This is a genomic window from Tistrella mobilis (assembly GCF_041468085.1).
GTDB lineage: Bacteria > Pseudomonadota > Alphaproteobacteria > Tistrellales > Tistrellaceae > Tistrella > Tistrella mobilis_A.
In genome coordinates, this window is record NZ_CP121017.1 from 505970 (window position 1) to 563241 (window position 57272).

Consider the following 57272-nt stretch of genomic DNA (forward strand, 5'->3'; position numbering starts at 1 on the left):
GCGAGCCCGTCGAGCGGTGCCAGAAGGGCGAGCCCGGCCCCGGGACCGAAGGCCATGCCATGGGCCACCGCCCGGTTCAGCTCCACCACCGGCGAGGGCAGCACGGCGGCCAGCCGGTCATAGAGCCCGGCAATCCGGGGCCAGTCGGTATCCTCCGCCCGGCCGGCGCGGGCATGGCAGGCGGCAAGGGCCGCCTGGAGGGCATAGGGGCCGTCGGCGCCGCCGGATGCGTCTGCCCGGGAGAGAGCGTCGAGCCCCCGGCGGATCAGCGTCCGGTCCCAGAGGCGCCGGTTCTGTGCGGTCAGCGGCACGGGGGAGCCGTCCTCGGCCAGCCGGGCCGCGAAGCGCGAGGCCTGCAGATCCATCAGCCCGCAAAGACCGTGGATTTCCGCCTCCCCCGGCATGGCCGCCGCCAGGATCCGCCCCAGCCGCCGGGCCTCGTCGGCAAGCGCCGGCCGGATCAGGTCTTCGCCCGAGGTCGCGGCATAGCCTTCGTTGAAGATCAGGTAGATCACCTCCAGGACCGAGGCGAGCCTGGGTTTGAGGTCGTCGCCGCGCGGGATCTCCCAGGCGAGACCCGCAGCCCCCAGCGCCTTCTTCGCCCGCAGAATCCGCTGGGCGATCGCCGGCTCTTTCGCCAGGAAGGCGCGGGCGATCTCGTCGGTGGTGAGCCCGCCGATCAGGCGCAGGGTCAGTGCCACCCGGGCCTCGCGGGAGAGCAGGGGGTGGCAGGCGGTGAAGATCAGTCCCAGGGTCTCGTCGCCGAGATCGTCATCCATGGCCGCCTCTGCCGCGCTTATCTGTGCGGCCCCGTCATCCTCGGGCGCGTGGCCGAGTTCGGCGAGCTTCAGGGCCCGCATCCGCCGGTGGCGGAAACGGTCGATCGCCCGGCGCTTCGCCGTTGCCGTCAGCCAGGCGCCGGGTCTGGCCGGAATGCCGGTGCGCGGCCAGTCGGCGAGGGCGGCAAGCAGGGCGTCCTGTGCCAGCTCCTCGGCCAGATCGAGATCACGCACCAGCCGGGCGAGCCCGCCGATCAGGCGGGCCCGTTCCATCCGGAACACGGTTTCGACCGCGCGGCGAACCGCCGCGTCGGGGTCAGCGTCCGGCGAGGTCATGGCGGACCCGGTCGTGGATCGCCGCAACGTCGGGGGTCAGCACTTCGGCGAAATCGGCCATCTCGTAGAAGGGCCGGATTTCGAGTTCGCTGGGGCCGGGCATCGGGTTGGGGCAGCGCCTGGCCCATTCGACCGCCTCGGCCATGTCCTTCACCTCCCAGATCCAGTAGCCGGCGACCAGTTCCCGCGTTTCGGCGAAGGGGCCGTCGACCACCGTACGGGTGGGGCCGTCGAAGGCCATCCTTTTGCCTTCGGCGGAGGGCTTCAGGCCGTCGCCCGACAGCATGATGCCGGCTGCGACCAGTTCCTCGTTGAATCGGCCCATCGCTTCGAACAGCTCGACCGAGGGCATGATGCCCGCCTCGCTGTCGGCCGTCGCCTTCACCAGAACCATGACACGCATCGTCTCGTCTCCGTCATCGATGGAGGCTTGATCGCCCCCCTGACATGACGACGATCCGCGTCGGCCGCAATCGACAGCGCCCGCGGTTTTTTTAACCCGGGCGCTCAGCCGCCCCAGCTGGCGGCATCCGGCACCACCGCGGCGAAGCGGTCGGCGAGCGCCGCCAGCGTTGCGCGATGCAGGATTTCGGCCGGAACCGGTTCCGTTTCCCCGGCCGCCGCGGGCAGGTCGCGGGTGGCCGAAGCCCTGCCGACCACGGTCGGGGTGAACCCCAGATGCAGGGCGGCGCGGGTGGTGCTGGAGACGCAGAGATGGGTCATGAAGCCGGCGAAGACCGGCTGATCGCGGCCAAGCGCCCGCAGCCGTGCCGCCAGATCGGTGCCGGTGAAACCGTCGGGGAGGGATTTGTCGATCACCACTTCACCGTCACGCGGACCGGCAGCGGGAATGATCAGCGATCCGGTGGCCCCTGGATTGAACAGCGCGTCGCCGGCCCGTCCGAGGTGCCGGAGATGGATCACCGGCACCTCCAGGCGGCGCATGCGGTGCAGCAGACGACAGATCTCGTCGAGTGCCGCATCGACACCCACCAGGGGCAGACGGCCATTGCGGTACTCCTCCTGCACGGCGACCAGCACCAATGCCGCCCGTGCCGGATCGGCCGGCTGAAGCGGGGTGCCGGCATGGGCAAGCAGGGTGGTGGCCGGGGCAGTCAGCGGCATCGGTATGGCTTTCCCTTGGCGGAGGGGAGGTGGCGGGACATGACCGTCAGAACGGCCAGACCGGCCGCGGCGTTTCGGGATGCGGATCGCCGAGACCATAGGCCTGGCGTTCGGCTGCAGGCATGCGGCCGGGGCGGTCGCTCCGGACCACGCGGTTCAGGAGCCGGAAAAGAGGGATCAGGGCCGCGGACAGCGGTGCCACCGACGGAAAGACGGCGCGCCGCCGGTCCATGCAGGGGGCCGACGGGGAAGGGGACATGGTTCGTCTCCGGAGTTCATGATACGGTCCTGAGACTACGGCGAGCCGGCCCCGGCCGCGACGGAGCCTTTCTCGCCCATAGCCTCAATCAGGCTGAGCCTGGGTCGGGCAGGACCGGACCCAGGCTCGCCTCCAGGACGGGACCCACCTGCGTGAGCCAGCCGCCGCTTCGCCGTCGCCGGTTACCGCCTTTGCTGGCGCTGCGTCACTTCGAGGCCGCCGCCCGCCTCGGCGGCTTTTCCCGCGCGGCCGAAGAGCTGGGGGTGACGGCGGCAGCCGTCAGCCAGCAGGTCCGCCAGCTTGAAGACTGGCTGGGCCGGCCGCTCTTCGCCCGCCATGCCCGCGGGGTGGAGATGACCGAATATGCCCGCCGCCTGCAGCCGGCGCTGACCGACCAGTTCGACCAGCTGGAGACCGAAATCCGGCGGGTGCAGGAGGTCACCTCCGAATTCGGCCTGACCGTTTCGACGCTCGCGAGCTTTGCCGGTCGCTGGCTGCTGCCGCGGATGGAGCGCCTGACCACGGCGCTCGGCGGCCGGCAGGTCAGCCTGCTTGCCGCCTCGACGCTGGCCGATTTCAACCGCGACGGTGTCGACGTCGCGATCCGCTATGGCGGCGGCCGCTATCCCGGCCTTGCCGCACACCGGATCCTGCCCGGGCGGATGGTGGTGGTCTGCGCGCCGGCCATGGCCGAGCGGCTGCGCAGCCCGGCGGATCTGGCGAAGGTCACCCTGCTGCATGACGAGATCGACCCGGCCGGCAGTTTCGTCGATCCGGGCTGGACCGATTTTCTGCGCCATCATGGGCTTTCCGGCATCGATGGCGGCCGGGGGCCGCGCTATGGTCTGACCTTTCTGTGCCTGGATGCGGCGGCGGCCGGCATGGGGGCGGCAATCGTGCCGCTTGGCCTGGCGGTCGACGCGCTGGTGACCGGCGCGCTGGTCCGGCCCTTCGCCGAAAGCCTGGACGTCCCCCATGATTATTGGGTGGTCTATCCCGAGGATCGCGAGGGCGCGCGGCCGATCCGGGATTTCCTGAGCTGGATTCAGGCCGAGGCGGCGGGCCAGCTGGAGGCCCTGCCGCCGCCGCGGGCCGGCGGCTGAACCATCCGGGCGAGGCCTTGCCGTCTCTGCCGCCCCGGTCTATGTCAGGGCCTTCCATGTGATGGCCTTCGCCCGTTCAGCCAGGATGCCCGCCGCCCATGCCCCGAGGCCGCCCGCCCAAGACCCGGATCGCTGCCGGCCCTGCCGTGCCGCCGATCGACCCCGCGCGCCGCGACCGGCTGCGCATGCGGCTGCTGCACTGGTACGACCACAACCGACGGGTGCTGCCCTGGCGGGCGGAACCGGGGGAGACCGCCGACCCTTACGCGGTCTGGCTGTCCGAGATCATGCTTCAGCAGACCACGGTCGCCGCGGCCGGCCCCTATTTCCGCGCCTTTCTGGACCGCTGGCCGCGGGTGACCGATCTGGCCGCGGCCCCCAGGGAAGAGGTGCTGGCGCGCTGGGCGGGGCTCGGCTACTACGCCCGGGCCCGCAACCTGCATGCCTGCGCCCAGGCGGTGGCGGACCATCATGGCGGCCGCTTCCCCGACACCGAGGCGGGGCTGCTGGATCTGCCGGGGGTCGGGCCCTATACCGCGGCGGCGGTGGCGGCGATCGCTTTCAACCGACCGACCGTGCCGGTGGACGGCAATGTCGAGCGGGTGACCGCGCGGCTGTATGCCGTGACCACGCCGCTGCCCGATGCCAAGCCGGAATTGCGCGCCCGCGCCGCCCAGTTCGCCCACGATTATCGGCCGGGCGATTTCGCCCAGGCGATGATGGATCTGGGCGCCACGCTCTGCACCCCGCGCCGGCCCGCCTGCCATCGCTGCCCCTGGACCGGCGAATGCGCCGCCGAGGCCCGGCGGATCGCCGACGACCTGCCCGCCCGCCTGCCGAAGGGGGAGCGGCCGGTGCGCCATGCCGTGGCCTTCGTGGCCCTGGCTCCGGGGGATGCGCTGCGCATCCGCACCCGCCCCGAAGGCGGGTTGCTTGGGGCGATGACCGAGGTGCCGGCCACCCCCTGGCGCGAGGGCGACCCCTGGGACGAGGCCGAGGCCCTGACCCATGCCCCCCTCGGCCCCACCGGCTGGCGCATGCTGCCGGGCACCGTGGTTCATGTCTTCACCCATTTCCGGCTGGAGGCGCGGGTGATGCTGCGCCGGATGACCCGGGCCGAAGCCGCGGCGCTGGATGCGGCCGAAGCGGGGGAGGCGGGCGATCCGCGCTGGTGCAAGCCCGAACATCTGGGCATCGCCGGCCTGCCGAGCGTGATGGCCAAGCTGGTGGAACATGCCGGTGTCGGCAGCCGCCAGCAGGGGCTGCCCTTCTGATCCCGCCTGCCGGATCAACTGGCTGCGGCAAACGGAACCCTTGATCCGCCGGGTCCCGCACGCCCAGACTGATCGGGCAATGGCGGGGCAGGGGCGCCAGCCTCGACCACCGCCAGCCTCAGCGCGACAGCAAGGGATGCCTGGACATGCCGATCAGCCGACAGACCGACCGTCTCGACAATGCCGTCACCACCGGCCGGTCGGGCACCATCGACGGCATCGACGCCTTCATCGGCGGCTTTCTGGGCTACAGGACCGAGGCGGTGGATCTGCTGCCCGCGGCGGATGCCGATCATGATTCGGCCCTGGCCCAGGCCTATGCAGCGGCCCTGCACATGTTTGCCGAAACCCCCGATGCGGTCGCCAATGCCACCCCTTATCTGGCCCGTGCCGAGGCGGCGGCCGGTGACGCCACCCCGCGCGAACGGCTGACGGTGGAGGCGGTGGGGGCCTGGGTCCGGGGCGACATGCCGCGGGCGATCCGGCTGCATGAAGAGACGGTGAGCCGCTTCCCGCGCGACCTGGTCGCGGCCAAGCTCGGCCAGTATCACGCCTTCAATCTGGGCGACAGCCCGACCATGCTGCGCATCGTCGACCACGCCGTGCCCCATGCGTCCGAGGTTGCCGAGCTGCACGGCATGCGCGCCTTCGCGCTGGAACAGTGCCACCTGATCGACGAGGCGGAGGCGGAAGCGCGCGAGGCGATCCGCCTGCGTCGCGACGAGCCCTGGGCCCATCACGCCATCGCCCATGTCTGCCTCAGCCGCGGCCGCACCGACGAGGGCCTGGCCTTCATGCGTGAGATGAGCGAGACCTGGGTCGGGCTCAACTCGTTCATGTCGACCCATAATTGGTGGCATCTCTGCCTGTTCCTGCTCGACCGCGATCGGGTGGACGAGATTTTCGACATCTATGACGGCCGGGTCTGGGGCGTGTGGAAGGAATATTCCCAGGACCAGATCAATGCCGTCTCGCTGCTGATGCGGCTGGAACTGGCCGGGATCGATGTCGGCGACCGCTGGGCCGATCTCGGCACCTATCTGGCGGCGCGTACCGGCGACCATGTCCAGCCCTTCCTGGACCTGCAATATCTCTATGGCCTGGCCCGCGCCGGGCTGACGGAGAAGGCGGAGGCGCTGCGGCTGGCGATCCATGCCCATGCCCGCGCCGTGCCGTCCTTCCTGGTCCCGGCCTGGGCGGAGGTGGCCGTTCCGGCCGCCGATGGCCTGCTGGCCCATGCGAAGGGCGAATGGCAGGGGGCGATCCGCGGCCTGGGTCAGGCCCTGCCGCGGATGACCGAGATCGGCGGCAGCCATGCCCAGCGCGACCTGTTCGAGCAGGTCTATCTGGATGCCCTGATCCGGGCCGGCCGGCTGGTCCCCGCCCAGCAGATGCTGGAACTGCGCCGGGCGGCCACGCCCGAGGTGCCGGCGACGCTGCGCGCGCTGTCCGATGTTTACGGCAGGCTTGGTCTGGACGCCCGCGCCCAGGCGCTGCTGACCCATGCCGATGCCCTGACCCGCCGCTATCGCGGCTGACCGTCAGTTCGTGGCAGAGAGGACGGCCGGTGCGTCAGCCGTGGGCTCACCCCCGGCACCGGCCGCATCCTCCGCCGCCGCGGCCGGCGGTTCGTCGACATCTTCCGCCGCCATCGGCGGTTCCTCGGCCATTTCCGCGCGCAGCCGGCGGCGCAGCTCGTCGATCGGGGTCAGCGTGCCGTTGCGGGCGCGGGTGTGCCAGAAGGTCCAGCCGTTGCAGGACGGCCCGCCCGAGGCCTTCACCCCCATCTGATGGATGGAGCCGAAGGCGGCGCTGCGGCCGCGGCCGGTTTCCACCAGCCCGTCGGCACGGACCTTGACCGAATGGCGGGCATGCCTGTCCCAGAGCTTCGTGCCGACCGGCAGCAGGCCGGTTTCGACAAGCAGACCGAAGGCGATGCGCGGCTCGCGCTCCACCCCGTCGCCGCCCAGCAGCTTCGGGTCCGGCGTCTCGGGCGCCTCGGCAAGCCGTCGCGTCGCCAGCTCGACATAGCCCGGGTCGCGTTCGATGCCGATGAAGCGCCGGCCCAGCGCCTTGGCGGCGACGCCGGTCGATCCGGTGCCGAAGAACGGGTCGAGCACCAGATCCCCCGGCGCGGTTGCGGCCTGGAGCACCCGGTAGAGCAGGGCCAGCGGTTTCTGGGTCGCATGGGCCTTGCGGCCGTCGCCATCCTTCAGCCGCTCGGGGCCGGAACAGATCGGCAGCAGCCAGTCGCTGCGCATCTGCAGCCCGTCGTTCAGCCGTTTCAGCGCCTTGTAGTTGAAGCGATAGCGGGTGCGGGCATCGCGTGCGGCCCAGATCAGGGTCTCGTGGGCATTGGTGAAACGCCGGCCGCGAAAGTTGGGCATCGGGTTGGTCTTGCGCCAGATCACGTCGTTCAGGATCCAGAAGCCCAGATCCTGGATCGCGGCGCCGACCCGGAAGATGTTGTGATAGCTGCCGATCACCCAGATCGTGCCCTGGGGCTTCAGCACCCGGCGGGCTTCGGCCATCCAGGCATGGGTGAAGGCGTCATAGGCGGCGAAATCGGGGAATTTGTCCCAGGCATCCTCGACTGCAGCCACCCGGCTGTTGTTGGGCCGGTGCAGCGGTCCCGCCAGCTGCAGATTATAGGGCGGGTCGGCGAAGATCATGTCGACCGATCCCGCAGGCAGGCGGCGCATCACCTCGATGCAGTCGCCGGCAAGCACGCTGCCGGCCACGGCCTCGGGGTCGATCGGGTCCACCGGAGCCGGGACCGGTATCCGGGCGGGCGCGATGTCGCTGCGTCGGCGCCTCATTCCGCCGCCACCTCGCCCGATGCCGGCTCGATCTCCACCGGCGTTCCGGCAATCAGCCGGGCGATCGGTGCGAAACTGGTCCGGTGGTGGCCGGTGGTACCCTGGCGTTCCAGCGCGGTCAGATGCTCGGCGGTGCCATAGCCGGCATTATGCGCCCAGCCGAAGCCCGGATGGATCAGGTCCAGCTCGGCCATGATCCGGTCGCGGGTGACCTTGGCTATGATCGAGGCTGCGCCGATCGCGGCAGAGCGGCCGTCGCCGCCGATCACCGGCACCGCCGGCACCGGCAGTTCGGGCGTATGGTCGCCATCGACGATCGCAAGCTCCGGCAGGCGGCCGCCGGCGTCGAGGTCTGCAAAGGCGCGGCGCATGGCCAGCATGCTCGCCTTCAGGATGTTCAGCCGGTCGATCTCGCGCACCGAGGCTTCGCCGATACCGACCCGGGCGCGTTCCATGATCAGCGGAAACAGGGCTTCGCGCTTCCTGCGGCTGAGCTTCTTGCTGTCGGCCAGCCCCTCGATCGGGCGCGCGGGATCCAGGATCACCGCCGCTGCGACCACGGGGCCCGCCCAGGGGCCGCGGCCGGCCTCGTCGATCCCGACCACGGCCAGCGGATCGGCCAGTTCGCGGGCAAGCGCCGCCTCTGCCGCAGCCATGGCCGCGGCAGCCCGCTCCCCGCCCCGGCGGCCACGCCTGCGCGGCGCCGCGTCGGTGACAGGGACAGCCGGTTTGCGCCGCGGGCGTGACGGGGATGGCGGAGCGGGAGGTGGAGGGGCGGTTTCGCTCACCGGCTCTGCCGTTCAGATATGGGCGTAGCGGGCGCGGACGCCGCGTTCGATCGCAGCCGCGATCAGGCGATCGATGTTCAGATGATGGCGCAGGATTTCGAGCAGACGCATCACCTCCTGGCTGACCGAGCCGTTGGCGGCGGCCACTTCGCAGGCCAGCGCATAGGCGGTCTCGCGCAGCTTGGCCGGCAGGTCGGCGGCCAGATGGTCGAGCACGGCATCGAGCCCGTCCTCGTTCTGGAGCATGCCGACGCAATCCGACGCGATGGCGGGGAGCGTGGTCGCGTCGAAATCGCGGAACACGGGCAGGCCCTGAACCGTGTCGCCGATCGCTTTCATCTCGAAATCGGTCATCTCGCGATCGGCGGCGGAGATCAGAACCATGGTGTGGATCAATGCGGAATGATGAGCAGCCATTTACCGTCAACCGTCGAGGGGCGGGATGTGCGATGAGGAGGTCGTGTCGTCAGCCGGGGATGTCGTCCGGGCGCCGGTTGTCCCGTTGCCGGTCGCCCGGTTGCCGGGCGCCCGGCACCGCCGGTCCCCGATTGTTACCGGAAGCCTCGGGCAGGGGCAAGCCGGCCCCGTCCCGCCGGTCCCGATCCTGGCCGGCTTGCGGGTGCAGGAAGGCACGGGTGCGACGGATTGCCTCGGCGATGCCGACCCGCTCCACCGTCACGCCTTCGGGAAAGGCGGTGGTCAGGCGTGTGGGCAGGGCACCATCCAGCAGCACGAAGACGCCGCGATCCTCCCGCGCCCGGATCAGCCGGCCGAAGGCCTGGCGCAGCCGCAGCCGGACGATGGCGTCGTCGTAATGGCTGCCACCGAAGGCCAGGCGGCGGGCGCGATGCAGGATATCGGGCCGCGGCCAGGGCACGCGGTCGGCGACCAGCAGGCGCAGCGACCGCCCGGGCACGTCGACGCCGTCGCGCACCGCATCGGTGCCGAGCAGGCAGCTTTCCTCTTCGGCGCGGAAGATGTCGACCAGGGTCGCGGTGTCCAGCGGGTCGACATGCTGGGCATAAAGCGCAAGCCCCGCCTCTTCCAGTGCCGGCGCGATCCGGTCATGCACCACCCGCAGCCGGCGCACGGCGGTGAACAGGCCGAGCGCGCCCCCCTCTGCCGCCAGGAACAACTCGCGATAGGCGGCCGAGATCTGGTCGGCCGAGGAGCGGCGCAGATCGGTCACCACCAGGGCCAGTGCCGAGGCGCCGTAATCGAAGGGCGAGGGCAGGCTCAGCGTCTGCGGCGTGCCGGGAATGTGGCGGGCGCCGGAGCGGGTGAAGGCCGTCCGCCAGTCGAGCCCGTCACGGGTCTCCGGCCCATCACGGGTCTCGGCCGTGGCCGGCGGCTCGCCATCGCCGTCGGGCGCCGTCGCTTTGGCCCGTGCGGGCAGCCGGCCGCCGGTCAGGGTGGCGGAGGTGACCAGCAGGCCGCGGGCGCGTTCGCCGAACACCCGCGCGAAGGGCAGCATCGGGTCGATCCAGCGCCGCTTCAGGGCGACGTCGACATCGCGGCCGAAGGCGCGGTCGATCGCCAGCCAGTCGACATGATGGGCGGGCGGGCCCTCTTCCACGGCACCCAGCATCTCGCGCCAGGCTTTGACCAGACCGGCGGCGCGACGGCTGATCGCCCGGGCGGTGGCATCGATCCGCGCCCGGTCGCCCGGCTCCAGCGTGTCGGCCTCTTCATCCAGCATGCCGGCCAGGGCTTCCGACAGCCGGCCGAGCGGCACCTCCAGCAGGCGCAGGGCGGCTTCAAGCTCTGTGGCCGCCGCGACGAAATCGGGGGAGGGCGGTCCAACCGGCGCCTCCAGCCCATAGGGCGCATCGGCATCGCCGGCGGCACGGGCAAGCACGGTGCCGCGGGCGCGGGCCAGGAACACCTCGAACGGCCCCTCGGGCAGGCCGTCTTCCAGCCGCTGGCGCCAGCCTTCGGCCGGCAGGGCACGGGCGGCGCGCATCGCCTCGGCCAGGGCCTCTTCGGCGGCCGGACGGCCGGCGACCAGATCGCCCACCCGGTCGCGCAGGCCGCGCGCACGACTGCGGCGCTGGGTCTCGCGGCCGCCGATCCAGCGGCGCAGCTCTTCTCCCTCGCGGCCGGACAGGTCGACGGCGAAGGCGGCATCGGCCGCGTCGAACAGGTGATGGCCTTCATCGAACACGAAACGGTCCGGACCATACTGGTCATCGCCGCCGGTCGCCGCCTGGACCATGACCAGGGCATGATTGGCGACCACGATCCGCGCCCGGCGCGAGCGGCGCTGGGCGCGTTCGATGAAACAGCGGCGATAATGCTCACAGGCCGAGTAGATGCATTCGCCCCGGTGGTCGGTCAGGTCGAGCGTCGCCCGCCGGCCGACCAGTTCCGACAGCCAGCCCGGGAAGTCGCCGCCATAGAGCGCACCGTCGCGGGTGGCGCCGATCCAGCGGGCGGTCAGCACCAGCCCCGCCCGGTCGGGGCCGGTATCGGTGCGGCGCATGGCCTCCTGATAGTTCAGCAGGCAGAGATAGTTCTCGCGGCCCTTGCGCACCACCACGCGCCGCGCCTTCTCGTCCGGATCGGGATAGAGCCGGTCGAGTTCGTCATCGATCTGCTTCTGCAGATTCTTGGTATAGGTGCTGATCCAGACCGTGCCGCCGTTCTTTTCGGCCCAGAGGCTGGAGGGCGCGATATAGCCGAGCGTCTTGCCGGTGCCGGTGCCCGCTTCGGCCAGCACCAGGGCCGGACCCTGGCCTTCATGGCGGGCGGCGAAGGCCAGGCTGGCATGCATGGCATAGCGGCGCTGTTCCGGGCGGGGCTCGGCGCCGGCGCCGGTCAGCCGCTCCAGCCGCTGTACCGCCTCTTCGGGCAGCACGCCCAGCTGGGTGGGGCGGCCTTCGGGCGGCTGTTCCTGCCATTCGGGCAGCCGCCCCCAGACCTTCAGCCCCCAGCTGTCGGCGGGCGGCACCGCGCCCGAGGCCTGGATCAGCGGCCGGGCCCAGATCCAGCCGGCCTGGGCCGCCTCGTGCAGCAGGGTGGCGGGTTCGGGCAGGCGCAGCTTGATCGAGGCGACCTTGAGCAGCCGGCGGGCGATCGCGCGGATGCAGGCGATCTCGCCCGCAGGATCGGCGCCCGGCAGTTCCACGTCGAGCGCGGCGGCAAGGCCGCGCGCGGTGGGTGGCGGCGTCTCCGCCGGATTGATGAAGGCGAAGAGTTCCAGCAGGTCGAAGGCTTCGAGCTGCATGGGATCCAGCCCCAGCCGTCGCGCCGTCGCCGGTTTGTGGATCACCAGCGGCTGGTGGTTGTGCCAGGCGGTCGCCACACGGTCGGGGCGCAGTGCCCGCGAGGTCTCGCCCGGGCGCGCGCTCCAATAGCCGCGGCCGCGGCGCGCCACCAGAACGGGCGCGTTCAGCGGGTCGGTGCGGGCGGGATCGAGACCCCGGAAGGCGTCGTCTTGGGCTGGCATCGGGGTCCGGTCGCGGGGCTCGTTCGTCGGGGGTGATGGCTGCGATCGCGCGGGCGTGCCCGTAGGTTATAGGTGTTGTTCGCGTCTTGTACCAGTTTGGCCATGCGGATGAAGCCGGCCTTGTATGAGATCGGCTCGATTGACCCTTGCCGCGGCTGCGCATACCTTCGCCGCGTTTCCATCCATCAACCCCTTCGCAGGGATGCGTCCCATCATGACCGTCGATCGCCGTCTCGCGGCCGAGGCCAAGGCCTGGCCGTTCAAGGAAGCCCAGGATCTGGCAAAGCGGCTGGACGGCAAACTGCCGGCGAAGGGCTATGTGCTGTTCGAGACCGGCTACGGCCCCTCGGGCCTGCCCCATATCGGCACCTTCGGCGAAGTGGCCCGCACCACCATGGTGCGCCGGGCCTTCGAGCAGCTGACCGGCATGCCCACCAAGCTGATCGCCTTCTCCGACGACATGGACGGGCTGCGCAAGGTTCCCGACAACATTCCGAACCAGGAACTGGTACGCGGCGCGCTGGGCAAGCCGCTGACGGCGGTGCCGGATCCGTTCGGCACCCATGCGAGCTTCGGCGCCCACAACAATGCCCGGCTGCGCGCCTTCCTCGATGCCTTCGGCTTCGAGTACGAATTCCGCTCGGCGACCGACTGCTACCGCTCGGGCGCCTTCGACGACGCGCTTCGCCGGGTGCTGGAGCGCTATGACGAGATCATGAAGGTCATGCTGCCGACCTTGGGCGAGGAGCGGCAGAAGACCTACAGCCCGATCCTGCCGGTCAGCCCCTCGACCGGCCGGGTGCTGCAGGTGCCGATCCTGTCCTATGACGCCGCCGCCGCCACCATCGTCTTCGAGGACGAGGACGGCACGAAGGTCGAGCAGCCGGTGACCGGTGGCCGGGCTAAGCTGCAGTGGAAGGCCGATTGGGCGATGCGCTGGGTGGCGCTCGATGTCGACTACGAGATGTACGGCAAGGATCTGATCCCCTCGGCCGAGCTGTCTGGCAAGATCGCCCGCATCCTGGGCGGCCGCCAGCCGAACGGCTTCGCCTATGAACTGTTCCTCGATGCCGAGGGCCAGAAGATCTCGAAGTCGAAGGGCAACGGGCTCAGCATCGAAGACTGGCTGCGCTATGGCTCGCCCGAGAGCCTCTCACTGTTCATGTTCCAGCAGCCCAAGCGCGCCAAGCGGCTCTATTTCGACGTCATCCCGCGGGCGGTGGACGACTATTATGCCCATCTCCGCGGCTTCCACGCCGCGGACGAGCCGGCGAAGACGCTGGAGAACCCGGCCTGGCACATCCATGGCGGCAATCCGCCGGCGGGCGAGCCGCCGGTCGGTTTCTCGATGCTGCTCAACCTGGCCAGCGCCTGCAATGCCGAGGACAAGTCGGTGCTGTGGGGCTTCATCACCCGCTACGCCCCCGAAGCGACGTCCGAAACCCAGCCCGATCTGGACCGGCTGGTCGGCTATGCGGTGAACTACTATCAGGATTTCGTGAAGCCGCAGAAGCGCTACAAGCTGCCGGATGCGGCCGAGCGCGCGGCGATCGAGGCCCTGGCGGCGAAGCTCGGCGAGCTGTCGGACGATGCCACGGCCGAGGCCATCCAGGACGAGGTCTACGAGGTCGGCAAGGCCCATGGCTTCGAGAATCTGCGTGCCTGGTTCAAGCTGCTTTATGAAGTGCTGCTCGGCCAGGAACAGGGCCCGCGCATGGGCTCGTTCATCCAGCTCTACGGCCGGCCCGAGACCATCCGCCTGATCGAAGACGCCCTGGCCGGCAAATTCGCCACCGCCTGACCGCGGGGGCGGAGATCCGCAAGCAAAGGGCCGGACGGGGTGACCTGTCCGGCCCTTCTTCGCCAACACCTTGACGGCTGCTGCGTCAGCGTCTTGGTGAGCGGCGTATTGACGATGTAGATACGCCGAGCCATATTCGGATCATGACCAGGATCCGCAGACCCGCCATGCATGATGCTTCGGATGCCTTCGCGACCACAGTTGCGGAGCGTGGCGCTGCGCCGGATGCCAAGGCCAGCATCAATCTCAGGATTGATGCCGGAACCCGGCAGCTCATCGACGAGGCAGCGCAGGCACTGGGCAAGACCCGCACCGAGTTCATGGTCGAAAGTGCCCGCAGTCTCGCCATTGACGTGATCCTCGACCAGCGGCTCTTTCTGCTCGATCCGGCGCGTTACGACGCCTTTCTGCAGGTGCTCGACAATCCCCCCGCGCCCGGACCGAAGCTCCGCAAACTCGTCAAGCGGACACCGGCATGGGAGAAATAGGCGGCGAGATCGAGGGTGGAGAGGCGCTGACCTCTCCCCAGCCCATCAGCCCTGAGCATGATTTATCAACTTTTGGTTGCGGATCGCCTGAGCTGGATGCCTGGCTGCGGCATCGTGCCCTCCGCAACGAAGGCCGTTTCTCAAGAACCTATGTGATGTGCCGCGGCCGGAAGGTGGTTGGCTATTACTGCATTTCAGCGGGGGCTCTCGGGCGTGCTGCCGTTCCCGGCAAGCTGCGTCGGAATGCCCCCGACATGATACCTGTGTCGGTCATCGGCCGTCTGGCGGTCAGCCTGGATCACGCCGGGCAGGGCCTCGGCGCCGATCTGTTGTTGGACGCGTTTGGTCGTATCGCCGCCGCATCTCGCACCCTTGGCATAAGTGCCGTGCTCGTACAGGCGAAGGACGAACGCGCGAAGCGCTTCTACCTGAACTGCGCTGATTTCATCGAGTACCCGGAAGAAAGCCGCCTGCTCCTGCTTCCGATCGAGACGGTCATCGCGGCCTTCAGCTGACGCTGACTGGACGTGTCGGAGAGGCTGAGGAGGGCAGCTCGTCCGCCTCTTTGATCGCCAGCCGGAAACTCTCCACCGGCCGCCCGAAACAGCGTGGTGCCGGGGGTTCGAAGCCGATGCCGGTCATCAGGGTTTCGACCTCGGCGAGGTTGGCGTCGTCGATGACGAACCAGTCGCGTGCGGCAAGCTCGGTGCGGCCCTGGCGGTGGATGGCGTGGTGCAGGGTCATGGCTTCGGCGAAGCAGCCGAAGACCACGCCGCGCGACAGGGTGAGCTTGCGCCACGAGAAGGCGCCCAGCACGTAACGCAGCCGCCGGGCATGGCCGTTGCCGGCATCCTGGCGCACCACCACCGCCTTCTCGCGTTCATAGACCGCCTGATCCAGATTGGCGGGCTCCGCCACATCGACCACCAGCAGGCGGCGGCCGGGGCGGCGTAGCATCGCGATGCCCTCGGCCGTCAGCTTCGAGGCGTCGTTATGGGTGCAGGCGATCACCGCATCGACCCGGCCGACCCGGTCGAGATCGGTGGTGGTGGCGATGCCGAAGCCCGAGGCGGTCTCTGCCAGCGCGGCCGGGTTGGCGCCGTAGCCAACCACCTCGAAGCCGTCGTCGACCAGCCGGCGGGTGATCATCGTGCCCAGAATGCCATAGGGGCAGATCACCATCACCCGCGCCCGGCCGGGGGCGAGATCCGCGCGGGTGAGGGCCGCACGAACATCCCGGGCCAGCAGGCTGGAGGTGCCGTTGTCGCCGATGGTGAAGACCAGGTTGGGGAACATCTCCTTCAGCGCCCGGCCGTCGCGGCCGAACAGCCGCTTGGTGGAGGCGGCGAGCAGCACCGTGCGGGCGCCGCGGGCCTCTGCCCACTGGCAGGCGGCGATGAAGCGGTCGCGGGCGTCGCGGCGGCCATCCTTGGTCATCATCTCGGCCGCGGTCACGTAGATCCCCCGCACCCGGCCGGCGACACCGTCCAGATGCATGCGCGGGCCGTTGGCATGACCCAGCACCGGCGCCCTGCGGCCGAAGAAGCGCCGCCGGTCGGCCTCGTCGCGCAGATTGGTGATGAACACCACATCGACCTCGGGCCGCCCGGTCGCGATCCGCAGCCAGCCCCGCCAGTCCGCAAGGGCGACCAGTCCCCGCCAGATGTCACTCAACATCGTTCTCGTCCCCGTCTGTCCGCGACGCCGGTCGCGTCGTCATGGCCGCAGACTAGGCGCCGGACCGGGCGCGATGAATACGCTCAGGCGCGTAATTCGCGGGGCCGGACGGCGGTTTTCCGCGCCTCAGCGGCCGCGGTGGGGAATGCTGATGGTGAACACGCTGCCACGCCCGGGCCGCGCCCGGATATCGAGCCCGAAGCCGGACTGCGCCGAGAGCCGCTGGACGATGTGCAGGCCCAGGCCGAAGCCCTCGACCTCGGCTGCATGGCTGCCGCCCTGGACGAAGGGGGCGAGCAGGCGGTCGCGCTGCGCGGGGTCGATGCCGGGTCCGTCGTCATGGACCTCGATCAGGATCGCGTCCGGCCGATGCCGTACCCCGGCCACCACACGGCTGCGGCCATAGCGCAGCGCATTGCCGATCAGATTGTCGAGGATCCGGGTCAGGACCAGCTGCGAGGCCTCGATCCGGGCGGAGGTGGGCATCAGGCGGAGCCGCATCCGCTTCGCCGCGGCCTGGGAAGCGTGGCGTTCGGCCAGATCCTCGAAGACCTCGGCCAGGTCGAGCGGCAGCACACCCGGCGTGCGCCGCGCGCCCTGGATCAACTCGTCGAGCATCAGCCGGGTGAGATCGAGCGCCCGGTCGACATGGGCCCGGACCCGGCGGTTGTCCTCGTCGTCGCGCATGGCGGTGAGGGCCAGGCGGATCGATTGCAGGGGTTGGGCGAGATCATGGCCCGAGGCGGCGAGTTCCAGCTGTCGGTCATGGGCGATGCGCAGTGCCTGATACTTGTCGACCTCGGCGCGGGCGAGTTCCTCGGCATCGATCAGCCGCAGCCGCAGCGCCGTTTCCGCCTGTGCACGCGCAACGCGCACCCGGTCGGCCAGGGCGCCGGCGAAACAGGCGGCCTCGATCAGATAGCCGAGTTTGGGATAGAGGAAGACATCGCCGCCGGGAAGCGGGACGCCCCCGACCACCCCGGCCCCGAAGGCGAGGTTCACGAACAGCACCAGGGCGGCGGCGCCGGCCAGGAAGAAGCGGGCGCCGGCCACCCCGTCCCGCACGGCACCCAGCCCTGCGATCAGCAGCAGGGGCGTGTAGAGCACCGAGAGCGCGAAAAGCGGCGCCAGCTCTCCGGTCAGGAAGAAGGCCGCAAAGCCTGCGGGCACCGCGGCCACGATCAGAAGCATGGCCCGGCGCAGCCGCGGCGCCCGCCGGCGCAGATCGAGCAGACGGATGGTGAAGGCCAGATGGGCGAGTTGAACCCCGCCCGTGAACAGGATCGGCGCCACCTGGTTCCAGGCGGGTGCCTGCGGCCAGAGATACATGAAGCCATAGCCGCCGATCTGCGCCAGAAAGGCCAGCACCATGGCGCAGGTCGCCACATAGAGCAGATATTCGGGGCTGCGCAGGGTGAAAAAATGCAGCAACGCCACCACGATCATCGCCACGAACAGGCCGAGCAGCACGCCGTCGAGCAGGTGCCGCGCCGCCTGCCAGCGGTCGTACTCCGCCGCGGGGCGGAGCCGGAGCTGCAAGGGCGTGTCGGCATGCAGCCGGTAGCCGACCACCAGCGTCGACGCCCCGGCCTGAAGCTGCACGGGCAGGGCCAGCATCGGTGCCGCGATCGGCCGTGTGGCGAAACCGCTGTCGGGGGTCTGGACCAGCAGCAGGCGGCTCTGCCCGCCGTGATCGAGCCGGACCAGCAGCGCCTCGACATCGGCGACCCCGAAGCTCAGGACGAAATCCCCTGGCGCCGTCGCCTCGACGGGCAGGGAAATCCAGCGCAGCGGCCCGGTTGCAGGGGAGGCGGCGGCGGTGCCGGTGGCGACGAAGACGAGCGGCAGCAGGCGGAAGATCACCGCGAGCACCCATCCCGCCCGGCCGGCCATGGTCAGATCAGCCCCAGTTCGGTGGCGCGGTTGATCGCCTGGGCGGCGCTGCCGACGCCGAGCTTGCGGAACAGGTTCTCGCGATGCTTGGCGATCGTGCGGTCCGACAGGTTGAAGCGGGCGGCGATCTCGGCATTGCCCAGCCCCTGGCAGACCAGCCGCAGCACCTGGTATTCGCGCTGGGTCAGCGAGAGCGCGTCGGCTCCCGCCGCGATCCCCTCGCGGATCGCCTCGGGCAGCACCTGCCGGCCGGCGGCGACCGCCTCCAGCGCCCGGAGCAGCGTGTCGGCATCGCCCGCCTTGGGCAGCACGGCATCGGCACCGGCCTCGACCAGCCGGGCATGCAGCACACCCGATGTGGTGCCGGTCAGGATCACCACCTTCAGCGCGGGAAACCGCTTCTTGAGCCAGGCGGTGACCGAGGTGATCTCGGCGCCCGGCATCTGGTAGTCCAGCACCGCCAGATCCGGTTCATGCGCCTGGACCAGGCGCCCGATCTCGCTGCCCGATGCGGTTTCGCAGACGATACGATGCGGGGTGCGCGCCTCGATCAGCATGCGGATGCCATCGCGGAAGATCTCGTGATCATCGGCGAGAAGAAGCTTCATGCGCGCGCTGCACCCCGGGTCCTGGTCGCGGCACCGGGCGGGCCGCGGGATGTTCACGATAGCCGTATGCCGTGATCTGCGCCATGCCGGCCGCGTGCTGCCATCGCCGCCCGTTGACCGGATATCGTGAAGGCCGCCACGAAGCCGGCCGCCAGCAGCAGCACGATGGTCGGGGCCGGCGCCGCATCGATGTAGAAGGCGGCAAGCAGCCCCGCGACCGAGGCGGCGGCCGCCACCGCCACGGCCACCAGCAGCATCCGCCCAAGGCTGCGGGTGACGAGCAGCGCAATGGCACCGGGGGCGATCAGCAGGGCGATCACCAGAATGATGCCGACGGCGGCCAGGGCGCCGACCACGGTGGCCGAGATCAGGCAGAGCAGGCCGTAATGCAGGAACCGGGTCGGCAACCCGACCGCCCGTGCCTGCACCGGGTCGAAGGCATGAAGCTGCAGGTCGCGCCACCTGACGACGATCGCCCCGGTCGTCACCAGCGCGATCGCCGCCGCAAGCAGGATGTCGGCACGCGCGACGCCCAGCATGTCGCCGAACAGGATATGGTCCAGATGCACATCCGGGCGGATCCAGACATGGAGCACCAGCCCCGCGCCGAACATGCCCGAATAGACCACGCCCATCACGGTGTCGGGCTTCACCCGCGAATGTTCGCGGATATAGCCGGTGCCCGCGGCACAGGCCATGCCGGCGGCAAAGGCACCTGCGACATAGGGCAGACCCAGCGCGTAGGAGACGACCACCCCCGGCAGCACGGCATGGGAGATGGCATCCCCCAGCAGCGACCAGCCTTTCAGCACCAGAAAGCAGGAGAGCAGCGCCGCCGGCACCGCCACCAGCAGAGAGATGACCAGGGCATCGGCCATGAAGCCGAAGCGGAAGGGGCCGATCAGGGCATCGATCGCGGTCATGCGGCATCCCCTCGGGCAGACGACATCCGGCGCCGCCGGGCGGCGATCAGCCCGTGGCGGGGGGCGGACAGGAAGGCGGCCAGAAAGACCAGGGTCTGCAGCACCACGATGATCCCGCCGGTGGCGCCGTCCAGGAAATAGCTGGCATAGGCGCCGATCAGGCTGGTGAGGGACCCGATCAGGGCGGCGATGATCAGCAGCCTTGGGAAGCGGTCGGTGAGCAGGAAGGCCGTCGCGCCCGGCGCCACCACCAGCGAGATCACCAGGAAGGCGCCGACGGTCTGGAGTGCCGCCACGGTGGCGGCGGCGAGCAGGGTGAAGAAGACGAGCTTGAGCCGGGTGACCGCAAGCCCGATCGAGCGGGCATGGACCTCGTCGAAGAACACCACCATCAGGTCCTTCCAGGTCACGGCCAGCACGGCAAGCGTGACGGCTGAGATCAGCACCAGCTGGAGCGTGTCGTCGGGCGTCACCGCCAGGATGTTGCCGAGCACGATCGCCTGCACATCCACCGGGACCGGCGAGACCGAGACCATGAACAGGCCGAGCCCGAAGAAGGCGGAAAAGATCAGCCCGATCACCGCATCTTCTTTCAGGCGGCTGCGGCGGCGGATGAACAGCATCGCGCCGGCCGCGAGCCCGCCGGCCAGGAAGGCCCCCAGCGAGAAGGGCAGGCCGATCATGTACGCGCCGGCCACCCCCGGCACGATGGCGTGGGAGAGCGCATCGCCGATCAGCGACCAGCCTTTCAGCATCAGATAGCAGGAGAGCAGGCCGCAGACCCCGCCGACCAGGGCCGAGACCCAGATCGCGTTGACCATGTAGTCATAGGCGAAAGGGGCGAGCAGGGCGGTCATCGCGGCACCTCCACATCCCCTGAGCCGTCGCGGCGGGTGGCGGCGCGGCCGCCACGCAGCAGCAGCGGCCGCTCGTCATCGGTGATCACGCCCAGCGACCGGCCATCGGCACTGGCCGCTTCCAGCACCACATGACGGAGCGCGCCGCCGAACGCCGCTTCCAGATTGCGGCGGGTGAAGACGTCGGCCGTGGGGCCTGCCGCCAGGACGGTTCCCCTGACCAGCACGCAGCGGTCGCAGAATTCGGGCACGCTGCCCAGATTATGGGTGGAGACCAGCATCACCCGGCCCTCGTCGCGCAGGGCTTCGAGCAGGGCGATGATCTGGTCTTCGGTGCCGACATCCACCCCGGTCATGGGCTCGTCGAGCAGGATGACCCGGGCATCCTGGGCGATGGCGCGGGCCAGGAAGACCCGCTTCTTCTGCCCGCCCGACAATTCGCCGATCTGGCGGCGGCGCAGACCGGTCATGCCCACCCGTTCGAGTGCGGCCGCGACGGCGGCATGGTCCCGCGGTTTCGCCCGGCGCATCGGCCCCATATGGCTATAGCGGCCCATCATCACCACGTCCTCGACCAGCACCGGAAAGGTCCAGTCGACCTCCTCGCTCTGCGGCACATAGGCGACCAGATTGGCCTTGAGTGCCTCTGAAGCCGGCCGGCCGAGGATGCTGATCCGCCCGGCTCGCGGCCGGACCAGCCCCATGATCGCCTTGAACAGCGTCGACTTGCCGGCACCGTTGACGCCGACCAGCGCGGTGATGCTGCCGGTGGGGATGCGGAAGCCGGCATCATGGAGCGCGGTGAGGCCGTTGCGATAGGTGACGGTCACGCCCTCGACCTCAAGGCCGGCGGTGGTCACCGGAAACCGGTCGCGGGCACGCGCGGCGGTGCGCGGGAAGGGGAAGTTCATCGCACGGGCATCCTGTCGGATCAGGGACGGGAGAGTTCGTCGGCGATGCGGCCGGCGGTGACGCGAAGCAGGTCCAGATAGGTGGGCACCGGTCCGCCGGAGTCGGTCAGCGAATCGACATAGAGTACGCCGCCATAGCGCGCGCCGGTCTCTCGCGCCACCTGACGGGCGGGATCGGGTGAGACGGTGCTTTCCGAGAAGACCACCGGAATCCCATGTTCACGCACCGTGTCGATCACCCGACGGACCTGCCGGGGTGTCCCCTGACCATCGGCGTTGATCGGCCAGAGCCAGACCTCTTTGAGGCCGAAGTCGCGGGCGAGATAGGAAAAGGCGCCCTCGCTGGTCACAAGCCAGCGCCGGTCCGCGGGCAGGGCCGCCAGCCTTTCGCGGATCGGGGCCGCCACCGCATCGATCCGGGCCATATAGGCCGCCGCATTCGCGGCATAGGTTCCGGCATGGACCGGATCGGCGGCCGACAAGGCGTCGCGGATATTGGCGACATAGATCTTCGCCGCGTCGGGCGACATCCAGGCATGGGGGTTGGGCTTGCCCTCATAGGGCCCCTCGGTGATGCCGATCGGGGCGATCCCGTCGGAGACGGTCACCGACGGCACATCCCCCAGATTGCGCAGGAACTTCTCGAACCAGAGTTCGAGGTTCAGCCCGTTGCGCAGCACCAGACCGGCCCCCATCGCCCGGCGGATATCGCCGGGGGTCGGGCTGTAATTGTGGATGTCGGCGCCGGGTCTGGTGATCGAGACCACCTCCGCCGCTTCGCCGGCGACATTGGCGGCGATGTCGGCGATCACCGTGAAGGTCGTCAGAACCTTCAGCTTTTCCGCGGCACGTGCCGGCTGGGCGACGGTGCCCAGCATCAGAAGGATGACCAGAACGGCGGCGAGGGGGCGCGTGCCCATGGCGAGGCCTCATCAGAGAATGATACGCATTCTCAGATCTACGCCTCTCTCCGGGATTTGCAAGTTAGAATTATTCTTAAAATATGATGTGCATCTGCCCCGAAGGGCGACCTGCCGCGAAGGGCGGGGGCTTATGCCCCCGCAATCTCCTGCCAGGCATCATAGGCGGCCAGCACCGCCCGGGCCTGGGCCTCATGGGCCAGCCGGAAGGCATCGCCATAGACGGTTTCGTCGGGATATTCGGTGATCAGCGTGACGGCGGGCACCTGTGCCGGCTGTTCCGAGACCATGCAGGGGAAGCCGTCGATGACCTCGAAACCCAGCCGGCCGGCATGGATTTCGTAGAGCGCGATCTGTCGGGCGTTGAGCGCCGCCAGTTCGGGCAGGCGGGCGAGTTCGGCGGTCACCCGGGTCAGCAGCCGGCGGGCACGCTCTTCCCAGCCCGGATGATGGCGCAGGATCAGGAAGAAGCCCTTGGGCACCGTCCACATCTCGAAACCGCGCGGCACATAGCCGGTCAGCGGCCGGGTCCATTCATGGGACGGATAGCCGTGCAGGTTGAGATGAAGATCGGCGCCGGTCCGCGCCCGCGCCTCGGCGCGGATTGCGGCCTCGTAGAGCGGCCCGGTCTGGCCGCGCCCCGTCTGCTTGCGATATTCCAGATCGTCGCCCAGCGCCGTATAGCGCGCCGCATGATGCATATGGCGGGGCTGGCTCTGCGTCAGCTGCCGGTGCATGGCATAGCCGTCGGGGTTCTCGACCGGGGCGATGGTGAAATGCGCGGTCGGTCGGGCGGCGAGCAGGGCGGCGGCACGGATCGCCCCGGCGACGCCCGAGACCTCGTTGGCGTGCTGGCCGCCGCTGATCATCACCGGATGATCGCTGCCCCGGCGATGCCGGGCGAGCACAGGCCGGCCTGCGCGGGATCCGGCGACGAAGACCTCGCCGCCGATCCGGTCGAGTTCGGCGCGGAGCCGGGCCATGCCGAAGGGGGCTTCGGCCTCGTGCAGCGGCTGGTCGGGCCAGTCAGCCTCGCCGGTATCCAGTGGCCGGGTCTCGATCCTGAGGCGCACGGACCCGTCGGAGCCGCGTATGTCGGGCAGGATCCGGCCGGGCTGAAGGTCGCGGGCGCCGATCGGCCGGCCGGAATGGCGCTGGAAATGTTCCAGCAGCGAGAAATACAGCTCCTCGTGCAGCGCCTCGTGCAGGCTGATCACCTCTTCGCCGACCGGCAGGCGGGTATCCTGGCCCGGCAGATCGACGCGGATCTCCAGGGTTTCGAAGAAGGGCTCGTCCGCCCCCCAGTCCCAGGCCGCGATCACCGCCATGGCGCGGTGAAAGAGGGCCTCGTAATCGGTTTCCAGCCGCTGGTCGATCCGCCGGCCGTCGGGATGGGCAAGCTTCAGCCAGCCGGTGGGCGACAGCCGCATCTGGCCGACATGGTCTTCCGCCAGATGGTTGGGGGCGGGCAGGGTGAGGTCGGTAAGGCTGCCATCGGCCGCTTCCAGCCGCAGCCGGTAGGCGGGCATGGCGCCCGCCGCCACGGCTTCGGGCACCAGATCCAGCCGGGCATCGCCGATCATGCCGGCCAGGGGATAGGCCTCCAGCCGGAAGCGGTTCTCGCCCGCGTCCGGCACCACCGGATAGCCGAGTTCGACCCGGGCGAAGGGGCCGGCGGCGCGGGCATCCTCGACGAAGAAGCCGATCAGCGGCTTGTAGGCCGGGTGCAGCCGGGCATCCACCCCCGCCGCCCGGAAGCGCGCCTCGGCGGCGCGGCGCTGGCCGGCATCCTCGAACAGCCAGGCATCCAGGCTGGCGCCCCGCCAGTCGGGGGTGGCGTAGGTGGCGAGCAGCCGGTCGAGGGTGCGCTCGAAGGTCTGGTCGATGAGCAGCGTCATGTCCGGCTCCGGGGGACGGTGGGGGAGGGGGCAGGCCAGATTCGGGTCAGGCCAGATTCGGGTCAGGCCAGATTCGGGTCAGGCCAGATTCGGGTCAGGCCTGGGTGCGGCCGGTGGGATCCAGGCGGTCGCGCAGCCAGTCGCCCAGCAGGTTCAGCCCCAGCACGGTCAGCAGGATGGCAAGGCCGGGGAAGACGCTCACCCACCAGGCGTTCTGCAGATAGGTGCGGCCGTCGGCGAGCATGCCGCCCCAGCTGGGGATGGTCGGATCGACCCCCAGCCCGAGGAAGGTGAGCGAGCTTTCGAGCAGGATGTTGGTGGCGACGTTCAGCGTCATCAGCACCACCACCGGCCCGGCCAGATTGGGCAGCAGGTGGATGAACAGGATCTTCGCATCGCGCACCCCGATCGCGCGGGCGGCATGGATGAATTCGCGGTCGACCAGAGAGAGCACCGAGCCGCGGACCAGGCGGGCATACTGTACCCACTGGGCGGCGATCAGCAGGATGATGGTGTTGGTGAGCCCGCCGCCGACGATGGCGATGAAGGTGATGGCGAGCAGGATGAAGGGCAGGGCCAGCTGCACATCGGCGAAGCGCATCACCACCATGTCCCAGAAGCCGCGGTAGTAGCCGGCGACCAGGCCCATCACCACGCCGATCACCACCGCGCCGACCACCGAAGTGAAGCCGACCAGCAGCGAGATCTTGCCGCCGGTGATCACCCGGGCGAGCACGTCGCGGCCGAGCGGGTCGGTGCCGAGCGGATGAGCCCAGCTCTGGAAGGGCAGGGTCAGCCGGGCCATCAGGTTGATTTTTTCGCCGCCGTCGGGGAAGAGCAGCGGCGAGAGCAGCACCGCGGCGGTCATGCCGCCGGCGAGCAGGAGGCCGAGGACCAGCTCCAGCTGCGGGCCGCTTTTATGTGTGCGGGCGCGTGCCATGGGTCTCGTCTCCTAGCGGGTGCGGATGCGCGGATCGATCAGGCCATAGGCGATGTCGACCAGCAGGTTGATGGCAACGATGAGCAGGGCGAGCACGGTGATCACCGCCTGCAGCACCGGATAGTCGCGGCCGGCAACGGCATCGAAGGCGAGCGTGCCGAGGCCCGGCCAGTTGAACACCCGCTCGATGACCACGATGCCGCCGAGCAGCCCGCCGAACTGAAGGCCGAAATAGGTGATCAGCGGGATGGCGCAGTTCCTGAGCGCGTGCTTGTAGAGCACCTTGCTCTCGCTCAACCCCTTGGCGCGGGCGACCTGGACATACTGGGCGCGGAGCGTTTCCAGCATGGCGGTGCGCACCAGGCGGACATTGGTCGCGGTCAGGATGATGCCCATGGTGACGGCCGGCATCACGAAACTCAGGATCCCGTCCATGCCCGAGGGCGGCAGCCAGCGCAGCGTGATCGAGAAGACCAGCACCAGCATGATCGCCAGCCAGAAATTCGGGAAAGACAGGCCGGTCAGCGACAGGATGCGGATCACCTGATCGGCCGGCCGGCCGCGATTGACCGCGGCATGGATGCCGAGCGGGATGGACAGCGCGATCGAGACGATCATTGAGGTGAAGGCCAGCGCCAGCGTCGCCGGCAGCGCCTTGGAGACCAGCAGCGAGACGGAGGTGCCGCCCAGGAAGCTGCGGCCCAGATCACCGGTGACGAGACCGGTGACGAAATCGAGATATTGCGACAGGAAGGGCTCGTTCAGACCCAGCGCCTGCCGGATGTTGTCGAGGTCCTCCTGGGTGACGCTGCCCGCCCCCTGCGCCAGCATCAGCGCCGGATCGCCGGTCAGGCGGATCGCGAAGGACACCGTCAGCGTCACGGCGAAGAGGACGAAGATCGCCTGCAACAGGCGCTTGAGGAGAAAGCCGGCCAAGGGTCAGCCTCCGGAGGATGGATCGACGAAAGACCCGCCGGACCCGAAGGCCCGGCAGATCCGCGATGGTACTTGTCGTCAGGCGCCGTGCTGCCCCGAAAGCTGCCGGGCGCTTCGCGCCCCAGCCGCCATTGAGGCGGCGGCCAAGGGTGCGGAGCACCCGCCCGGCGAGGGCCACACAGACCCCCGCCATTGAGGCGGCGGCCAAGGGTGCGGAGCACCCGCCCGGCGAGGGACTGAACTAACGACTCACTCCACCGTCACGCCGGTCAGGCGGATGCGGTTGTCCGGCGGGGCCACGAAGCCCTTGACGCGCTTGGAGACGCCGTAGATTTCGTTCAGGGTGAACAGCGGCATTTCCAGGGCGCGGTCGGCGGCATAGGCGGCGATGCCCTGCAGCACCTTCTCACGCGCCGGTACGTCGGTCATCGACCGCTGGCGCTCCAGCAGCGCATCCAGCTTCGGATCGCTGTCATAGGGGTTCCAGCGCTCGCCGGTGTGGTACATCAGATAGGCGGTGTTGTCGTAGTCGAGCGTCCAGCCGCCCCATTTCTGCTGGAACATCGCGCCGGTCTTGCCCTGCGGGATGATGTCGTTCAGCAGCACATTGGTCTCGTAGGGCTTGATGGTGGCGTTGATGCCGACCATGCCCAGATAGCTGGCGACCGCCTGCGACACCTCGGCGAAGGTCGCGTCATTGCCGCGGATGTCGATCTGCACCTCGGCACCCGGCTTCACGCCGGCGTCCTTCAGCAGCTCCTTGGCCTTGGTCTGATCGAAGGGCAGCGGCTTCATGTTCGGGTCGTAGCCGAAGGACAGCTCCGACTGGAAGCTCGCGATCTGCTTGGCCTGGCCGCCCAGGATCGCATCGATGATCGCGCCGCGATCGACCGCCATGATCATCGCCTTGCGCACGCGCGGATCGGCGGTGATGCCGTCGCGGGTGTTGAAGCGCAGCGCATAGACCGTCGGGCTGGTGACGCTGACCAGGTTCAGGTTCTGATCGGCCTTGATGGTGTCGACCATCGAGATCGGGATGGTCGGCGGGATCACCACGTCGACCCGGCCGGCCTGGAGTTCGGCAACCGCGGTCGCAGGCTCGGCGATGAAGCGGTAGGTGACCTTGTCGAGGGCGGGCGCCCCGTCCCAATAGTCGGCGAAGGGCTCCAGCGTGACCGAGACCTTGGGGTCATAGGCGGTCATGCGGAACGGGCCGGTGCCGACGGGATGGGCGTTGACATAGGCCTCGTCGTGTTCGGCCGTATATTTCGGCGGCACGATCATCGCGCCATAGCCGGCGAGCTTGGTGATCAGCACCGGATCGGGCTGCTTCAGCACCAGGTCGACGGTGTGGTCGTCGATCACGTTGACCCGGTCGATGACCGCGTAGTTGGAACGCTGCGGACCCTTCTTGCCTTCCTCGCCCAGCAGGCGGTCGAAGGTGAACTTCACCGCCTGAGCGGTGAAGGGCTCGCCATTGTGGAAGGTGACGCCGTCGCGCAGCTTGAAGCGCAGCCGCTTGCCCTCGTCCAGAATCTCCCAGCTGGTGGCCAGCGCCGGCACGATCTTCAGATCGGGCGTGCGATAGACCAGGCCTTCATAGACATTGGTCGCAACCGACGACCAGTTGACCAGGAAGGTGTCGATCGGGTCCCAGCTGCCGGGATCCTGGGGCGAGGACAGCGTCAACGTGCCGGCGGCAGTGGCGGAAGCGGCCATCCCGAAGGGCAGGGCCGCTGCCAGCGCTGCCGTCAGCAGCAGGCGCTTCGTGGTCTGAAGATGTCTCATGCGTCGTCTCCGCGTGGAAGTGCGAGTGGACGTTGGCCTCAGGGCCGGCCGGGCCGTATCGGTCAGGTCAGGTCGGCCGGCTGCTGGTCAGGACGTGGCCCCGGCCCTTGATGCGGGCGCGGTTCATGCCGTTTCGGCGACCTTGTGGTCGGGGGCCACGGATTTGAGGGGCAGGATCCTGGGCGCATCGCCGACCCGGCGGACCGGGCTCGGGATCTCGCCGTCGAGCATCGGGCGGTCGGGGCGCCGGGTCGGATCGGCGACCGGCACGGCCGACAGCAGTTTGCGGGTATAGGGGTGCATCGGGCGTTCGAACACCGCGGCGCGCGAGCCGATCTCGACGATCTGGCCCAGATAGAGCACCGCCACCCGATGGCTGATCTTTTCCACCACCGCCATGTCGTGGCTGATGAACAGATAGGCCAGCCCCTCTTCGGCCTGCAGCTCCATCATCAGATTGATGATCTGCGCCTGGACCGAGACGTCGAGTGCCGACAGCGCCTCGTCGGCGATGATCAGCCGCGGCTTCGATGCCAGCGCGCGGGCGATGCAGATCCGCTGGCGCTGCCCGCCCGAGAATTCATGCGGGTAGCGGTCGGCGAATTCCGGCTTCAGCCCCACCCGTTCCAGCAGTTCGGCGACGCGGCTGCGGATCGCCTTCGCACCGTCGATCAGCCCGTGTGTGGTGATCGGCTCGGCGATCGAAAAGCCGATGGTGCGGCGCGGGTCGAGCGAGGCGAAAGGATCCTGGAACACGTACTGCACCTGGCGGCGCAGCTTCCGGCGTTCACCCGCCGACATCTCCGACATCGGCCGGCCTTCGAACCGCACCTCGCCGCCGGTCGGATCCTGAAGCTGCTGGATGGTGCGGCCGATGGTCGACTTGCCCGAGCCGCTTTCGCCCACCAGCGACAGGGTCTCGCCCGGCCAGAGGTCGAGGTCGACGCCCTCCACCGCATGCACCCGATGGGTGACCCGGCCGAACAGGTTGCGGCGCACGTCGAAGCGCGCCTCCAGCCCGCGCAGGCTCAGGATCGGCGCCTGATCATAGCGGGCGGTGTCCTGGACGCTTTCCACGCCCACCACCCGCGACTGTTCGCCCTCCATCACCGTCAGCGGCAGGCGCTTGGGGAAGGGCTCGCCGCTCATGGAGCCCAGCGCCGGCACGGCCGAGAGCAGGGCCCGGGTATAGGCATGGGCGGGGCGGGCGAAGATCTCTTCGACCGGGCCTTCCTCGACCTTGCGGCCGCGCCACATCACCACCACCCGGTCGGCGATCTCTGCCACCACGCCCATGTCGTGGGTGATGAAGATCACCGCCATGCCCAGCTTCTTCTGCAGGTCGCGGATGATCGACAGGATCTGGGCCTGGATGGTGACGTCGAGCGCCGTGGTCGGCTCGTCGGCGATCAGCAGTTTCGGCCGGCAGGCCAGCGCCATGGCGATCATCACCCGCTGGCGCATGCCGCCCGACAGCTGATGCGGATAGCGCTTCAGCATCGCGGCGGCATCCGGCAGGCGCACCATCTCCAGCAGCTCCTGTGCCGCGGCCAGGGCCCGGGATTTCGACAGACCCTCGTGCAGCATCAGCACCTCGGCGATCTGGTCGCCGATGGTGAAGACCGGGTTGAGCGAGGTCATCGGCTCCTGGAAGATCATCGCGACGTCCTTGCCGCGGATCCGGCGCATCTCGTCCTGGGATGCGCGAGCGATGTCGACCGGATCCCGCCCCTGGCCGAAGCGGATCTCACCCTGATCGATGGTGCCGTTCATGTGGTCGATCAACCGCATGATCGCGAGCGAGGTGACCGATTTGCCCGATCCGCTTTCCCCCACGATGGCAAGCGTCTGTCCGGGCGCCACGGCAAAGGAGACGTCGTCCACCACCCGGTTCGATCCGAAGCGGACGCTCAGGGAGCGCACGTCGAGCAGGGGGCCGTCGAGCTGGTGATCTCGGCTCAGTTGCGTCATCGGTGCTCCCATGAAACCCGGCATCCTGACCCGCCCCGGTCGGATGCATCGCACCGCCCCGTCCTGGCGGTGCTGGCCGGCGTCCGATCGGACACCTCCCCCTGACGAAATTGTTTTCCCGACATTTTGTCAATAAATTCTCATCGTTATGTCTCATCTTTCCAATATAGGGCGTTCTGCGGCCACCGGCCGCGACGCTCGGACGCGGTGGCATGCACTGGCGGACAGATCAGGCAGCAGGCATACTTATCTGCATGTCACGCGGTCCCTGCCTGATCTCGCAGCCCGCGCCTCCGCTTGTGCCGATGGCTGTCCTCGCGCGTCTCCCCCATTGTTCGGGCACCACAGGAAACCTGCCTCCATGCATCGCGTCGAACTCGGGCTGAAATTCGCCCTCGATCCTGCCGGCCTGAAGGGCCTCCGGCAGCACCGCGCCCTGCGTGACCTCAGGCTTGCCAAGCCGGTGACCCGGTCGCAGAGCGCCGTGTATTTCGACACCGACGACCGGCAGCTTCATGCCCGCGGGGCGGTGGTGAAGGTGGTCACCATCGGCCGCCGCCATGTGCAATCGGTGAAATGCGCGATGGAGCCGCCGGCGGGCTCGGCCCTGATCCGGCGCGATGCCTTCGAGGATGCGGTGGCCGACGAGCGGCCGGATCTCAGGCTGCTGACCGGCACGCCGCTGGGGGCGCTGGGCACCGAGACCGAACTCGCCGCCGCGCTGAAACCGGTTTTCGTGTCCGAGGTTCGGCGCAGCCTCCACCGGCTGGGCGATGCCGGCTGGGCGGTCGAACTGGTGATCGACGAGGGCAGCATCGCCGATGCCGAAGATCCGGAGCACCGGCTGCCGGTCGCCGAACTTGAACTCCGCCTGCTGGATGGCACACCCGACCGGCTCTATCTGGTGGCGCTCACCCTGCTGGACCGGGTGCGGCTGCAGCCCTTGCTGCCCCCCAAATCCGAGCGTGGTTTCGCCCTGATCGCCGGGGCCGCGGCCGCAGACGAGGTGACGGCGGAAAAGGCCGCACCGGTCGATCTCACGCCTGACATGACCGCGGCCGAGGGGTTCCGGGCGATCGCCCGGGCCTGTCTCGGCCAGCTGGTCGCCAACGAGCCGGCGGTCCGGGCGGGGCTGCCCGAGGGCGTGCACCAGATGCGGGTTTCGGTGCGACGGCTCAAATCGGCGCTCTCTACCTTCACGGACATTTTCGGTGCGGCGACCGGGGCGACCGTCGCCGATCCGCTGGCACCGGGTGTCGATCCGGCACTGCTCACCCCCGGTGACGTGAAGGCGGCGCTGGGCTGGCTGATGTCGGTGCTGGGCCCGGCGCGCGATGCCGATGTCTTCGTGGGCGAAACCCTGGCCGAGGCGGAAAAGCTGCTGGGCGCCGGGCCGCTCGCGGCGCTGCGGGGGGCGGTGGAAGACGACCGGCGGGCGGCGTGGGATGCCGTTGCCGCAGCGCTCGACGATCCGCGCTTCGCCCGGCTGCCGCTGGTGCTGGGGGCCTGGATCGAGGCCGGGCATTGGCTGGCCGACGGCGGCGTGGCACCCGAACCTTTCGCGGGGCTGGCGCTGTCCGACGGCAATCTCGATGCGGCTGCGCCCGAGGAAGAGCTCGTGCCGGCAGTGCATCTGTCCCCGGCGCCCGGTCTGGAACCGCTGGGGGCCTTTGCGGCCCGTGTGCTCGACAAGCGGCTGCGCAAGGTGCTGCGCCGGGGCCGCGGTCTCGGCAAGCTGGCGCCCGAGGCCCGGCACGAGGTGCGCATCCAGGTCAAGAAGCTGCGCTATGCCTGCGAGTTCTTCGGCGGGCTTGCCACCGACCCGAAGCAGGCGACCCGCTTCGGCAAACGGCTGAAGGCGCTGCAGGACTCGCTCGGCCTGCTCAACGACATCGCCGTTGCCCGCGGCCGGCTGGAAGAGCTGGCGGCGCGGCCGGCGCTCGCCTTCGGCGCCGGCATGATCGCGGGCGCCCATGCGGCAGGGCAGGACGAAGTCTTGCGCACAGGGGTGAGTGCCTGGAAACGTTTCGTGAAGGATGCCGACCCCTTCTGGTCCTGATCTTCTCTCCATTTGCGGAGCCTGTGCCCCCATGACCCGGACCGATACCGATCGCTGGCAGGCGGTCGACCTCTGGTTTGCCGGCCACCTGCTGCCGGCGGATCCGGCGGGAGAGGCGGCCCTTGCCGCCAATGCCGCGGCCGGCCTGCCGCCCCACGACGTCTCGCCGCTTCAGGCCCGCTTCCTGGGGCTGGTCGCGAAGATGATCGGCGCGCGGCGGGTGCTGGAGATCGGCACGCTCGGCGGCTACAGCACACTCCACCTGGCCCGCGCGCTGGGCCCGGCGGGGCGTGTGGTCACGCTTGAATTCGATCCGCACCATGCGGCCGTGGCCCGGGCCAACCTCACGGCTGCCGGGGTGATGGACCGGATCGACCTCCGCGTCGGCCCCGCTCACGACCATCTGCCCGATCTTGCCGCGGCGGTCGAAGACGGGTCGGAGCCGCCTTTCGACCTGATCTTCATCGACGCAGACAAGCCGTCGAACCCGATCTATCTCGACTGGTCGATGATGCTGGTGCGGCCCGGGTCGGTGATCCTGGCCGACAATGTGGTGCGCGACGGCCGGGTCACCGATCCCGACGGCGATGCCTCGGTTCAGGGCGTGCGCAGCTTCACCGGCATGGTCGCGGCCGATCCGCGGCTGGAGGCGACGGTGCTGCAGACCGTGGGCGTCAAGGGCCATGACGGCTTCATGCTGATCCGGGTGACGTCCGTCTGACTGATGAGATTGAAGCTAGCTGACCGGCAGGTGCAGGGTGAAGCGGGTGCCCTCGGGGCCCGTGCGGTCCAGGGTCAGGTCGCCGCCATGGGCGCGGGCCAGTTCACGGGCGATCACCAGCCCCAGCCCCGTGCCGCCGGGCCGGGCGGAGCCGGTGAAGGGCTCGAAGAGATGGGCGGCAGCCTTGGGGGGCAGGCCGGGGCCGGTATCCTCGACCCGGATCGCGACCTCGTCGCCCGTGCTGCGGCCGATGGCGATCACCAGCCGGTGGCCATCGGGCGGCGGGGCTGCCGCCTGCATGGCCTCCAGCGCGTTGCGCACCAGATTGGCCAGGATCCGGTAGAGCAGATCATGATCGGCCAGCACCGTGGTTCCGGGCGGCACGGCCCCGATCCTGGCGATCGGCCCCGGGTCGGCGGCCGGCAGCAGCGGATCGTCCGGCGCGGCCGGCGGATCGGGCTCCACCGTTGCCAGCACCTCTGCCACCACCTGCGCCAGATCGAGCCGCGTCTTGTCCGGTGCCGGCATCTGGGTGGTTGCAAAGCCCAATGACCGGCCGCAGAGGGTGATCGCCCGGTCGAGGGCGGTGATCATCGGCGGCAGCAGCCGGCGCACCGCGGGGCTCGCCTCGCGCTCGATCCGGTCGGCGTTGAGCAGGGCGGTCGAGAGCAGATTGCGCAGATCATGGTTCAGCCTGGCGACCGCAGCTCCCAGCCCCGCCAGGCGGCTTTTCTGCTCCAGCGCCCGGCGCACGCTCTGCTGCATCATCGCCAGTTCCCGCTGGACGATGCCGATCTCGTCGCTCCGGCGCGAGGTCGGCATCATCCGGGCCGGATCTTCCGGCGCTTCGCGGAAGGCGATCACCGCCGCCGCCATCTGACGCATCGGCCGCACCATCAGCCGTTCGATGGCGGCGTAGAGCAGGGCGGCGACGATCGCCGACAGCACGATGGTCAGGGTCAGGATACGGATGGAATAGGCGCGCATTTCATCGCGCAGATCCCGTTCCTGGAACAGCACGTCGACCACCATCTCGGGCGCCATCGGGGCGGGGCCGATCACCCGGATCAGCCGGGGTTGGGTTTTCAGCAGGCAGTCGAGCGCGTCGCGAATCAGCGTGAAGGGTGTCTGCTGGCGCAGATCCACGGTCCGGGCGGCGGGCGCCAGTTCGCCCAGCATCAGATCGGGCCGGCCCGGCCGGCTGAGCGTCACGGCGACCACCATGGAATTGTCGAGCAGCACCTTTTCCAGCCCCGGCGTGACCTCCATGTCGCGATCTTCCAGCGCCAGGCTCGCCAGATGGGCCGAGGCAAGGCGGGCCTCCAGGAAGACCAGGCGAAAACGGGCGATGGAGGGCAGGTAGATCAGCACCTCGCCCAGGATCACGAAGATCACGGTCAGCAGCAGCAGCCGGCCGGACAGGCTGTCGACGAAGGGCAGGCGGAGACGGCGCCGCGGTCTGCTGTCGGGCATGAGGATCGCGTCTCCCCTCAGGGCAGCCGCAGCAGCAGCCGCACCAGACGGCGGCTGCGACTGCCGAACAGCAGCTCGGTGAAGGCCTGGCCGGCGGCGCGTTTCGACGCCTCGGCGCGGGTCGGATAGGCCGTGATCAGGCCGGCCATGGCACCGATCTTCAGCTTTTCGCGGATCGCGAGTTCCCAGCTCTGCAGCAGTTCGCCCGCGCCCTCGCCCACGATGCCGGCGCCCAGAATGCGGCCGCGGCGGCCGACCAGCACCTTGACCAGCCCGTCGCGGCGCCCCTCGGTGCGGGCGCGGTCGATCTCGTCGAAAGGCCAGCGCAGCACCCGGACATCGCCATGGGCGGCCCGTGCCTCGGCTTCGGTCGGCCCGACGCGGGCAAGCTCGGGATCAGTGAAAATCACCCGCGGCACCGCCCGGGTCTCCACCCGGGCCGGCAGGCGGAACAGGGCCTGGCGGATCACCACGCCGGCATGATGGCCGGCCATATGGGTGAAGCGTTGCGGCGGTGCGCCGTCGATCCCGCCGATGCAGTCGCCGATGGCGAAGATCCGGGCATTGCTGGTCCGCAGCCGCGCATCGACGCGGATGCCGCCGGCATCGACCTCGACGCCGGCCGCCGCAAGATCGAGCCCCCCGGTCACGGGCCTGCGGCCGGTTGCGACCAGCAGCTGGTCCCCCTCCACCACCTGCCCCGCGCCGCCGGATCCCGCCAGATGCAGCCGCACGCCGTCGCCGGTGGCCCGGGGGGCGGCGGCCACGGCGCGGGTCTGCTCCAGCACCACCACGCCTTCGGCCAGCAGGCGGGCGCGGATCACCGCCACCAGTTCCGGATCCTCCGAGGGCAGCAGGCTGCCCGAGGTGACAAGGGTCACCGCCGATCCCAGCCGGCGATGGGCCTGGGCCATTTCGACCCCGACCGGCCCGCCGCCCAGGATCACCAGATGCTCGGGCTGCATCCGGTCGCCGAAGATCGTCTCGTTGGTATGGACCACCACCCGCTCCAGCCCTTCGATCGGCGGCAGCGCGGGGCGGGAGCCGGTGGCGATCACGAACCGCCTGGCGGTGACGATCCGCTCGCCCGCCATCAGCCGGTTGCGGTCCAGAAACCGGGCATCGGCTTCGATCACCTCGACACCCAGGCTGCGGAAGCGTTCGGCCGAGTCATGGGGGGCGATGCCGGCAATCACCTCTGCGATCCCGTCCTTGATCCGGCCGAAATCGGCCAGGGGCGGTGTGCCCCGAAGCCCCAGCTCCGGCCATCGCGCGGCTTCGGCCATCGCACGCGCCCGGGCGATCAGCGCCTTCGAGGGAATGCAGCCGACGTTCAGGCAGTCGCCGCCCATGCGGCCGCGTTCGACCAGCACCACCCGCGCGCCCATCTGCACGGCGCCTGCGGCGACGCTCAACCCCGCGGCGCCGGCGCCGATCACGCAGATGTCGGTGGCGAGCATCCGCTCGGGGCTGGTCATGGGCGTCTCCGTGCGGCGCGGCGGGCCTTCACATGCGACACCAAAGCCGGCAGCAGGGCAAGCACGGCAAGCCCCGACAGCCCGGCCATGATCTCGACCGTCATCAGATCGCCAAGCTCCGGCACCCGGCCTTCGGCGACCACCCCGCCCAGCCCGGCGCCGAGCGACACAAAGACCAGCGCCCCCGGCACGATGCCGATCAGTGTCACTGCCGCATAGGACAGAAGCCGCATGCCGAACAGGGCCGGGGCGACATTGACCAGAAAGAAGGGGAAGACCGGCATCAGTCGCAGGAACAGCAGATAGCTGACGGCATTGCGCCGGAACCCGGCCTCCATGCGGCAGAGTTTCGCACCGGCATGACGCAGCATCAGCGGCCTCAGCGCGCCCCGCGCCGCCAGGAAGACCGCAACGGCGCCGGCGGTCGCCGCCACCAGCACGATGGCGAGACCCAGCGGCACGCCGAAGAACAGCCCGGCCGCCAGGCTCAGCAGGGCCGCCCCCGGCAGCGAAATCGCGACCGAGACGGCATAGACAAGGCCGAAGCCCGCGATCGCGACCAGCGGATGGGCCTCGATCAGCCCGGTGATCCGGTCGTGATGACGGGCGAGTGCGTCGAGTGTGAGCTGATGATGCAGCCCGCCCGCCAGGGCGAGCACCAGTGCGGCCACCAGGATCGCGAAGGGCAGGCAGCGCAGCAGCGGGCGGCGGCCACCTGTCTCGGGATGCGGGGGTTTGCGGCACATGGTCATCGGCGGCGGGTCCATCGGCGGGCGGCCGGAATGGCCGCCCTGATCCAGATGTAACGACGGCCCCGCCCGCCCGCCAATAAACTTGCCGTGATCGCCCCGCGAGCCCGGCCGGTATCGGCATGTCAGCGCGGCTGGGATCAGTGCCGGCCGGTCACCAGCCGCGTGATCCGCTTTTCGATCTCGATCACCGCGAAAAGGGCGACACCGGCGCCGGTGGCGATCAGGATCTCGACCGGACCCAGCGGCACGGTCTGGAACAGCCGGTTCATCGGCGGCCACCAGGTGAAAGCCGCCTGGGCGGCGACGGTGACGGCGATGCCCGTCAGCACCGCCCGGGTGCCCATGATGCCGGTGAGCGTGAGCGAGGGGCCGGCCATGTAGCGCACGGCGAAAAGATAGAAGATCTCCATCGCGACCACCGCATTCACCACCAGCGTGCGCGCCCCGTCCAGCCCCAGACCGCGCGCCTCGCCCAGATGAAAGACCGCGAAGGTACCCAGCACGAACAGGAAGGAGACGAAGCCGATCCGCCAGAACAGGAAGGGTGTCACCAGCGGCGCATCGGCGGCGCGCGGCGGCCGGCGCATGGCCGCGGGCTCCGTCGGCTCGAAAGCCAGCGTCAGGCCAAGCCCCACGGCGGTGATCATGTTGATCCACAGGATCTGCACGGCCGTCAGCGGCAGGGTCAGGCCCAGCAGGATGGCGGCCACGATCGCCATGGCCTCGCCGCCATTGGTGGGCAGGGTCCAGGCGATCACCTTGCGCAGATTGTCATAGACCGTGCGGCCCTCGCGGATCGCCGCCACGATCGAGGCGAAATCGTCGTCGGCCAGCACCATCTGTGCCGCCTGCTTGGCGGCCTCGGTGCCCTTGTTGCCCATGGCGACGCCGACATCGGCCCGCTTCAGCGCCGGGGCGTCGTTGACGCCGTCGCCGGTCATCGCGACCACGGCGCCCTTCGCCTGCAAGGCCTCCACCAGCCGCAGCTTGTGTTCGGGGCTCACCCGCGCGAAGACCTGGCGCTCCTGGGCCAGCCTTGCGAAGGTTTCGGCATCGGCGGCATCCAGCTCGGCGCCGGTTGCCGGCGGATGGGTGACGTCCATGCCCATGTCGCGGGCGATGGCCGCGGCGGTGGCCGCATGATCGCCGGTGATCATCTTGACCTTGATGCCGGCGCTGCGGGCCGCGGCCAGCGCCTCCACCGCCGCCGGACGCGGCGGATCGATCATGCCGACCAGCCCCAGCAGCACCAGCCCGTGGCCGATCTCGCCCGCCGCCGGCATCGCGGCGCCGGGGGCAAGCCTGCGGGCGGCAATGGCCAGAACGCGGCGCCCGCGCCCGGCCAGTGCCGCCACTTCGGCTTCCCATGCCGCCCGATCGATGGGGCGGGTACCGATTCCGGCCTCGATGCCGATCGCCTCCGCCTCGCACATCCCGATCAGCACTTCGGGGGCGCCCTTCACGCAGAGCAGCGGCCCGGGATCATCCGTTCCGGCATGCAGGCTTGCCATCCAGCGATGGCGGCTGTCGAAGGGGATCAGCCCGATGCGCGGCCGGGCGGCCCGGGTTTCGTCGGGATCGAGCCCGGCCTTCGCGGCCAGCCGGACCAGGGCCGCTTCCATCGGGTCGCCCTCGACCAGCCAGCGGCCCTGGTCATCGGCGAACAGCCGGGCGTCGTTGCACAACAGCCCGGCCAGGGCCAGATCGGCGAGTACGGTTGCCACGGCCGTGGCGGGATCGTCGCCGGCCTCGGTCGCCACCCGCCCCTCAGGGCCGTAGCCATGCCCCTCGACCGAGAGGCGGCCGTCGGCCAGCACGCAATCCCGCACCGTCATCTCATTGGCGGTCAGCGTGCCGGTCTTGTCGGAGCAGATCACTCCGATTGCACCCAGGGTTTCGACCGCCGGCAGGCGGCGCACGATCGCGCGGCGCCGGGCCATGCGCTGCACGCCGATCGCCAGCGTGATCGTCATGACCGCCGGCAGTCCTTCGGGGATCGCCGAGACGGCGAGGCCGACCACGGCCATGAAGGCTTCGTCGAAGGTATAGCCGCGCAGGCCCACCGCAACCACAAATACCAGCGCCGACACCGCCAGGATCACCGCCGACAGACGGCGCCCGAAACCCGCCATCTGGCGGACCAGCGGGGTCTCCAGTGTTTCCACCGTCTCAATCATCCGGCCGATGCGGCCGATTTCGGTGGTGGAGCCGGTCGCCACCACCAGCCCGCGCGCCTGACCGGCGGTGGTCATCGTGCCCGAATAGGCCATGCAGACACGGTCCGCCAGGGCGGCATCGGGGCGGGTGGGGGTGGTCGATTTCGCGACCGGCACCGATTCGCCGGTCAGCGCACTTTCATCGACATGCAGCCCGGCCGCATCCAGCAGGCGCAGATCGGCGGGCACCCGGTCGCCGGCCTCGATCAGCACCACATCGCCCGGCACCAGTTCCGCGGCATCGACGCCCACCCGCATGCCGCCGCGCAGCACGGCCGCCCGCGGCGCGATCATGTCGCGGATCGCCGCCAGCGCCTTTTCGGCCCGGCCTTCCTGCACGAAGCCGATGACCGCGTTGATCACCACCACACCCAGGATCACCCCGGCATCGACATAATGCCCAAGCAGGATGGAAATCGCGGCCGATACCAGCAGCACGTGAATCAGCACATCGCGGAACTGGCCGGCGATGCGTGCCATCACGCTGCGCCCGGCTTTCGCCTCCAGGCGGTTCGGGCCGAAAGCGGCCAGTCGGCTGGCGGCCTCGTCGCCGGCAAGGCCGTCGGGACCGGTGTTGAGTGCGGCGAGGGCCGCCTCCGGGGGCACCGCGTGCCAGGCGGTCTCGGCGATGGTTTCGGGGCCGGGGCTCTGTCTGGTCATGATCGCTCGGTCGTCCACAGGGAGGGGCGTCCACGAGGGGCGTCCACAGGGAGGGGAGAGGGGCGCGTCGCGTAAACGCCAGGATAGCATGATGCGGTGCAGCATTCTTCGCCTTGATCCAGGGCAAGTCGCCGCACTTGCCCGCATCGGGCGAAGCCGCCACACTTGCCGGACAACCGGCCTACACGGAGAACCGCCATGCGCCCGGTGCTTGTCGCCAGTCTTCTTGCGGGTCTCGCTGCCGCGGCCTGCTCGCCTCATGATTTCGGCACCCGGTCCACTCTCGCGCGGGTGGAGCATCGCTATCATGTCGGCGATCAGCCCACCGCCGACGGCATGGGGCCGGTGGTGATGTCGCTGGAGCCGGCGGATCGCGACTGCGCCGGGGGGCGCCACTGGTCCTATCGCTATCCGGATGATCATTTCGCGGGTTACGGCTATGCCATCCGCGACGGCCATGGCCGCGCTGCCGGTTTCTGCCCGCCGCTCACCGCCATGCGCCCCTTGCATCAGGCGGCGCCGGACCTCCCTGAAGAGGCGCTGACGGCCCTGCACGCGGCGCGGGCTGCACAGGGGGACGACCGCATGCGGCAGGAACGCCTGTCCGAACTGGACCACCTGCTGGCCCGCGGCCGGATCGATGCCGACTATCACGGCCGGCGGCGGGCGGAGATCCTGAGCGGGGATTTCTGAGGCACCCGCAACCCACCTGCCCGCAACAGATGATCCTGGCCCCTGCTTGCGATTGACAGGCAGGGGACGTGCCCGTATAAGCCCGTGGTTATTCGGGTTTCGCCGGCAGGCGCGGCCCGCCCGGCGCGTGCGTGACCCGCATGGAAAGGCGCCGGTATCGGGGCCTTAGTGCCGGTCACAGCAGATATGGAGTTCCTACCGTGAAGCGGACTTATCAGCCGAGCAAGCTCGTTCGCAAGCGCCGTCATGGCTTCCGGTCGCGCATGGCGACCGTCGGTGGCCGCAAGGTGCTGGCCAACCGTCGTTCGCGCGGCCGCAAGCGCCTGAGCGCCTGACCGGACCGTCTTCGTCGGGCCGCGCGCCCCGGACCATCCGGTTCCGGCGGTGGCGCGGCCCCGATCGTTCGAGGGCCGGGTCGTGAAGGCGGGTGCAGCCGGGTTGAAGCGCCGCGGCGAGTTCCTCGCCGCCGCGCGCAGCGGGATGAAGTGGGCGACGCCGGGTGTCGTGGTGCAGGCCCGTCCCTGGACGGCGGCCGAATGTGACGCCCGTGCCGCCGAACGGATCTCGGTCCGGGTCGGTTTCACCGCCAGTCGCAAGGTCGGCAATTCGGTGGCCCGCAACCGGGCCCGTCGGCGTCTGCGCGCCGCGGTCGATGCCTGCATCGCCGAGGCGATGCCGGCTCACGACTATGTGCTGATCGCGCGCACCCAGACCGTCGACCGCGACTATGACCGCCTGCTTGCCGATCTGGCCGAGGCGCTGCGCAAGGCGCCGCGGCCCCGGCGCAGCGGACGCGGAGACGGGGGCGGGGCGAAGGGCCGGGCCCCTGCGGCAGCGGTATCTGCACCGGGCGCGGTGGGGGACGGCAACGCATGAGCGGCCATCTCCACCACGCCGGCTGCGGCTGCCGGGTTGCGACGGCAGACGGACAATCCGGTTCCGGCCATTCAGGACCCGGCCATCCGGGCCCTGGCGACATGGGCCATCAGCCCCGGCAGGGCATCATCGGTCGTGGCGTCGCCACGCTGATGATCGTCTTCGTCCGGGGCTATCAGCTTGTGATATCACCCTATCTGCCGCCCCGATGCCGGCATCTGCCGACCTGTTCGGCCTATGCGATCGAGGCGGTGCAGCTTCACGGACCCGTCCATGGCGCCTGGCTGGCGCTCCGACGGATCCTGAGGTGTCATCCGTGGGGGACGTCGGGCTATGACCCGGTGCCGCCGCGCCCCGGATCCGGTGCTGAGCCAGGCGCCGGCAAATCAGGTGAGGCCGATGCCTGAACAGCGCAACCTGATGATCGCGATGGTCCTGATGATCGCGATCCTCTTCGGTTACTACCTCCTGGTCCCGCAGCCGAAGCCGCAGCAGCCAGCCCAGACCGTGTCGACCGAAGCGCCGGCGACCGCCGGCAGCACGGCGCCTTCGGCCCCCGGTGCGATGCCTGCAGCCCCCGCGCCGCTCGACCGCGAAGCGGCGCTGGCCCGTGATCCGCGGGTGAAGATCGAGGCGCCGCGCGTGTCGGGCTCGATCAGCTTGGAAGGCGGGCGGATCGACGATGTGGCGCTGGTCGATTATCACGAGACCGTCGATCAGACCTCGCCGCGCATCGAACTGCTCTCGCCGCTCGGCACCCGGGCTGCCTATTACACCCAGACCGGCTGGGTCGCTTCGTCGAACGACGTGAAGCTGCCCGGCGCCGATACGGTCTGGACGCCGGCCGACGATCGCCCGCTGAGCCCTGAGCATCCCGTGACCCTCACCTGGGACAACGGCCAGGGGCTGGTGTTCGAACGCCAGATCTCGATCGACGCCAACTACATGTTCACCGTCACCGACAAGGTGTCGAACACCGGCGATGCGGCGGTCACCCTCTATCCCTATTCGCTGGTCTCGCGCAGCGGCACGCCCCAGACGCTCGGCTACTACATCCTGCATGAAGGTCCGCTCGGCGTCGTCGACGGCACCCTCAAGGAATACAAATACGACGATCTGGCCGAACAGCGGCAGCCGGTCTCGGCCACGTCGACCGGCGGCTGGTTCGGCATCACCGACAAGTACTGGCTGGCGGCGGTGATCCCCGATCAGTCCGAGGCGGTGACGGCGCGCTTCGGCCATTCGGTGGTCGGCAACACGCCGAAATATCAGGTCGACTATCTGGGCACCGCCCGCGAGGTCGCACCCGGTGCCACGGCCAGCACCGTGTCGCGGGTCTTCGCCGGGGCCAAGGAACTCGACGTCCTCGACGGCTACGGCGATGCACTCGGCATCAAGAACTTCGACCTCGCCATCGATTTCGGCTGGTTCTACTTCCTGACCAAGCCGATCTTCCTGGTTCTGCTCTGGATCGAAGGCATCGTCGGCAATCTCGGCATTTCGATCCTGATCCTGACGCTGCTGACCAAGGCGCTCTTCTTCCCGCTCGCCAACAAGTCCTATGTGGCGATGAGCAAGATGAAGAAGCTGCAGCCTGAGCTGGTGAAGCTGCGCGATCGCTACAAGGACGACAAGGTCCGTCTCAATCAGGAGATGATGGGCCTCTACAAGAAGGAGAAGGTCAATCCGGCCGCCGGCTGCCTGCCGATCCTGGTCCAGATCCCGGTCTTCTTCGCACTCTACAAGGTGTTGTTCGTGACCATCGAGATGCGGCACAAGCCCTTCTTCGGCTGGATCCACGACCTCTCCGCACCGGACCCGCTCTACATCACCAATCTCTTCGGCCTGCTGCCCTATACCCCGCCGCATTTCCTGGCGATCGGCATCTGGCCGGTGCTCATGGCCTTCACCATGTTCCTTCAGCAGAAGCTGAACCCCGCGCCGGCCGATCCGACGCAGGCGAAGATCATGATGTTCCTGCCGGTGATGTTCCTGTTCCTGTTCGCGGGCTTCCCCGCCGGTCTGGTGATCTACTGGACCTGGAACAACCTGCTCTCGATCGGCCAGCAGTGGCTGATCATGCGGCGGATGGGCGTCAAGGTCTGACGACGTCCGCCACCACCCCAACCATCCGAGGAATGCCGGAGATGAACGCCGGACCAGATCAGACGCGGGACGGCGGTCCCGACATCTCCCCGGAGACCGTTGCGACCACCCCGACCCCGGCCGCGGAAGCGGCCGGGGTTCCGGTTTCCGGGGCCCGGGAGGCGGCGGAGCCCGATGCCGTCGACCGTGCGACAGAGGCTCTGGATCCCGAACTGGTCCAGGCCGGCCGCAGCCTGCTGCTGGGCCCGGTCTCCTTCGTCATGGGCGCCGCCGGGCTGCGCGACCTGCCGCCCGACGATCTGCCCGAAATCGCCTTCGCCGGCCGGTCCAATGTCGGCAAGTCGAGCCTGATCAACGCGCTGACCGAGCGTGGCAACCTTGCCCGCGTGTCGAACACCCCCGGCCGCACCCAGCAGCTGAACTTCTTCCGTTTCGCCGACCGGCTGATGATGGTCGACATGCCCGGCTACGGATATGCCGAGGCACCCAAGGCCATGGTCAAGGCCTGGCAGAAGATGGTGTTCTCGTATCTGCGCGGCCGCAGCAATCTTGCCCGGGTCTATGTCTTGATCGACGGCCGCCACGGGGTGAAGGAGAACGACCGCGAGGTGTTCAAGCTGCTGGACGATGCGGCGGTGAGCTATCAGGTGGTCGTGACCAAGGCGGACAAGGAAAAGGCGCCGGTGCTGGAGAAGCGGCTGCAGGCGATCGAGGCCGAGCTGCGCCGTCATGTGGCGGCGTATCCGGAGGTGATCGTCACCAGCAGCCGTAAGATGCGCGGCATGGAGACGCTGCGCGCGGCGATCGCCCGGCTTCTGCTTGAGAACAATCAGGGCGGCTGAGCCACCGGCCGGCCGGCTTGTGTATTTTCCGGCGTGTGTATTTTGTCGTCATCCGGCGGTTTCCGTGCCGCCCGGTTCGGCGTATGGTCCCGGCTTGGAAAAGGCCGGCCTCTCAGGGCCCGGCCGTCACGAACCTTGGGCCTGCCACCCGCAGTCTTTCAGGAGCGCCGCCGCATGAGCACCTCCAAGACCCCCAATTCGATCTCGGACACCAAGCACTGGCTGCGGACGGCCGCGACGATCTCGGACGCGCTGCCTTATTTGCGCCGCCATTCCGGCAGCACCTTCGTCATCAAATACGGCGGCCATGCCATGGGTGACGAAAGCCTGGCCGAGACCTTTGCGCGCGACATCGTGCTGCTGAAGCAGGTGGGCATCAATCCGGTGGTGGTGCATGGCGGCGGGCCGCAGATCGGCCAGATGCTGGAGCGGCTGAAGATCGCCTCCAGCTTCGTCGACGGGCTGCGCGTCACCGACAAGGCGACGGTCGAGGTGGTCGAGATGGTTCTGGCCGGCTCGATCAACAAGCAGATCGTGGGGGCGATCAACGCCGCCGGCGGCACCGCCATCGGCATCTGCGGCAAGGACGGCAACCTGATCCGCGCCGAGAAGCTGCGTCGTACCAAGCGCGACCCGGACAGCAATATAGAGCGGATCCTCGACCTGGGCTTCGTGGGTGAGCCGACCGAGATCAATGACAAGGTCATCACCACCATCGCCCAGTCCGACATGATCCCGGTGATCGCGCCGGTGGGCGTGGGCGCCAAGGGAGAGACCTTCAACATCAATGCCGATACCGCGGCCGGCGCCATTGCCGCCGCCGTCCAGGCCCGCCGGCTGCTGATGCTGACCGATGTGCCGGGCGTGCTCGACAAGGAAGGCAATCTGATCTCGGATATGAGCGTGGCGGAGGCCCGTCGCTACATGGCCGACGGCACCATCACCGGCGGTATGATCCCCAAGGTCGAGACCTGCATCGCCGCGGTGGAGGGATCCACCGAAGCGGCCGTGATCCTGGATGGCCGGGTTGCCCACGGCATGATGCTGGAGACTTTCACCCATCGCGGCATCGGCACGCTGATCCACGCCTGACGGCGGTTCAGGGCGCCACGGCAGCACGAGCCGTAGCCATATGAAAAGAGAGAGGGGTGCCGACGGATCGGCACCCCTCTTTTCGGTTCATGCAGCCGGTCGGTCCCGGTTCGTGCTCAGGAGGCCTTGCGAACCTCGTCGAGGAAGTCGTCCACCGCCCGACGCAGATGGCGCGACTGATCGTTCAGCATGGCCATGGCCGTGTTCACCTCGCCGGCCGCGGCGCGGCTGGTGCCGGATCCGGCCTGCAGCCCGTCCATCAGTTCGGACACGCGGCGGTTGCCCTGGGCGGCATCTGCCACGGCCCGTGCGATTTCGCGGGTGGTTGCAACCTGTTCCTCGACCGCCGCGGCCACCGAGGTCGAGATGGCGTCGATCTCGCCGATGCCGCTGGTGATGGCGCTGATCGCCTCCACCGCATCACGCGTCGCCTGCTGGACCTGGGCGATCTGGCGGCCGATATCATCGGTGGCGGTTGCGGTCTGATTGGCCAGGGTCTTCACCTCGCCGGCGACCACGGCGAAGCCCTTGCCGGCTTCGCCGGCCCGTGCCGCTTCGATGGTGGCGTTCAGCGCCAGCAGATTGGTCTGCTGAGCGATGCTGTTGATCAGCGAGACGACTTCGTCGATCCGCTGGGTGGTCTCGGCCAGGGTGCGGACCACTGCATCGGTGCGCTTCGCATCCTCGACCGCGCGTGCCGCCATGCCGGCAGACTGTGCCACGCGGCTGCCGACCTCGGCGACGGAGGCCGCAAGTTCCTCGGTGGCGCTGGCCACGGCCTGGACGTTGCCGGCAGCATCGCGGGCGATATCGGCGGCCTGCGAGGCGCCGTCGAGGGCCTGAACCGCCGTCTCGGACATCCGCCGGGTCGCGGCTTCGGCATCCTGCGCCGCCTGGCCCATGGAGGTGGCCACCCGCCCCATCTGCCGATCGAAACTGTCGGCCAGTCTGCCGATCACCTCGGTACGTTTTGCCGCTTCGGCTTCGGCATAGGTTTCGAGCAGAAGTTCCAGATCCAGCCAGGCCATCTTGGACAGGGCCGTCCGGAAGGCGGCGTCGTCATTGCGGCGGCGGTTGTGGCCGAACAGGCCGCTGGAACCGGCGTTGCAGAGATCGTTGATAATGGCGCGCGAGACCGTGGAATGGCAGATCGCAACCGCATAGCCCGGCACGCCGTGGTCGTAGAAGGCCGAGGCGAGCCTGCGCGCCGAGGCGGCGAAGCCGTCACCGATCTGGCCACCGGCGGCCCGGCCCCAGTGGGCCAGCCGGACGGCGTGGACCTCCGGGTCTTTGAGCGCCGCCTGAATTTCAGGCCAGGGGGCAAACCGCTCATGCAGGGCGTCAAGCAGGGCGGGCAGCCGCTGCTGAACCCGCGCCCGATATGCCGCCAAGGCGTTCAGATCGTCATCGTTCAGGTCGAATGCCGCACAGCGGCGGCGCTGATCGGCATCAAGCGTCTGTAGGCTCATGGGCCCGGTCCCGTCTCGCAACTTGAAAGGTCTGCCCTATCGGACGGTGCTGAGATTGTTCGACGCCGCAACATGGCAAGGTCGATGTACATATGTCATCGAAAAACCGTCGGCCGTGGCGATTTGCCGATGACTCACCCAGGAGAGCAGTTCCTGGTCATCTCAACCAAATTCGGGGGCGCAGAGTTTCAACATGTCATCCAGGTGACGGTTTTCATTTAAGGCTAAAAAGCTTGCAAAAAAATGAATGCGCTATTTTGGATCACTACCCGACAAAAAAATCCGACGGGGAATTTGTCTCACTTGCGCGGGGGCGTCTGCTCGTGAAAATCCGAGATGTCCACCGACGGCCGTCCGAACAGATAACCCTGTCCGTATTGGACGCCATTGGAGCGCAGGAAGTTCGCCGTCGCTTCGTTCTCGATCATTTCACCGACGGTGATGATGCCCAGACTGTTGCACAATTGAATGATCGCGCGCAGGAACTTGCGGTCGTCATCCGTCTTGAGTGCATTGCGGACATAGGAACCGTCGATCTTGACCAGATCGACCTTCAGCGATCGCAGATACTGGAACGAGGCCTGGCCTGATCCGAAGTCGTCGAGGCAGACCCGGTGCCCGGCACGGCGGAGATCCTGCAGGAAGGCGTTGGCCCGGCCCAGATCGTCGATCCGCGCGGTTTCCGTCACTTCGAACATCAGCCGATCGCGCATTGGCCCCAACGTTGCCAGCAGCTTATTGAAGGCGATCACGAAGCTCTCGCTCTCGATCGACCGCGCCGACAGGTTGACCGCCAGCCGCAGCACCTGGCTGCGCTGCTCCGCCCGCTTGATCTTGTCGATCACCATCCGGCAGATGGCGAGGTCGAATTCTTCGATGAAGCCGGCCTGCTCGGCGAAGGTGATCACCTCGAACGGGCTTTCATCGACCCGCTTCAGCCGCAGCAGCGCTTCATAATGCTCGACCTGACGGGATGCCAGATCGACGATGGGCTGCAGCGCCACCCGGAAATCCCGGCGGCGGATGATGCCGCGATATTCCGAGATCCGCCGGGCGGTATCGTCGACCATCTCGCCATGCTGGCGGCGCAGGCTGTTGATCCGGCCCGACAGCTTGCGCTCCTTCAGCTGTTCGGCCACGAAGCTGATCGCCCGGGCGACGTCGGTTGAGCCCAGTTCGGCGCCGTCGAGCGGCATGGTCGCCATGCGCAGGCCCAGCACATCGCCCTTGGGATCGACGGTGCGGGCCAGCCTGCTGACCTGTTCGCGGAGCTTGGCGACATCGGTCTCGGCGCCGTGGATGACGCTGTAGGTGTCCTGATCCAGCCGGGCAGCGCTGTCGCCCACCACCGAATTGGCGCGCAACAGGCTGGTCAGGTTGGCCATGAACTCGTCGGTCAGTGACCGGTCGAGCTGCTGACGCAGCAGGCCGAAGCGTTCAAGATGTAGCAGGGTCATCTCGTAGCTGGAGCCGATATCATTGGCTTCCTGCTGGCGGTGCTTGGCGATCTGGGCGAAGGACCGGGCCGAAATCAGGCCGGTCTCAACATCGCGCGCCTCGGTCGCGACATCGGTTGCGACCATGTATTTGGGCAGGGACAGGGCCAGAAAGTAATGACCACCCAGATCCGGCAGCCGGTAGCCGCTCACGATCGCCCGCCGGGTGACGGTGGAATGCGGGTTGGCCAGCCGCACCATCACCGCTTCGAAGCGGCCGGCGACGCCGGGGCGATCCAGCACGGCGGTGATCATCCGCCGATCGTCTTCTGCCACCAGCTCATCCAGGGCCACGCCGATCAGCCGGTCCTGCTCACGGCCGAGCAGGCCCGTGGTCGCACCGGCCACGAAACGGATGATCCGCGCCTCGTCCAGTTCGAGCAGGATATCGGCAGCCGTAAAGGCCAGCGCGACGAAACGGTCGCGTTCCTGCTTCAGGCTGCGAATGGGCTCTGGCGTCTGCACGCTCTGCCGGGACATCGGACCCTTGTTTCGAAAACCTTGTCCCCGATCTTCCGACAGGAACGTGGTCAAGTATATCTCCAACGTGCGTCAAGGAAGCCTTAACGTCGTATCCGGGATGTGCGGGCGGCGGGCCCGTGCAGGATCTCCTTCGCTTCGAGGAACCGCAGCTGATGACTCATACCCCATCCACCCCTTCGGAGGACAGCCTGCTTGGGCCCGTCGCTCTGAAACCGGGCCTCGACTGGTCGGCGCTCGACCATGTCGACACCTGGATCTTCGATCTGGACAATACTCTTTATGCCGCCGGCTCGCGCCTGTTCGACCAGGTCCACCGCCGCATGACCGCCTTCATCATGGAGAGCTTTTCGCTCGATCGCGAGGCGGCGCTGACCCTTCAGCGCGATTATTTCCGCGCCCACGGCTCCACCCTGCGCGGGCTGATGCTCCGCCATGGCCTGGATCCGCATGATTATCTGAACTATGTCCACGACATCGACGTCTCGGTGCTGCCGCCGGCGCCCGGGCTTGGGGTGGCGATCGACCGGCTGCCGGGGCGCAAGCTGGTGTTCACCGCCGGCTCCACCGCCCATGCCGACCGCATCCTGACCCGCATGGGCATCGCCGACCGGTTCGAGGCGATCTTCGACATCGTGGCCGCCGACTTCGTGCCCAAGCCTGCGCCCGAAGTCTATGATCTGTTCTGCAGCCGCTATGGCGTCGACGCGGCGACATCGGTGCTGTTTGAAGACAGCGCCCGCAATCTGGCCCCGGCGGCGGCGCTGGGCATGCGCACGGTCTGGATCAATACCGGCGAGCCGTTCTCGCTGCTGGGATCGAAGGGCGACCATATCGACTGGGTGTCGCCGGACCTCTCGCTCTGGCTGGAGGCCTATCTCGCCCATCTGGATACGGTGGGGCGGGACCGGAGCGCACGTTGACACCCGCCCCGCGCGGCCTAAACTGCGATCCGTGCGCGCCTGCGCGCCCCCCAACCTGTCCCGAGGGAGACGACATGACCGCGACCGCCGCACCCGCCACGGCAGAACTGGCCGCCGTGATCGAGGCCGCCTGGGAAAACCGCGCCGAGATCGGCATCGCCACCAAAGGCGAGGTCCGCGATGCGGTCGATGCCGCGCTTGAGGCGCTGGATGGCGGCGTTCTGCGCGTCGCCGAAAAGGCGGCCGACGGCAACTGGGTGGTGCATCAGTGGCTGAAGAAGGCGGTTCTGCTGTCCTTCCGCCTGAACGACATGGCGCCGATCCCCGGCGGCCCCGGCGGCAATGCCCCCTGGTTCGACAAGGTGCCGTCGAAGTTCGAGGGCTGGGACGATGCCCGCTTCCGCGCCGCCGGCTTCCGCGCCGTGCCGAATTGCGTGGTGCGCCGCTCCGCCTATATCGCCCCCGGTGCCGTGCTGATGCCGAGCTTCGTGAACATCGGTGCCTATGTGGGCGAGGGCACCATGGTCGATACCTGGGCGACCGTCGGTTCCTGCGCCCAGATCGGCCGCAATGTTCATATCTCGGGCGGTGCCGGTATCGGCGGCGTGCTGGAGCCGCTGCAGGCCGGCCCCGTGATCATCGAGGACGGTGCCTTCATCGGTGCCCGCTCGGAAGTGGCTGAAGGCGTGATCGTGGGCGAGGGCGCTGTGCTCTCGATGGGCGTCTTCCTGGGCGCCTCGACCAAGATCGTCGACCGCGAGACCGGCCAGATCCATATCGGCAAGGTGCCGCCCTTCGCGGTGGTGGTGCCGGGTGCCCTGCCCGGCCGGCCGCTGCCCGACGGCACCCCCGGTCCCAGCCTCTATTGCGCCGTGATCGTGAAGACGGTCGATGCCCGCACCCGCGAGAAGACCGGCATCAACGAGCTGCTGCGGACCTGATGGCGGCCTGTGCCGCCTCCTGCCCCCTCTAAACTTGACCGGATTCCCGCCCCATGGCCGTCATCGACACCCTCGACCTCGCCCGCGACCTGATCCGCCGGCCGAGCGTGACCCCGGCCGATGCCGGCGCGCTCGACGTGCTCCAGGCGGCACTTGAGGGGCTGGGCTTCACCTGTCACCGGCTGCCTTTCGAACAGCCCGGCTGGGATCCGGTCGACAATCTTTATGCCACGATCGGTGATCGTGACGGTGATCTGCCGGTGCTGGGCTATGCCGGGCATACCGACGTGGTGCCGGTGGGTGATGCCGCCGGCTGGACGGTCGATCCCTTCGGTGCCGAGGTGATCGACGGCCATCTCTACGGCCGCGGGGCGGTCGATATGAAGGGCTCGATCGCCGCTTTCGTGGCGGCGGTCTCGCGCTACATTGCAGAGGGCGGCAAGCCCCGGCTGGCGCTGGTCATCACGGGCGACGAGGAACGCGACGCGATCAACGGCACGGTGAAGATGCTGGGCTGGATGCGTGATCGCGCCGAGCGCATGGATCACTGCCTGGTGGGCGAGCCGACCAACCCGATGCGACTGGGTGAGATGATCAAGATCGGCCGGCGCGGCAGCGTCACCGGCCATCTGACGGTTTATGGCATGCAGGGCCATGTGGCCTATCCCCATCTGGCCGACAATCCGGTGCCGCGGCTGCTGAAGATGCTGTCGAGCGTGGTGGAGCACGAGCTGGACCAGGGGACGCCCTATTTCCAGCCGTCGAGCCTTCAGGTCACCACCATCGATATCGCCAACCCGGCGACCAACGTCATTCCGGGGATCGCGAAGGCGAGCTTCAACATCCGCTTCAACGATCTGCACACCCCGGCCAGCCTTGAAGCCTGGCTGCGGCGCAGTTTCGATGCAGTCGGCGGGCGCTGGGAGATGGATTACCGGATCACCGGCGATGCCTTCGTCACCGAGCCGGGGCCGTTCTCCTCGCTGGTGGCCCATGCGGTCAAGGCCGAAACCGGGCTCGATCCGGATCTTTCCACCACCGGCGGCACCTCGGATGCGCGGTTCATCAAGGATTACTGCCCGGTCTGCGAGTTCGGCCTGATCGGCCAGACCATGCACAAAACCGACGAGCGGGTGGCGGTTGCGGCGCTGGAAGCGTTGTCGCGCATCTATGAGCGGGTGATCGCCGATTACATGGCGACGCCGCCCGCCCGGATCGGCGCGGTCGGAGCGTGAGCGCTGGCGGCGGCGATCTGCTCCGCGGCATTCGCGGAGGCCTGGGCCTCGCCCGCTTCGACCGGCGGGCGCTGGATCTGTTGCGGATCGACGTCACCGGTTTCTGGCACTCCTTCACGGCCCTGCTGCTCGCGGTACCGGGCTATCTGCTGCTCTACAGCCTGCCGGTGCCGGGCGAAGGGGCGACGCCTCCCTCGCCCGGCGAAGAGGCAGCCGCCGACGTCATCGCGACCATGGCGACTGGCACGGATCATTTCGGCCTGCTGGGCGATGTGCTGGTCGATCTCCTTGCCTGGGCGAGTTTCCCGCTCCTGCTGCTGATCCTGGCCCGGCGCACCGGTATCGCCCGGGGCTTCGTGCCCTATGTCGTTGCCCGCAACTGGCTGTCGATGGTCCAGGTCTATGTGATGGTGGCGGTGATCGCGACCGCCGGCGTGCTGCCGGCGCCGCTTGCCGGCCTGCTCACCACCTTGGCGCTTGCGGCGCTGATCGGCATGGAATGGTTCATGACCCGGCTGACGCTCGGGCTCAATTCCGGGGCGGTGACCCTGATCGTGCTGCTGGCGATCCTCTGGCCGATCCTCCTGGCCCGCCTCGTCTGATGGTGCTGCCTCTTCGGCCGGACCGGATGGTGAAACGATCATTTCACCCGATATTGATACGCACTCGCATTCAGGCTAGGGTTCGGCCCTGAATGATCTCCGGTGCGGGTGCATTGACCCACGATCTCGGCAAACTGGCGCTGTTCATGGCCCATCGCGCGGACCTGATCGACTATGCGACGTCGATCACGGGTGGTGATCGCGCGCGTGCCGAGGATGTCGTCCAGGATGCCTTCCTGCGCTTCGTGCCCGCAGGCCAGACCGATGCGGCGCTGGATCAGCCGCTGGGCTATCTGTACCGGATCGTGCGCAATCTGGCGCTGGACTGGAGCCGCCGGCGGGCGGTGGAGGTCCGCAACCAGGACGAAGGCGCCCCCTGGTGGATGCTGCCGGCGGTGCCGCGCACGCCCGAGGAAGAGGTCACCCATCGCCGCACGCTGGCGCGGATCGTGACGGTGCTGAACCGGCTGGAGCCCGATATCCGCATCGCGGTGGAGATGCACCGGTTCGGCGGCCATACGCTGGGCGAGATTGCCGCAAGGCTGGGGGTGTCGGTGCCGACCGCCCATCGGATGGTCCGCGGCGCCCTGATGCAGATCGCCGCGGCGATCGGGCCGGATGATGCCGGCCATGGCTGAGGATCCGGTGCTCGAAGCGGCATTCGACTGGCTGCTGCGCCTGCAGGACACCCCGGAGGATCCGGCGGTCCGGGCCGGCTGGCAGGCCTGGCGGCGGTCCGATCCGGCGCATGAGGCCGCCTGGGCGCGGGTCTGCGCGACCTGGCGCGATCTGGGGGAGGCGGGGCCCCTGCGGGTGGTGCCTGTGCAGGCCGATACCCTGCCGCCGGTTGGCGATACCAGGCCGCAACCGCCGCGCCGCCCCATGCAGCCCCGGCCCATGCGGCACAGGGCCTTGCGCCGCGGGGCCATGATGGCGGCGGCCGCCGCGGTCGTTGCGATGGTGGCGGTCGCGAGCGTCAGGCCGGGCGGCTTTGCCGGTCTCGGCGCCGATGCCGCGACCGGTGTGGCCGAGACCCGCCGGGTGGTGCTGGCCGATGGCAGCCGGGTGGAACTCGACGGCCGCACCGCGATCCGCAGCCGCTTCGACGACGGCCGGCGCGAGGTGACCCTGATCGATGGCGGCGCCTTCTTCGACGTGATGCCCGATCCCGCCCGGCCCTTCATCGTTCGGGCCGGCGATGTCGCGGTCACCGTCACCGGCACCGCCTTCGACGTGGCCGCCGATGGCGGCCGGGTGGTGGTGGAGGTGGCGAGCGGCACCGTCCGGGTGGCGCCGGCCAGGGGCCGACGCGTGGAGCAGCTGGCGGCCGGCGACCGGCTGGCGGTCGATACCGCAAGCGGCGCCGTCACCCGGGGGCGACTGGCGCCCGAGGATGTCGGTGCCTGGCGGGACGGCCGGCTGTTCGTCTCCGATGCCACGGTCGCCGAGGTGGTGGCGGAATTGCGGCGCCACCAGCCGGGCTGGATCCTGATCACCGATGCGGCACTCGGCGCCCGCCGGGTGACCGGGCTTTACGATCTGCGCGATCCGCAGCGCGCGCTGAAGGCGATGATGCGGCCGGTCGGCGGCGAGGTCCGCGCCTTCGGCCCGCTTCTGACGCTGGTCACCGCCGCGGGCTGAGAGGCCCGGTCATTTTTTCCTGAAAAGAAAAATCGAGCCGTCCGTTGTTGGGATGAGAACGCAAATGATCCGCATTTGCGTGAGATGGTCTCCGACGAGGAAGGGTTCGACGGTATGCGGGATGGGGCAGGGCGGGTAACGATCGCCGCCGGGGTCGGCTTCGGGCTGATGACGGTGCTGGCGCCGGTCGGGCTGGTGGCCCTGACGGCCGTGGCGTCGGTGGCGGTGGCCGCCGGCATGGACCGGATCGCCTTCGACATCCCGGCCCGGCCGCTGGACGAGGCGCTGGCCGCCTTCGGCCGCCAGGCCGGGGTTCAGGTCAGCGGCGCGGCCGAGGTGGTCGCGGGCCGGCGGGGCGGCGCTGTTCAGGGGCAGTTCAGCGTCGACGAGGCGCTGGGCCGGTTGCTCGCCGGCACCGGCATCGGCTGGATCACCGAGGCGGACGGCACCGTGACCCTGCTGCCGGCGCCGCCATCCGACGGGACCACCCGGCTCGACCCGCTGACCGTCACCGGCAGCCGCCGGGCAGTTGAGACGGCGACCGGCCCCGTCGAGGGCTATCTCGCCACCCGCAGCTTCACCGCAACCAAGACCGATGCGTCGATCCTGGAGACCCCGCTCTCGGTGCAGGTGGTGCCGCGCGACGTGATCGAGGATCAGGGGTCGCTCAACCTCAAGGACGTTTACGAGAATGTGAGCGGTGTCCAGCAGGCCGGCAACACGCTGAACGCCCAGTCCGAAGTCCTGCCGATGATCCGCGGTTTCGAATCGCCCGGCCTGCTGCGCAACGGCTTGCGGGCGACATCGACCGGCGCGGTCGATCTGGTGAATGTGGAGCGGGTCGAGGTTCTGAAGGGGCCGGCCTCCATCCTCTATGGCGCGCTTGAACCGGGCGGCGTGGTCAATGTCGTCACCAAGCGTCCGCAGGCCGAAGCGGCCTATGTTCTGGAGCAGCAGATCGGCACCGACGAGCTGTTCCGCACCTCGGTCGATCTGACCGGGCCGGTGACCGCCGATCGCGACCTGCTTTACCGGCTGAACGCGGCCTATACCGATGCCGGCTCGTTCCGCGACGAGATGGAGGTCGACCGCTATGCCGTGGCGCCCAGCCTGCTCTGGCTGCCGGATGACGACACCGAGCTTCTGGTCGACCTTGCGGTGGTGCACGAGGAACAGCCCTACGACACCGGCATCCCCCTCGGCACCGACGGCCGGCCGCTGGTCGATCCGTCGACCTTTTTCGGCGATCCCGATCTCGGCGGGCGGACCATCGACGACTACACCGCCGCCTATCAGCTGACCCACCGCCTCGACGACACCTGGACGCTGCGCAACCAGCTTCAGTTCCACCGCGCGGATTCGAAGAACGAGGCGCTCCGACCGCGGGGTGTGGTCGACACCGCCGCGGGTTCGTTTCTGCCGACGCGCTACCAGAACGAGGACCGGCGGGAAGACGAGATCCAGTTCGTGCTCGATGCCACGGCGGCGTTCCAGACCGGGACGGTCGATCATGAGGTTCTGCTGGGCGCCGAACTGATCCGTCAGGACTCCGACGTCCGGCGGTCGCGGGTCAACGGCCCGGTCATTCCGATTTCAAATGATCCGCAGGTCGATTTTCCGGTGCCGGCCAATCTCGCCGTCGAGCGGGTCCAGGGCACGACCGAATGGGCCGGCCTCTATCTTCAGGATCAGATCTCCCTGCTCGATGACGGCCGGCTGAAGCTTCTGCTCGGCGGGCGCTACGACACGTTCCGCCAGGACAATGAGAGCGACGGCGTCGCCACCCCCGATATCGAGGAAGGCGCCTTCACCGGCCGTGCCGGGGTGCTCTACCGGCTGACGCCGCAATATTCCGTCTATGCCAGCGTCACCCAGTCCTTCCTGCCGCAGCGGCCGGGCATTCTCGACCGCTCCGGATCGCCGATCCTGCCCGAGGAAGGGCTGCAATACGAGGTCGGCGCCAAGGCGGCCTTCTTCGACGAGCAGCTTCTGGCCACGGTCTCGGTCTTCCAGATCGAGAAGGAGAATGTCGCGGTCTTCGACAACGCCCTCTACAACGCCACCGGCATCTCGGCCTATCTGTCGGATGTGCGCGAGCGCAGCCGCGGCATCGAATTCGATCTGACCGGCCAGCTGACCGACGGCCTGAAGGTCGTGGCCAACTACGCCTTCACCGAAACCGAGACCCTCTCCAATCCGGACGATCCCTCCGCGGTGGGCCAGCCGCTGGGCGGCGTGCCCCGCCACAAGGCGCGGCTGTGGATGAGCTATGACTTCCAGGAAGGCGACCGCGCGGGCGGGCTCGACCTCTATGGTTGGGGGCTGGGCGGCGGCGTGCGCTATACCGGCACCAGCACGGCCCAGTTCGACCCCAGCATTGAACTCGACGACTACATCGTGACCGATGCAGCACTCTGGTATGCCTGGGGCGGCGGCCGGGTCGGGCTCAATGTCTACAACCTGTTCGACGAGGCGTATATCGTCCGCGCCAGCGACCGGTCGATCGCCCATCCGGGCCAGCCCTTCGCGGTGCTCGGCTCGCTGACGCTCAGGTTCTGAACCGGTGCCGCCGATCGACCGCCCCCGCACCGGCCTCTTCAGCCGCAAGGGCCTGTTCCGGATCCATGCCTGGATCGGGCTGGTCCTCGGCTATCTGCTCTATGTGATCTGCCTCTCGGGCACGATGGCGGTCTTCGGCCATGAACTCGCCTGGCTGGGCGATCCGGCGAAACGGGTCGTGGCCCCGGCGGCCGGCACGCCGCGGATTTCGTGGCAGGGGCTGTACGACCGGGTCGCCGCCGCCCATCCGGATCTGAGCATCCTGGGGCTCGCCATGGATCCGGACGATCTGCGCCGGCCGGCCTGGGCGCTGGTGGCGGGGCGGGAAGGCGATCTCCGCCGGGTGCCGGTCGATCCCTGGACGGGGGAGCCCGGCCCCCAGAAGGCCGGGCTGGACCTGCATCTCTGGCTCAGGGTCTTCCACAAGCAGCTCTATGTCGTGCCCGGCGTGACCGGGGTGCACGGGGCGCTGATCGTGGGGGCGCTGGCCCTGCCGCTGCTGGTAGCGCTGATCACGGGCCTGATCACCACCCGTCGCTGGTGGCAGGCGGCTGTGACCCTGCGCACGGGGCGGAGCGCCCGGCTGTTCTGGTCGGATCTCCATCGCTTTGCCGGCGTGTGGTCGATGCTGATCGGCCTCCTGATCTGTCTGACCGGGCTCTGGTATCTGGTCGAGACGGCGGCCGATACCGCCGGCACAGGCTTTACCGAGGGGCCCGCCCCGCCCACTCCCGCGCCGATCGGGGGCGGCCCTCTGGTCGATCTGGACCTTGCCGTGTCGCGCGCCGGCGACGCCTTTCCGGCGCTGGTGGTGACCACGATCATACCGCCCCACCGGCCGGGCCATCCGCTGGTGCTGGCGGGCCGTGGGGATGGCGTGCTGCTGCGCGACGGTACCGAAGGCGTCGCCCTGGATCCCACGACCGGCGCCGTGCTCCAGATCCGCGATGCGGCGGGGCTGACCCTGCTTCAGCGCTGGGTGAACACTGCCGATCCGCTGCATTTCGGCACCTTCGGCGGCCTGGCGACCCGCATCCTGTGGCTGGTGGCGGGGCTGCTCACCAGCGCCGGCATCCTGGCCGGGCTGATCGGGGCCTGGCTACGGCTGGACCGCCGGCCGACCGGGCAGTCTGCCGATCCCCGGGCGCGGATCGGCGCCGTCGCCACCATCCTGCCCTGTCTGGGGCTGCTTGCCGCCGCCGCCCATGGCAGCTGGGTCTATGGCGTGGTGGCCGCCCGGCCGAAGCTGCTGCCGGGCGAGATGGCCTCGGTCGGGCTGGCTCCGGGAGAGACGGTCATCCTGGTGCTGATCCTGGCGGCAGTGGCGGCGCCGCTGCCGCTCTGGCTCAGGCTGACCTTCCGGCGCGCGGCGGTTCAGTCGCCGCCATCCTCGTCTCCCGATGCCGGTCGCAGCCG

Annotated in this window: 50 protein-coding genes (3 of these 50 only partly in view); 23 read left to right on the forward strand and 27 right to left on the reverse strand. The window is 69.0% G+C overall.

Annotation, left to right across the window (positions count from 1 at the left end; all coding sequences use genetic code 11):
* From P7L68_RS08075 to P7L68_RS08090, 4 genes are all read right to left on the reverse strand, one after another.
* On the reverse strand, positions 1–1115 hold the 5' portion of the coding sequence (locus P7L68_RS08075) for an RNA polymerase sigma factor (RefSeq protein WP_372004015.1). 166 nt of this gene lie to the left of the window's left edge; the window shows 1115 of its 1281 coding nt (coding positions 1–1115); the start codon lies at positions 1113–1115; the stop codon falls past the left edge of the window.
* Positions 1096–1518: a YciI family protein gene (locus tag P7L68_RS08080; RefSeq protein WP_372004017.1), complete on the reverse strand. Its 423-nt coding sequence runs from the start codon at positions 1516–1518 to the stop codon at positions 1096–1098. Before P7L68_RS08080 ends, P7L68_RS08075 begins: the two co-directional genes overlap by 20 nt.
* 104 nt (positions 1519–1622) lie before the next feature.
* Positions 1623–2240, reverse strand: coding sequence for a cysteine hydrolase family protein (locus P7L68_RS08085; protein WP_372004019.1), 618 nt, complete (start codon positions 2238–2240; stop codon positions 1623–1625).
* A gap of 46 nt (positions 2241–2286) precedes the next feature.
* A complete protein-coding gene (locus P7L68_RS08090) occupies positions 2287–2499 on the reverse strand; it encodes a hypothetical protein (RefSeq protein WP_372004020.1) in 213 nt (70 codons plus the stop codon).
* A 152-nt stretch (positions 2500–2651) separates the two neighbouring features.
* Between P7L68_RS08090 and P7L68_RS08095 the strand changes: the two genes are divergently transcribed.
* The 3 genes from P7L68_RS08095 (at position 2652) to P7L68_RS08105 (ending at position 6414) form a co-directional block, all read left to right on the forward strand.
* Positions 2652–3602 carry a LysR substrate-binding domain-containing protein gene (locus P7L68_RS08095; RefSeq protein ID WP_372004022.1) on the forward strand — a complete coding sequence of 317 codons (951 nt, stop codon included), beginning with the start codon at positions 2652–2654 and terminating at the stop codon, positions 3600–3602.
* Between the two features lie 98 nt (positions 3603–3700).
* Positions 3701–4876: an A/G-specific adenine glycosylase gene (locus tag P7L68_RS08100; RefSeq protein WP_372004024.1), complete on the forward strand. Its 1176-nt coding sequence runs from the start codon at positions 3701–3703 to the stop codon at positions 4874–4876.
* Positions 4877–5022: 146 nt separating this feature from the next.
* Positions 5023–6414 carry a tetratricopeptide repeat protein gene (locus P7L68_RS08105; protein ID WP_372004026.1) on the forward strand — a complete coding sequence of 464 codons (1392 nt, stop codon included), beginning with the start codon at positions 5023–5025 and terminating at the stop codon, positions 6412–6414.
* A gap of 3 nt (positions 6415–6417) precedes the next feature.
* On the opposite strand, the gene P7L68_RS08110 is transcribed toward P7L68_RS08105, so the two are convergent.
* From P7L68_RS08110 to P7L68_RS08125, 4 genes are all read right to left on the reverse strand, one after another.
* Positions 6418–7695, reverse strand: coding sequence for a site-specific DNA-methyltransferase (locus P7L68_RS08110; RefSeq protein ID WP_372004028.1), 1278 nt, complete (start codon positions 7693–7695; stop codon positions 6418–6420).
* The gene (locus P7L68_RS08115; RefSeq protein ID WP_372004030.1) at positions 7692–8351 is read right to left on the reverse strand and encodes a ribonuclease HII; all 660 of its coding nucleotides are present in this window, start codon (positions 8349–8351) and stop codon (positions 7692–7694) included. The genes P7L68_RS08110 and P7L68_RS08115 overlap by 4 nt, the downstream gene beginning before the upstream one ends.
* A 144-nt stretch (positions 8352–8495) precedes the next feature.
* A complete protein-coding gene (locus P7L68_RS08120) occupies positions 8496–8867 on the reverse strand; it encodes a tellurite resistance TerB family protein (RefSeq protein WP_372004031.1) in 372 nt (123 codons plus the stop codon).
* An 82-nt stretch (positions 8868–8949) separates the two neighbouring features.
* Entirely contained in the window at positions 8950–11931 is a 2982-nt protein-coding gene (locus P7L68_RS08125; RefSeq protein ID WP_372004033.1) for an ATP-dependent DNA helicase, read from the reverse strand.
* Between the two features lie 214 nt (positions 11932–12145).
* On the opposite strand from P7L68_RS08125, the gene P7L68_RS08130 reads away from it, so the two are divergent.
* The 3 genes from P7L68_RS08130 to P7L68_RS08140 all read left to right on the forward strand — a co-directional run bounded on the left by P7L68_RS08130 (position 12146) and on the right by P7L68_RS08140 (position 14735).
* A complete protein-coding gene (locus tag P7L68_RS08130) occupies positions 12146–13732 on the forward strand; it encodes a lysine--tRNA ligase (RefSeq protein ID WP_372004036.1) in 1587 nt (528 codons plus the stop codon).
* A 143-nt stretch (positions 13733–13875) separates the two neighbouring features.
* Positions 13876–14220 (forward strand): DUF1778 domain-containing protein, encoded by a 345-nt coding sequence (locus tag P7L68_RS08135; RefSeq protein WP_372004038.1) that lies wholly within the window; start codon positions 13876–13878, stop codon positions 14218–14220.
* Complete coding sequence (locus tag P7L68_RS08140; protein ID WP_372004040.1) at positions 14208–14735, forward strand: GNAT family N-acetyltransferase; 528 nt, start codon at positions 14208–14210, stop codon at positions 14733–14735. Before P7L68_RS08135 ends, P7L68_RS08140 begins: the two co-directional genes overlap by 13 nt.
* On the opposite strand, the gene P7L68_RS08145 is transcribed toward P7L68_RS08140, so the two are convergent.
* The 12 genes from P7L68_RS08145 to P7L68_RS08200 form a co-directional block, all read right to left on the reverse strand.
* Positions 14728–15897, reverse strand: coding sequence for a hypothetical protein (locus P7L68_RS08145; protein ID WP_372004042.1), 1170 nt, complete (start codon positions 15895–15897; stop codon positions 14728–14730). The two genes, P7L68_RS08140 and P7L68_RS08145, sit on opposite strands and share 8 nt — an antisense overlap.
* Positions 15898–16023: 126 nt before the next feature.
* Entirely contained in the window at positions 16024–17790 is a 1767-nt protein-coding gene (locus P7L68_RS08150) for a sensor histidine kinase (RefSeq protein WP_372004044.1), read from the reverse strand.
* Between the two features lie 2 nt (positions 17791–17792).
* Positions 17793–18398 (reverse strand): LuxR C-terminal-related transcriptional regulator, encoded by a 606-nt coding sequence (locus P7L68_RS08155; protein ID WP_372004046.1) that lies wholly within the window; start codon positions 18396–18398, stop codon positions 17793–17795.
* A 53-nt stretch (positions 18399–18451) separates the two neighbouring features.
* Positions 18452–19321, reverse strand: coding sequence for a metal ABC transporter permease (locus P7L68_RS08160; protein ID WP_372004048.1), 870 nt, complete (start codon positions 19319–19321; stop codon positions 18452–18454).
* Positions 19318–20178 (reverse strand): metal ABC transporter permease, encoded by an 861-nt coding sequence (locus tag P7L68_RS08165; protein ID WP_372004050.1) that lies wholly within the window; start codon positions 20176–20178, stop codon positions 19318–19320. Before P7L68_RS08165 ends, P7L68_RS08160 begins: the two co-directional genes overlap by 4 nt.
* The gene (locus P7L68_RS08170) at positions 20175–21089 is read right to left on the reverse strand and encodes a manganese/iron ABC transporter ATP-binding protein (protein WP_372004052.1); all 915 of its coding nucleotides are present in this window, start codon (positions 21087–21089) and stop codon (positions 20175–20177) included. The genes P7L68_RS08165 and P7L68_RS08170 overlap by 4 nt, the downstream gene beginning before the upstream one ends.
* 20 nt (positions 21090–21109) lie before the next feature.
* Positions 21110–22009 carry a metal ABC transporter substrate-binding protein gene (locus P7L68_RS08175; protein WP_372004054.1) on the reverse strand — a complete coding sequence of 300 codons (900 nt, stop codon included), beginning with the start codon at positions 22007–22009 and terminating at the stop codon, positions 21110–21112.
* Positions 22010–22140: 131 nt separating this feature from the next.
* Entirely contained in the window at positions 22141–23907 is a 1767-nt protein-coding gene (locus tag P7L68_RS08180; protein ID WP_372004056.1) for a peptidase M14, read from the reverse strand.
* Positions 23908–24001: 94 nt separating this feature from the next.
* Positions 24002–24847, reverse strand: a complete 846-nt coding sequence (locus P7L68_RS08185) for an ABC transporter permease (protein WP_372004058.1) — start codon at positions 24845–24847, stop codon at positions 24002–24004.
* A 12-nt stretch (positions 24848–24859) separates the two neighbouring features.
* Complete coding sequence (locus P7L68_RS08190; RefSeq protein WP_345959238.1) at positions 24860–25783, reverse strand: ABC transporter permease; 924 nt, start codon at positions 25781–25783, stop codon at positions 24860–24862.
* A 249-nt stretch (positions 25784–26032) separates the two neighbouring features.
* On the reverse strand, positions 26033–27571 hold the full coding sequence (locus P7L68_RS08195; RefSeq protein ID WP_372004060.1) for an ABC transporter substrate-binding protein: 1539 nt from the start codon (positions 27569–27571) through the stop codon (positions 26033–26035).
* A 123-nt stretch (positions 27572–27694) separates the two neighbouring features.
* Positions 27695–29542 carry a dipeptide ABC transporter ATP-binding protein gene (locus P7L68_RS08200; RefSeq protein WP_372004062.1) on the reverse strand — a complete coding sequence of 616 codons (1848 nt, stop codon included), beginning with the start codon at positions 29540–29542 and terminating at the stop codon, positions 27695–27697.
* Positions 29543–29903: 361 nt separating this feature from the next.
* On the opposite strand from P7L68_RS08200, the gene P7L68_RS08205 reads away from it, so the two are divergent.
* Together P7L68_RS08205 and P7L68_RS08210 are read left to right on the forward strand one after the other, a co-directional pair.
* Positions 29904–31601 (forward strand): CHAD domain-containing protein, encoded by a 1698-nt coding sequence (locus P7L68_RS08205; protein WP_372004064.1) that lies wholly within the window; start codon positions 29904–29906, stop codon positions 31599–31601.
* Positions 31602–31632: 31 nt separating this feature from the next.
* On the forward strand, positions 31633–32322 hold the full coding sequence (locus P7L68_RS08210) for an O-methyltransferase (protein WP_372004066.1): 690 nt from the start codon (positions 31633–31635) through the stop codon (positions 32320–32322).
* Positions 32323–32337: 15 nt separating this feature from the next.
* Here the strand turns inward: P7L68_RS08210 and P7L68_RS08215 are convergent, their stop codons facing one another.
* The 4 genes from P7L68_RS08215 to P7L68_RS08230 all read right to left on the reverse strand — a co-directional run bounded on the left by P7L68_RS08215 (position 32338) and on the right by P7L68_RS08230 (position 38901).
* Positions 32338–33795 (reverse strand): sensor histidine kinase, encoded by a 1458-nt coding sequence (locus P7L68_RS08215; RefSeq protein ID WP_372004068.1) that lies wholly within the window; start codon positions 33793–33795, stop codon positions 32338–32340.
* Between the two features lie 17 nt (positions 33796–33812).
* The gene (locus P7L68_RS08220) at positions 33813–35273 is read right to left on the reverse strand and encodes an NAD(P)/FAD-dependent oxidoreductase (protein WP_372004070.1); all 1461 of its coding nucleotides are present in this window, start codon (positions 35271–35273) and stop codon (positions 33813–33815) included.
* Entirely contained in the window at positions 35270–36025 is a 756-nt protein-coding gene (locus tag P7L68_RS08225) for a TVP38/TMEM64 family protein (RefSeq protein ID WP_372004072.1), read from the reverse strand. The genes P7L68_RS08220 and P7L68_RS08225 overlap by 4 nt, the downstream gene beginning before the upstream one ends.
* Before the next feature lie 137 nt (positions 36026–36162).
* Positions 36163–38901 carry a cation-translocating P-type ATPase gene (locus P7L68_RS08230; protein WP_372004074.1) on the reverse strand — a complete coding sequence of 913 codons (2739 nt, stop codon included), beginning with the start codon at positions 38899–38901 and terminating at the stop codon, positions 36163–36165.
* A 198-nt stretch (positions 38902–39099) separates the two neighbouring features.
* Here P7L68_RS08230 and P7L68_RS08235 point away from each other — a divergent pair, with 198 nt between their 5' ends.
* The 7 genes from P7L68_RS08235 (at position 39100) to argB (ending at position 44510) form a co-directional block, all read left to right on the forward strand.
* Positions 39100–39594, forward strand: coding sequence for a hypothetical protein (locus P7L68_RS08235; protein WP_372004076.1), 495 nt, complete (start codon positions 39100–39102; stop codon positions 39592–39594).
* 200 nt (positions 39595–39794) lie between these two features.
* The gene (gene rpmH / locus P7L68_RS08240; RefSeq protein WP_014746230.1) at positions 39795–39929 is read left to right on the forward strand and encodes a 50S ribosomal protein L34; all 135 of its coding nucleotides are present in this window, start codon (positions 39795–39797) and stop codon (positions 39927–39929) included.
* 49 nt (positions 39930–39978) lie between these two features.
* A complete protein-coding gene (gene rnpA / locus P7L68_RS08245) occupies positions 39979–40470 on the forward strand; it encodes a ribonuclease P protein component (protein ID WP_372004078.1) in 492 nt (163 codons plus the stop codon).
* Positions 40467–40877 carry a membrane protein insertion efficiency factor YidD gene (gene yidD, locus P7L68_RS08250; RefSeq protein WP_372004080.1) on the forward strand — a complete coding sequence of 137 codons (411 nt, stop codon included), beginning with the start codon at positions 40467–40469 and terminating at the stop codon, positions 40875–40877. Before rnpA ends, yidD begins: the two co-directional genes overlap by 4 nt.
* Entirely contained in the window at positions 40870–42576 is a 1707-nt protein-coding gene (gene yidC / locus P7L68_RS08255; RefSeq protein WP_372004082.1) for a membrane protein insertase YidC, read from the forward strand. The genes yidD and yidC overlap by 8 nt, the downstream gene beginning before the upstream one ends.
* 41 nt (positions 42577–42617) lie before the next feature.
* Complete coding sequence (gene yihA / locus P7L68_RS08260) at positions 42618–43418, forward strand: ribosome biogenesis GTP-binding protein YihA/YsxC (RefSeq protein WP_372004083.1); 801 nt, start codon at positions 42618–42620, stop codon at positions 43416–43418.
* Between the two features lie 174 nt (positions 43419–43592).
* Entirely contained in the window at positions 43593–44510 is a 918-nt protein-coding gene (gene argB / locus P7L68_RS08265; RefSeq protein WP_372004085.1) for an acetylglutamate kinase, read from the forward strand.
* 116 nt (positions 44511–44626) lie between these two features.
* On the opposite strand, the gene P7L68_RS08270 is transcribed toward argB, so the two are convergent.
* A complete protein-coding gene (locus tag P7L68_RS08270) occupies positions 44627–45979 on the reverse strand; it encodes a methyl-accepting chemotaxis protein (RefSeq protein WP_372004087.1) in 1353 nt (450 codons plus the stop codon).
* A 299-nt stretch (positions 45980–46278) separates the two neighbouring features.
* Positions 46279–47955 carry an EAL domain-containing protein gene (locus tag P7L68_RS08275; RefSeq protein WP_372004089.1) on the reverse strand — a complete coding sequence of 559 codons (1677 nt, stop codon included), beginning with the start codon at positions 47953–47955 and terminating at the stop codon, positions 46279–46281.
* A 155-nt stretch (positions 47956–48110) separates the two neighbouring features.
* Between P7L68_RS08275 and P7L68_RS08280 the strand changes: the two genes are divergently transcribed.
* From P7L68_RS08280 to P7L68_RS08315, 8 genes are all read left to right on the forward strand, one after another.
* Positions 48111–48878, forward strand: a complete 768-nt coding sequence (locus tag P7L68_RS08280) for a pyrimidine 5'-nucleotidase (protein WP_372004091.1) — start codon at positions 48111–48113, stop codon at positions 48876–48878.
* Between the two features lie 74 nt (positions 48879–48952).
* Positions 48953–49819 carry a 2,3,4,5-tetrahydropyridine-2,6-dicarboxylate N-succinyltransferase gene (gene dapD, locus P7L68_RS08285; RefSeq protein WP_372004093.1) on the forward strand — a complete coding sequence of 289 codons (867 nt, stop codon included), beginning with the start codon at positions 48953–48955 and terminating at the stop codon, positions 49817–49819.
* Positions 49820–49872: 53 nt separating this feature from the next.
* Positions 49873–51054, forward strand: a complete 1182-nt coding sequence (gene dapE, locus P7L68_RS08290; protein ID WP_372004095.1) for a succinyl-diaminopimelate desuccinylase — start codon at positions 49873–49875, stop codon at positions 51052–51054.
* Positions 51051–51656, forward strand: coding sequence for a hypothetical protein (locus tag P7L68_RS08295; protein WP_372004097.1), 606 nt, complete (start codon positions 51051–51053; stop codon positions 51654–51656). Before dapE ends, P7L68_RS08295 begins: the two co-directional genes overlap by 4 nt.
* Before the next feature lie 113 nt (positions 51657–51769).
* The gene (locus P7L68_RS08300) at positions 51770–52294 is read left to right on the forward strand and encodes a sigma-70 family RNA polymerase sigma factor (RefSeq protein ID WP_372004099.1); all 525 of its coding nucleotides are present in this window, start codon (positions 51770–51772) and stop codon (positions 52292–52294) included.
* Entirely contained in the window at positions 52287–53297 is a 1011-nt protein-coding gene (locus tag P7L68_RS08305) for a FecR domain-containing protein (RefSeq protein WP_372004101.1), read from the forward strand. The genes P7L68_RS08300 and P7L68_RS08305 overlap by 8 nt, the downstream gene beginning before the upstream one ends.
* 84 nt (positions 53298–53381) lie before the next feature.
* Complete coding sequence (locus tag P7L68_RS08310; protein ID WP_372004103.1) at positions 53382–55856, forward strand: TonB-dependent siderophore receptor; 2475 nt, start codon at positions 53382–53384, stop codon at positions 55854–55856.
* A 4-nt stretch (positions 55857–55860) separates the two neighbouring features.
* On the forward strand, positions 55861–57272 hold the 5' portion of the coding sequence (locus tag P7L68_RS08315) for a PepSY-associated TM helix domain-containing protein (protein ID WP_372004105.1). 43 nt of this gene lie beyond the right edge of the window; the window shows 1412 of its 1455 coding nt (coding positions 1–1412); its start codon is at positions 55861–55863; its stop codon lies off the right edge, out of view.
* Positions 57231–57272 carry the end of a tRNA pseudouridine(38-40) synthase TruA gene (gene truA, locus P7L68_RS08320; RefSeq protein WP_372004107.1) on the reverse strand. It continues 774 nt past the right edge of the window, so the window shows 42 of its 816 coding nt (coding positions 775–816); its start codon lies beyond the right edge, outside the window — the gene reads right to left on this strand; its stop codon occupies positions 57231–57233. The genes P7L68_RS08315 and truA overlap by 85 nt on opposite strands.

Coding starts and splice junctions, on each gene's coding strand:
- P7L68_RS08115 (WP_372004030.1), bottom strand. CDS start 8,351: ATGGCTGCGGCAGAGGCGGCGCTTGCCCGCGAACTGGCCGATCCGCTG.
- P7L68_RS08270 (WP_372004087.1), bottom strand. CDS start 45,979: ATGAGCCTACAGACGCTTGATGCCGATCAGCGCCGCCGCTGTGCGGCA.
- P7L68_RS08155 (WP_372004046.1), bottom strand. CDS start 18,398: ATGAAGCTTCTTCTCGCCGATGATCACGAGATCTTCCGCGATGGCATC.
- P7L68_RS08215 (WP_372004068.1), bottom strand. CDS start 33,795: ATGCCCGACAGCAGACCGCGGCGCCGTCTCCGCCTGCCCTTCGTCGAC.
- dapE (WP_372004095.1), top strand. CDS start 49,873: ATGGCCGTCATCGACACCCTCGACCTCGCCCGCGACCTGATCCGCCGG.
- P7L68_RS08210 (WP_372004066.1), top strand. CDS start 31,633: ATGACCCGGACCGATACCGATCGCTGGCAGGCGGTCGACCTCTGGTTT.
- P7L68_RS08090 (WP_372004020.1), bottom strand. CDS start 2,499: ATGTCCCCTTCCCCGTCGGCCCCCTGCATGGACCGGCGGCGCGCCGTC.
- P7L68_RS08120 (WP_372004031.1), bottom strand. CDS start 8,867: ATGGTTCTGATCTCCGCCGCCGATCGCGAGATGACCGATTTCGAGATG.
- P7L68_RS08195 (WP_372004060.1), bottom strand. CDS start 27,571: ATGAGACATCTTCAGACCACGAAGCGCCTGCTGCTGACGGCAGCGCTG.
- P7L68_RS08105 (WP_372004026.1), top strand. CDS start 5,023: ATGCCGATCAGCCGACAGACCGACCGTCTCGACAATGCCGTCACCACC.
- dapD (WP_372004093.1), top strand. CDS start 48,953: ATGACCGCGACCGCCGCACCCGCCACGGCAGAACTGGCCGCCGTGATC.
- P7L68_RS08310 (WP_372004103.1), top strand. CDS start 53,382: ATGGTCTCCGACGAGGAAGGGTTCGACGGTATGCGGGATGGGGCAGGG.
- P7L68_RS08110 (WP_372004028.1), bottom strand. CDS start 7,695: ATGAGGCGCCGACGCAGCGACATCGCGCCCGCCCGGATACCGGTCCCG.
- argB (WP_372004085.1), top strand. CDS start 43,593: ATGAGCACCTCCAAGACCCCCAATTCGATCTCGGACACCAAGCACTGG.
- P7L68_RS08175 (WP_372004054.1), bottom strand. CDS start 22,009: ATGGGCACGCGCCCCCTCGCCGCCGTTCTGGTCATCCTTCTGATGCTG.
- yidD (WP_372004080.1), top strand. CDS start 40,467: ATGAGCGGCCATCTCCACCACGCCGGCTGCGGCTGCCGGGTTGCGACG.
- P7L68_RS08140 (WP_372004040.1), top strand. CDS start 14,208: ATGGGAGAAATAGGCGGCGAGATCGAGGGTGGAGAGGCGCTGACCTCT.
- P7L68_RS08170 (WP_372004052.1), bottom strand. CDS start 21,089: ATGAACTTCCCCTTCCCGCGCACCGCCGCGCGTGCCCGCGACCGGTTT.
- P7L68_RS08150 (WP_372004044.1), bottom strand. CDS start 17,790: ATGGCCGGCCGGGCGGGATGGGTGCTCGCGGTGATCTTCCGCCTGCTG.
- P7L68_RS08305 (WP_372004101.1), top strand. CDS start 52,287: ATGGCTGAGGATCCGGTGCTCGAAGCGGCATTCGACTGGCTGCTGCGC.
- P7L68_RS08185 (WP_372004058.1), bottom strand. CDS start 24,847: ATGGCACGCGCCCGCACACATAAAAGCGGCCCGCAGCTGGAGCTGGTC.
- P7L68_RS08080 (WP_372004017.1), bottom strand. CDS start 1,518: ATGCGTGTCATGGTTCTGGTGAAGGCGACGGCCGACAGCGAGGCGGGC.
- P7L68_RS08235 (WP_372004076.1), top strand. CDS start 39,100: ATGCGCCCGGTGCTTGTCGCCAGTCTTCTTGCGGGTCTCGCTGCCGCG.
- P7L68_RS08230 (WP_372004074.1), bottom strand. CDS start 38,901: ATGACCAGACAGAGCCCCGGCCCCGAAACCATCGCCGAGACCGCCTGG.
- P7L68_RS08205 (WP_372004064.1), top strand. CDS start 29,904: ATGCATCGCGTCGAACTCGGGCTGAAATTCGCCCTCGATCCTGCCGGC.
- P7L68_RS08100 (WP_372004024.1), top strand. CDS start 3,701: ATGCCCCGAGGCCGCCCGCCCAAGACCCGGATCGCTGCCGGCCCTGCC.
- P7L68_RS08145 (WP_372004042.1), bottom strand. CDS start 15,897: ATGTTGAGTGACATCTGGCGGGGACTGGTCGCCCTTGCGGACTGGCGG.
- P7L68_RS08180 (WP_372004056.1), bottom strand. CDS start 23,907: ATGACGCTGCTCATCGACCAGACCTTCGAGCGCACCCTCGACCGGCTG.
- P7L68_RS08085 (WP_372004019.1), bottom strand. CDS start 2,240: ATGCCGCTGACTGCCCCGGCCACCACCCTGCTTGCCCATGCCGGCACC.
- P7L68_RS08130 (WP_372004036.1), top strand. CDS start 12,146: ATGACCGTCGATCGCCGTCTCGCGGCCGAGGCCAAGGCCTGGCCGTTC.
- yidC (WP_372004082.1), top strand. CDS start 40,870: ATGCCTGAACAGCGCAACCTGATGATCGCGATGGTCCTGATGATCGCG.
- P7L68_RS08280 (WP_372004091.1), top strand. CDS start 48,111: ATGACTCATACCCCATCCACCCCTTCGGAGGACAGCCTGCTTGGGCCC.
- yihA (WP_372004083.1), top strand. CDS start 42,618: ATGAACGCCGGACCAGATCAGACGCGGGACGGCGGTCCCGACATCTCC.
- P7L68_RS08125 (WP_372004033.1), bottom strand. CDS start 11,931: ATGCCAGCCCAAGACGACGCCTTCCGGGGTCTCGATCCCGCCCGCACC.
- P7L68_RS08275 (WP_372004089.1), bottom strand. CDS start 47,955: ATGTCCCGGCAGAGCGTGCAGACGCCAGAGCCCATTCGCAGCCTGAAG.
- P7L68_RS08225 (WP_372004072.1), bottom strand. CDS start 36,025: ATGACCATGTGCCGCAAACCCCCGCATCCCGAGACAGGTGGCCGCCGC.
- P7L68_RS08165 (WP_372004050.1), bottom strand. CDS start 20,178: ATGACCGCCCTGCTCGCCCCTTTCGCCTATGACTACATGGTCAACGCG.
- P7L68_RS08135 (WP_372004038.1), top strand. CDS start 13,876: ATGACCAGGATCCGCAGACCCGCCATGCATGATGCTTCGGATGCCTTC.
- P7L68_RS08200 (WP_372004062.1), bottom strand. CDS start 29,542: ATGACGCAACTGAGCCGAGATCACCAGCTCGACGGCCCCCTGCTCGAC.
- P7L68_RS08220 (WP_372004070.1), bottom strand. CDS start 35,273: ATGACCAGCCCCGAGCGGATGCTCGCCACCGACATCTGCGTGATCGGC.
- P7L68_RS08160 (WP_372004048.1), bottom strand. CDS start 19,321: ATGACCGCGATCGATGCCCTGATCGGCCCCTTCCGCTTCGGCTTCATG.